Source organism: Methylophaga lonarensis MPL, from assembly GCF_000349205.1.
Classification (GTDB): Bacteria; Pseudomonadota; Gammaproteobacteria; order Nitrosococcales; family Methylophagaceae; genus Methylophaga; species Methylophaga lonarensis.
Genome location: NZ_APHR01000013.1, coordinates 1 through 56,200, shown reverse-complemented (window position 1 = coordinate 56,200; position 56,200 = coordinate 1). Strand labels below are relative to the sequence as shown.

The window sequence follows — 56,200 nt, the reverse complement described above, 5'->3', positions numbered from 1 at the left end:
CGCGGCCTGCGTCACCGACTGGCCGTGCTACTTTCAGATACCCAAGTCACCACCGGCAACCGGATATCCGACAGCAATGCCATGATGTTGGCCGTTGAGTTCGAGCGTTTTCAGGGGCATTTTGACGGTATCGCCGTCAGCAGTGGCCATTGGCAACTGCTCAACCAACAAGGAGACATTCTGGCAACAGAAGCATTCCAGTTGAGCTCAGTACTTGATGGTGATGGCTACCCACAACTGGTCAGAGCTTTGGGCCGAAATCTCGACGCACTGGCCGAGCAAATCGCCAGAACAATGAAGTTGCTAAAAGCGGGGAGTTAAGTAACAGACCGTTTCTGAATCATTTGAACATTTGGGGTCAGTGTAAAAACTCAAGTGTCCGCTATTTTTACTCTGACCCCTAATAGTGACCCCAAATAGTGCGATCCACCGGGACAGCCGTGATATATCCTCTTCTATGCATAGAAAATAGTTCAGATGATCAGGCAGTTTGTAATGTTCTATTCCCATGCGGTCACATCCTTACGGCTAACGCCCGCGTAATGGGCTGGTTTGGAGCGTCAGCGGAAAACCAGTCCCAATTGACGCGTTTGTTATGCCGTTCCCAGCAGCTAATTTAGCCAAACGGCTACACTTGATTTAACTTCAAAGAACTTATCTATTTTTTGACGATCTTCTTCAGTGGTACTACCTATTAACCGGCCAATGAACGCACTACCAAAACCGTTTGTTGATGCCTGAACAAGCGGGTGTAGCTTACGGGAAACCTCAAATATAAAGTTGTTCTCGAAAGATATATTTCGGCCACCAAATGTATTCAAAGAGGCAACTTTTTGTGCATCAGCTAAAGTCAATGTTCCTCCAGTATGCACAATAGAATGGCGAAGCTGCCACAACGTTAAAAGTCTTTCTTTATCGTCATTTGTGAATAGCTGATATGGAAGCCCGAAACAACCAAAGTACTTATTGACTCGTTCTGGATCGTGCCAACCTGACATGGAATCTGAGAGGAGAGTGCCAACTGAACTTGCCCCACTTGCTCTATGAGCTGCTAAACGTGGCCAATCTATTTGAATGTTTGTTTCTTTAGATAATTTTTTAAAGAAATCATCGACATCAAAATTTGCTAGAAATACGGACAAATCAAACGTGCCGGCAAATAGGTATCTCTGATATGTTTCAAAATGCCCCATCACAGTAGGAAGTACGGCAACAACAAGGTGCTGGAGGCTGTCTATCGCATCCTTTTTGTAAGTTTCATTTTGATTTTTAGGGAAGTGGCGAATACATAGATCAATTGCACTTTTTGCTTCAACTGAATGTTTCAAAAATGCACTAGCAGGTGACTCCAAGTAGTCAGCATGACTTACGTGAGAACTTGTGCTCTCTGTAAGATATTCCTGAAATTCTTTCCTAGGTCTTCCAGCCATATTTAATCCTTTTGTTCGTTACCGCCTAAGGCATAACGCTTAGGTAACCGGCGCCGGAGCGCCAGCGGAGGGAACCAAAAGCGGTACGCTTTTGGCGTCCGGTTGACCGACTGGTTAGCTCTTCTCAGCACCATTTTTTGCATTCAACCGCTCGAATTCCTTTCGTTTCCAATCGTTAATTGGGTCTGAATCATCCTGCTGGTAATGCTTAAGAAGCCACCTCAAAAACCTGGCTTTCCTATCTATCTCAAATTTCAGTTCTCTGAGCTCTTGGCCGATCTGGTTTGATTCTGAGAAGTGTCGAAACCATTCCTCACTGCTGACCTCTTTCCCGTCGATGGTATAGGTAGTCCGGTCGCCCACTGTCTGTGCTTTGCTCTGAACGGCATATTTACTGTTCCATTCGTAGGCTATCTGCACATACCTCTTGAGCTTACGCCTGAGGTCTTCGTTCAAGATAAAAGCCCCAACCAATTTCCAGAGAATCAAATCTCGGAGGATGAGTATGGCGGGCAACAAAAAGTAGGTTGCCAAGCCGGCAGCCATGACTTTACCAATCGCTCCCCATGTCAGATCCATAGCTTTCCCTCAGAGCTAACAGCGTGTTAATAAGGCCGTTGGCCTCATAATAATTATTAGCGGGCGGCCTTTTAATTCCTGACCAATTACAGTCAACCCAGCTAACCGATTAAAATTAAATGATTTTTCAAATCTTAATTTCAGCGCTCTGGAAAAAAGAGGCCATTTGGACTGTGTTAAGAAATTAACCGGGCGGGAATAACTGGTGGAGAAATCGTGTGCTGAATTGAGGTCGCAGGGCGGCTCAACTGAGAAAAGCTGTCTCTGCTGAAAAGCAATTATTTGATCCATGGCTTCGAATCCCCCCGGTCCGTGGCTTGACTGTACTACTGCTTTTGCAATCAGGGCAAATCTTTGACCTGCTTGATCATAACGATATGGACAAGACCAATAGGGTTAGACAACATCGATTATATCCCCTACCAAGAGCAAATCGATCGAGTACCCTCTTGATATAGAGTCCCAGCAATCCGACAACAGCCGATTGTTAGCCCCTGAGTTTGTGATCTTCCCGGATCACCTCTGGATGACGGAAAGCAATCTCGATAAGTGCCTTTGCCGGGCCAGAGGGTTTACGTCGACCCTGTTCCCATTCTTGCAGCGTGCGAGGAGAAATATGCAGCACCTCGGCGAATTCTCGTTGTGTCAGGCCAGTCTTGCCGCGCGCCTCTGCCACCTCATTGGCTTCAACACGACTGGTTCGTGCAGCTTTGCCGGCTTTCATTTCTTTGACGGATTGAAGCAGCTTGTTGCCAAGCTCCTCAGCGCTCAGAGTCTCATTACTCATTTTCCAATACCTCACGAATCGATTTTAAGATATGCGCGGGGATATTCTCCTTGACGGCCTTCTTGTAGATCACCAACAGCCAGATCTCACCATTTGCCAGTCTGGTGAAGTAGATAACTCTTACTCCACCACGCTTCCCTGAACCCGCTACCGACCACCGAACCTTTCTGCATCCGCCACTACCAGGAATAGGATCACCAACTTCCGGATTGGCTGCCAACCAGGCAAAGAAGGCACTTCGCTCCTCCTCAGTCCAGATTTTACTGGCATCTGCTTCGAATGTAGGCGTTTCGATGATGGTAAACATAAAGCACAATATACGTCATTGACGTAATTCCGCAAGACTGGTCATCTGAGGCTTAACATCGCCAGCAGCGACCGAAAAACCAAAGCTAGCAGCATTTTTTGGCCTCTCCGGCCTATTGTTTGAGGCGCTATGGCAAATCTTTGACCTGCTTGATCATATCGATATGGGCAATACCATCTTCATCATAGGGTGAGCTGGCAACATAAAAGCCCAGTGATTCATAGAAGGTTTGCAGATAAACCTGTGCTGAGATTTTGATGTCAGTGTCCGGGAAGGTTTGCTCAGTGAATCGGATGGCTTCGTGCATCAGTGCCCGGCCAATCTGTTTGCCTCGGAATTTTTTAACGGTCATCACACGACCAATCGATGGCTGACCACCTTTTGTGCCCGGCGCTATCACTCTGGCGTAAGCGGCCAGTTCTCCTGCTACTGAAACAGTCAGATGCCAGGCGTGCAGATCCAAATCATCGGTTTCCTGATACGGGCACTGCTGCTCAACCACAAACACCGATTCGCGGGCTTTGATGATTTGATAAAGATTCAGGACAGTTAAAGACTCTAAACGTGACCAGTTAAAGTCGAGCTTCATATAAATTGATCCTGCTTCATCATCCAACCGGCAACGCTTTTACAGAGCAATCCGAGCAGTGCTGTTGCCAATACACTGAACAATATAAGACTCCACGTGGTGCCGAGCACTGTCCATGTCAGTGCTGAAATTAACAGCCACAGTGCTGGAATCAGTGACAGCAGCCAGAGTCTCCAGCCGCTGAATACTATCAAGACAAACCCCAGTGTAGTGATGGCAGTTGGGTCGGCGTGAATGCCGAAGATTTCTGCTTGTGTCCATGTGTGAGCGATCATCACCGATAACATTGGCAACGCGATTAAGCCTGCAAGAACAATGGCCCAGCCGATGACGACTGGCAGGGTGGTGAGTATGTGTTGTTTAACTGGTGATTTATCGACACCAGCCCCACTGAGAGCCACTAGTAGCAATAGCAAACTCTGGGCGAAGAAAAAATAGCCGATATTGCCACCGGCCCAGTTAAGTTCGGCATAGTGCTGGATAAAAAAGCCATAGCCGACAAACGCCCAGATGGGTGCCAGAAGCAGGCATAGCAATCGGCTGTGATGTCTTATAGCCAAGCACAGTGCGGAGATACCCAACAACAATGTCAGGATTTGCAGTGGCCAAAAACTCTCATTGAGGCGTTCCAGCAGGCGCAGATAAATATCGACAGTGAAAGGAATAAAATCCTGTAGCTGATAGCTGGACCAGTCGTTCATAGCGATTCGATATAGCGCACCATTTTTTCTCGGGTGCTGGCCGAAGGCATGGGATTAAGTCCGGCGCGCATATTTTCCCGCAGATGCTCGACCCGTGTCGTGGCTGGAATGGCGCAGGTAACGGCCGGGTGACTGACGATAAACTTCAATAAAAACTCGGCCCAACTGGTGCAGCCGCATTCGGCCTCTGCCCACTCAGGCAAGGGGGTATTTCGTCGTTTCAGATCCTGAATCAGACGTCCCCCATCAAATGGCCGGTTGGCGATGACCGCGATGCCTTTTTCTTGTGCCAATGGCAGCAAGCGGTTTTCCACGGCACGTTGATTGATGCTGTAACTGAGTTGCACAAAGTCGATAGCTTCCGATGCCATGATTTGCTCAAAGTCCTGATGACGACGGCCATGTGAAGTGGTGATACCGACATAACCGATTCGGCCTTCGGCTTTCATTTCCATGAGCGCCGCCAGATGTTCTTGCCAATCCGTCAGGTTGTGCACCTGTACCAGATCAAAATAATCAAGTTGCCAGCGTGACTTTAAATCAGCGACTTGCTCATACGCCGAACCACCAGCGGGGCTCCAGACTTTTTCTGCGGAAAACAGCGTGTCTGGCGTGCCCAGCTTGTTTAAAGCATGTCCCATCACGTCCGGCGCTGAGCCGTACATGGGGGATGAATCAATCATGCCGCCGCCGAGCTCGAAAAAAGCTTTGACCACTTCGGCGCGTGCATCCATCAATTGTGGATCGCTGCCGACATTGAACGTACGCCAGGTACCCAGGCCAATCACTGGCAGTGTTTTGTCATGATTTGAATAGCGTTTGAGCAGGCGGTTTTCATTACTTGCCGCCAGTAGTGACCATGAGGGCAACATTGACGCCGCCAGACCGGCGCCGAGCAGTTTGAGACCTTGTCTGCGTGTGAAGCGATTGTGCATCAAACCCTCCCCTTCGATAGCTTCTGGAGATAGACCTTTTCAGATTACTCGCACCACGGCGAGCAGCTTTAGACTCTTTTGATAATGCTGATGAGGTAGAGCAATATCACCGCGCCAATGGTTGCCGTCACAATGGCTCCCAGCAAACCGCCCGTGGTAATGCCAAGCAAGCCAAAGACAAAACCACCCACCATCGCCCCGATAATGCCCACGATGATATTGCCAAGCAGGCCAAAACCGCGCCCTTTCAGGATTTGTCCGGCCAGCCAACCAGCCAGCGCACCAATCGCCAAAAAGATAATCAAGCTCATGATATCCATAATGCCTCCAAGCGTTTTTAGGTTTATAAAATCGAGACCAGCGGTTTTGTGAAAAGTGAATAACCGACCTGAATTGCGACTCTCGATGTTGAGGATAATTCCGAATTTTTTCTTTGAAAAGACAATGGTTTGTGTTTTTGGGTGCGGAAAAGTCTGGAATCTGCTGCAACGTTCTTTCTGAATTCAGATTCCCGCATGCGCGAGAATGACGGTTCGGATAGAGTGGCGGCTGTGATTGTTGGGCTTCGCTTTGGCTCAGCCGCAACCTACGGTAGTCCTGCCTCGAACATGCTCTCTGCCTACACCCGTCATTCCGGAAAACGCTCGGCGTTTGTCCGGAATCCGCTGCATCGTTCTTTCTGAATTCAGATTCCCGCATGCGCGAGAATGATGGTTCGGATAGATTGGCGGCTGTGATTATTGAGCTTCGCTTTGGCTCAGCCGCAACCTACGGTAGTCATGCCTGCAACACGCTGTCCCTTCACCGTCATTCCGAAAAACGCTCGGCGTTTGTCCGGAATCTGCTGCATCGTTCTTTCTGAATTCAGATTCCCGCATGCGCGGGAATGACGGTTCGGATAGAGTGGTGGCTGTGATTGTTGGGCTTCGCTTTGGCTCAGCCGCAACCTACGGTAGTCGTGGCCGAAACGTGCTTCCTGCCTACACCCGTCATTCCGGAAAACGCTCGGCGTTTGTCCGGAATCCGCTGCATCGTTCTTTCTGAATTCAGATTCCCGCCTACGCGAGAATGACGGTTCGGATAGAGTGGTGGCTGTCTTTGTTGGGCTTCGCTTTGGCTCAGCCGCAACCTACGGTAGTCGTGGCCGAAACGTGCTTCCTGCCTACACCCGTCATTCCGGAAAACGCTCGGCGTTTATCCGGAATCTGCTGCATCGTTCTTTCTGAATTCAGATTCCCGCCTACGCGAGAATGACGGTTCGGATAGAGTGGTGGCTGTGATTGTTGGGCTTCGCTTTGGCTCAGCCGCAACCTACCACTGTTATGCCATAAAGACGTGCTACTTAATCCAGATTTGCTTGGCGTTTACAAACTCACGGATACCGTGTGGTCCTAACTCACGGCCAAAGCCGGAGGCTTTGATGCCACCACTGGGCAGTCGAGGGTCGGTTTTGACGATGCCATTAATGGCGACCTGGCCTGCTTCGAGTTGCATGGCCATTCGTTCTGCCAGACCGGCATTGTCGGTCCACACGGCCGCACCCAGTCCATATTCGGTGTCGTTCGCCAATTCCAGTGCATGCTCGGCATCATTTGCCTTAATAACCGCCATCACCGGGCCGAAGGTTTCTTCTCTGAAAGCCGTCATATTTGGCGTTACATCGGTGAGCAAAGTGACTGGGTAAAAAAAGCCTTCCTGTTCTGGTAAATCGCCACCCAACAGGCATTTGGCGCCTGCGGCAACGGTGTCTTGCACTTGGCGATGCAGATTGAGTTGCAGATCCTTGCGGGCAATCGGGCCAATATCGGTTTCTTCTGATAACGGGTCGCCCAGTTGCAGTTTGGCAAGGCGTCTTTTCAGCTTGGCGATAAAGCTGTCATAAATGGAAGCCTCAACAATAATGCGTTTGGCGGCAATGCAGGACTGTCCGGCATTGATGATTCTGGACAGCACGGCAATATCGGCTGCGCGCTCCAAATCGGCATCGGCCAGCACAATGCATGGATCGCTACCGCCTAATTCCAGTACGCAGGGTTTAATGACGCTGCCAGCTTTGGCTGCGACTTTGCTGCCAGCACCGCTGGAGCCGGTGAACGAAACGGCGGCAATGCGTTGATCTTCAATGGCCATTTCCACCATCGAGGTTTCAACCGGCAGATTGACCATAATGTTGTCTGGCACACCGGCTTTGACAAAGGCATCGGCAATAGCGGCTGCGGTGTAGGGCACATTGGGATCATGCTTCATCACGCAGGTATTGCCTGCCATCAAGGCCGGTGCCAGAAAGCGAAAAGCCAGCCACACCGGCGCATTCCACGGCAAAATGCCAAGCACGGTGCCAAGCGGCGGATAACAGACATAACTTAATGACGCATCTGAATCCAGTTCTTCTCTGGCCAAATAACCCTCGGCATTATCCGCATAGTGTTCGGCACAAAAAGCGGCTTTTTCAACCTCCGCCAGCCCTTCCTTGATGGGTTTACCCATCTCGGTGGCCATCAATTCGGCCAGGCGCTGTTTTTCGGCACGCAGTTGTTTTGCCACTGCTTTTAACACTTGTGCCCGATATTCAAAGCTCATGGCGCGCCATGCAGGGGCCGCTGAATATGCCTCGCCTATGCGATCAAACAGTTCGCTTCGCTTTAATGATGGGATATCACCCAGTTTTTTTCCTGTACAGGGATCTGTTGCTGTGAGCATGACGACCTCTTAGCTTGCAGTTGTTTTTGCGGCGGTGGATTTCTTGGCTGACTTGGCGGTATCGAGCGAGATCAGCTTCTGCTGCCCCTCGTCTGGCTTGACCACAAAATCACGATCCATGGTGAAAAATGATTCACAGCCATCTTCAGTGATATGAATGGTGTCGGAAATTCCGCAGGTTTTGTCGCCATCCACACCCCACATCCAGGGGATAATATGGAAGGTCATGCCCGGCTTAAGCACGTTCGATTCACCTTGTTTCAGGCTGACGATGTAGCCTTCATCCCAACTGGGCGGGAAGGCAATGCCGATGGAATAACCGGAACGGGTCACCAAGCGGGCACCGATATCATTTTTGGTGATGATGTTGCGAATCAGGTTGTCCGCATCGGATACCGTCATGCCCGGCTGAAATTTGCTGTGCACGGCGTCCAGCGCCATTTTCATGGTTTCCTGTGCCTTGTACATCGAGGGCGATAATTCACCCAGCACAACGGTGCGCATCATCGCCGTGTGATAACGACGGTAACAGCCACCGACTTCCAGAAACACATGCTCACCCGGCTGCACAATACGACCTTCCCAGGTGGCATGACCAATCATGGTGCGTGGGCCTGAAGTGACATAAGGCATCACGGCTGGCGGTTCGCCACCGGCCATGAACATGGCAGCACTGACTGCTGCGCCGATTTCATTTTCAGTAGCGCCGGCTTTGCAGGCTTCAATACCTGCCTGCATACCCGCTTCGGTCGCCCGCGCAGCATTTTGCATCAGAGCGATTTCCATTGGAGATTTGCACACTCGGCCTTCTTCGACGATGCCAAAACAATCCAGCAGCTTGCCTTCGGTCAGCGTGGTGTGAATGCAGTCCTGATGGTAGGCCGGAAAGAAATAACTATTACGCTCATAGCCAATGCGTTTTTTATCCAAACCAAATTCGCGCAGCGCATCCACCAGCATCTGAATCGCGTCACCGGTGTCTGGGTATGGCCGGGTGATGTCCACCCAGGTTCGGTGAATCACATTCGATTCTTCCAGTTTTCGGGTGATCATGAACGGCTCATCTTCCAGCGGCACCACCAGTGCCTGAAAAAACGAGTAACCCGTGGTCTGATAATCGGTGAGATACATGATGTTTTCCGGATCGGAAATCACCACGGCATCCATGTGCCGCTCGGCAATGCGTTGACGCAGTTCGCTCAGTCGTCGTTCGTATTCCTCAAACGGGAAGGTCATATCATTGCGTTCTCTCATGCCGCTGCCTCCATGTGCATCACGCTGTCGGTGACCTTGGCGAGAATATCCAGGCCCTGCTGCAAATCTTCATCAGGAATAGTCAGCGGCGGAATCAGTTTGACCACCCGGCCGCCGGTGCCACAGCTGGCAATCAACAATCCTTGGTCAAAACACTGGGCAACGATTTTTTTGGCCAGATCGCCATCGCCCACATCCAGACCGACAATCATGCCTTTGCCGGTGATGTTGATGGCATCGTGCTGCTCGGCCAGCGGCTGCAATTTTTTCAGTACGGTTTCGCCGTCCTGACGCACCTTGTTCATCAGCGCATCATCGTCAAAGTAGTCCAGTGCGACGTCCCCAGCGACAAAAGACAAGTTTTGCCCACGGAATGTGCCGGTATGCTCACCCGGCGACCAGTGATCATCGAACTCAGGTTTGACCAGATTCATCGCCATGGGTGTGCCCAGACCGCCGATGCCTTTGGCAAGGCAAACAATGTCCGGATCAATATCCAAATCATCGAAGCTGAAGAAAGAACCGGTGCGGCCCATGCCCACCTGAATATCATCAACAATCAATAATGAACCGACTTCTTTTGCCAATTGTGCCAGTGCCTGAATCCAGTCTTTATCGGCCACTTTTACGCCGCCTTCAGCCTGAATGGTCTCCAGTAAAAATGCCGCAGGCGGTGCGATACCACTGGAACTATCGGTATAAATGGCCCTGAGTTGATCAATGCTGTTCATGCCGCAGCCCAGTTCGCAGCCGGGGCAAGGCTTGTCACAACCAAAAGCAAAGTGCTTGACGTGGTTGAGCGGCACGCCAGCAGCATTTCGGAAATATTGATTGGCCGTGGCACTTAATGCCCCCAGCGTCATGCCATGAAAGCCATGACTGAATGCCACAATATCCTGACGTCCAGTAGCTCTGCGAGCCAGTTTCATGGCGGCTTCAACCGAGTTGGTGCCGGTCGGCCCCATAAACTGCAAACGATGTGTCATGTTGCGAGGTTTCAGAATGGTCTCGGTGAAGTGCTCCATATAACGACGTTTGGCGGTGGTATGCATATCCAGGCTGTGAATCACGCCACCTGATTGCAGATAATCCACCACAGCAGCTGTCATGCGTTGGTTGTTATGACCAAAGTTGAGTACTCCGGCCCCTGCAAAAAAGTCGATATATTGCTTGCCGTTTTCGTCGGTTTGCCGCGCGTTGTCTGCTTTATCAAACACGGTCGGGTAGACCCGGCAGTAGGCTTTAATGGCGGACTCTCGTTGCTCGAATATGCTCATTGGCTTCTCCTCTGAAAATCAAGCGATGTCGGGGAATGCTTCCTCCGGAACAGGTGCGCCAACCAGGCGCGAAAACAGACAACTGACCAGCGGGATCAGTCGATCATTGAAATCGTAATGCGGGCTGTGACAGGGTGATTGGTGATCAGGACCATCGTCACTGCCAATCAGGGCAAAGGCACCGGGAATTTCCTGCAGGTAATAACTGAAATCTTCTGAGGCCATGATTGGCACAGTTGTCAGGCTGTCAATGGATTGCTCACCATAAAGCGACTGCCAAGTCTGGCGCACTTGCATGGCTTCGACAGCGTGGTTGATCGTCGCGTCATAACGAGGACTGATATGCACATCTGCAGCAACGCCAAAAGTCAGCGCTGTTTGTTGACTGATCTCGGTAATCAGCCGATTCACTTCATCACGGGTGACCCGGTCGGGCACACGAATACTGCCACCCAGCATGGCATTTTGTGGAATCACGGTGGCCGCACTGGGCGCATTAATTGAAGTCACACTGACCACGGCGGTTTGCTGTGGTGCCAGTCTGCGGCTGATGATCTGTTGCAGATTCAAGGTAATTGCACTGGCCGCCAGCACCGGATCTCGACATAACTCTGGCTGACTGGCATGTCCACCTTGTCCCGTGAGGTGTATTTCAAAAGTGCCGTTACCACACATCACCAGACCATCAGGACACAGCAACTGGCCGAACGGAATGGCTGGCCAGTTATGCCAGCCAAAAATTTTATCGACGCCTTCCAGCGCGCCGTCGTTGATCATTTCTCTGGCCCCGTGACCGCCCTCTTCAGCGGGCTGAAAAATGAGCGTTACCGGTCCGGGCAGACTATGTTCGTGGAATTTCAGCCAACTGGCAGCCGCTAATAAGGTTGCAGTATGTCCGTCATGACCACAGGCATGCATGCAGCCGCTCTGCCGAGATGTCCAGCTTTTCTGGGTGTCTTCCTGAATCGGCAAGGCATCAATATCACCACGCAAGGCGATATGTGGCCCTTTGGCCTCAGCATTGAGAGTAGCCAGCGTGCCAGTGCCTGCACACGGTCGCCAGCTGATATTCAGGGTGCTCAGATACTCGCGAATTCGGCTCGCAGTCTTGAACTCCTGCCAACCCAGCTCGGGTTCGGAATGAAGCTCACGTCGGATTTTTTGTGCGGTGGTGATGGTTTTCTGCCAGACATCTGACATGGTCCCTCCCCGGTTTGAACAGCGTTGGTGGCTGCTGTTCTGGATTCAAAACAATTGCATTTTCACAATGAACAGATTGCGCGGAATTTGCAAACCGCCTGGTTCAGGCCAAGTCTGCACGACAAAATTACGCAACACTCATGCCATAAGCCGACAAGCAAACAGGCGTGTTTGTTCATGGAAATTCAACAAAGCCCCAAAATTAACCACACAATAAACATAGTTTTCAACAAGTTAAAAAATGAACTTTACAATATTTATACTTTTCAAACTGGCTGATGAATGCTATTTTTGAACCATCACACAACATCAAATGCACACAGACTGCATACTTGAACGCACCAGATGAGTGAACAAGGCAAGCCCGCTTGCCAGCTGAACCATTTTTTAACCTCAACAATGAAAGGTGATTTATGAAACGCAAACTGACAAGCTGGATTATGATTCTTGCTTTCTTCGGCACCACCACCTTGCCACTACAAGCCGCGATGATTTCAACGCCTGATGTGATTGCCGTAGAACAAAGCCAGTATGACCGTGCTCAGCTGATTGCTTTGCTGGATCGTGACGATGTGCAATCACAACTGCTGGCAATGGGCGTCTCGGCGGAACAAGCGGCAGAACGTGTTAACAGCATGACGGATCTGGAAGTTGCCCAACTGAATGAAAGACTGGCTGATCTGCCTGCCGGTGCCGGTGTTCTGGGTGTCGTCGTCATCATCTTTGTCGTCTTTGTGATTACTGATGCGATTGGCGCAACCAACATCTTCTCTTTCGTACGCCCAGTGAGATAATGACCTCGGTATTTTTGACCACCAACACCCAGCCACGGCTGGGTGTTTTTTTTGTCTTGCTGATGCTGTTGCTATCAGGCTGTAGCCACACGCCACAGACACAGCAACTGATGCAGCTCGATCATGCCGAGCCCCACATCGAGCTTTTTGATGTGCCGTTTTTCCCCCAAACCGAATATCAATGTGGCCCGGCGGCTTTGGCCACGGTGCTGAATTTTCGGGATATTGAAATCAGCCCCGATGAACTGACCGCTCAGGTCTATGTGCCAGAGCGTAAAGGCAGCCTGCAAATTGAAATGACGGCAGCCGCACGTCGACAAGGTTTGGTCGCTTATCCAATCAATCCATCAATGAGCGATTTATTCAGCGAGGTTGAGGCTGGCAACCCGGTGCTGGTGATGCAAAACCTTGGCTATAACTGGATGCCTTTCTGGCATTACGCTGTGGTGGTTGGTTTTGATCTGAACCAGCAAACTGTCATCCTGCGTTCAGCCGAAACCAAACGCATGACAACCGCCTTGGCCACCTTTGAACGCACCTGGGCCAGAACTGACTACTGGGGACTGGTGATTGTCGACCCTCATCAACTGCCCGCCACTGTCAATGAAGTAAACTGGTTACGCAGTGCTTATGATTTGCAACAGACCGGCCAGACTGAAGCCGCGCTGACCGCATATCAGACCGCTCATCAAGAATGGCCTTCATCTTCAAGCTCAACCATTGCACTGACCAATCTTTTATACGAGCAATCAGATTACCGCGCCGCAGATGAGGTGTTTGCCAGAGCACTGGCGCAAAACCCATTGCAAGCTGACCTTTGGAACAACCGCGCCCATGTACTCAAAGCATTGCAATGTCCGCAGCAGGCTCGCAGTGCCGCAGCCTGTGGGCTCTCTATTGCGCCTGACAACTCCCACCTGCAATCAACCCATCAAACCATGCGAGCATTGGATGACCAGCAAGCTGAGACTGGCCTGCCCGACCGTCGCCTGCCCGTGGTAACCGCGGTGCCAGAAGCCATTTGTTTCAACAAGCATCTGAATAAGCAAAAGCACAATATCAGTGGTTGTATTATCATGGTGCGTGTATTTTCTGATGATCCAAACTGGCAGCGTTGAGGCCTTCCATGAGCACTGTTTTAAATATTGAATCCCTGCGTTCAGCGCCGGTTCAAACTGATCCGTTTCCTTTTTTCAGCGTTGAACGCAGTATCGACGACACGCAGCTTGCCGGGATTCTGCAAGATTTTCCCAGCATTGAGGATGGCGGCAGTTTCAATGTGGATGATGTTGAAATCAGTCCACGATTCCAGCAGTTTCTGCAATCGATCGACAGCCCGGAATTTCGTCAGATCATTCGTGACAAATTTGCTGTAGATGTCATGGATTTGCCGATGATGATGACGCTTCGCGGCTATTCACGAAAAAAAGACGGCCGTATTCACACGGACTCCAAAACCAAGCTGGTCACCATCCTGATTTACCTCAATGACGAATGGACCGCTTCAAGCGGTCGACTGCGTATGCTGCGAGATGGAGAGAACATGGATGATTATGTCGCTGAAATCACGCCAGGGCCGGGATCGCTGGTAGCGTTTAAAGTCACTGATAATTGCTGGCATGGCTATCCCAGTTATGAAGGCACCCGCCGTTCGATTCAAATCAACTTTTTGACCAGCGAAAAAGCCAGCAGCAAACATCGTTTTTTCCACAAACTGAGTGCCAAACTCAAAGCCCTGTTTAGACGCAATAAATCTGCTGTCAAACACTGAAAACCACCGCGCCACCATGACTACTGGATTGATCTGAATGAACCAGCCGCCCTCGTCGACTGAAAACACCGCTTTGCCAGAAAACGGCCCTGTAATGAATGGCCGTCTGCTCAGACATGCCCTGCCCTATGCTCTGACTGGCGGCTTATCTTTCCGCAACGGTCATATTCCGCAGGGTGGCCATCAAATTCCCGAAGACTTTGTCGGTGTCGGTGTGACCACCAATGATGACCCGGCAACCGATGAAGTCGTGCTGGAAGCGATTCGGGTACTCAAGTTAAAACAAGTCCGACTTGATTTCACCTATGGCGATGAAGATGGCGCTGTCGCACGTTTACTGGAACGATTACTCAACACCGAGGTCAAGGTGCTGCTAAGTCTGGTGCAGCCGTTTCGTGAAGCACAGCAAATGAAACAACAAGCCGCACAAGAGCGCTGGCAAGACTTTATCAACATGATTGCCAGTCGCTATGGCAAGCGGGTCGCAGCGGTGGAAATTGGCGCAACCTGCAATCGTCGCCGTTGGGCGGGCTACGATACACAAAGTTTTTTTAATGCCTGGGATATTGCCTGGCGCTGCCTGTCGGCACAGGGCATTGCGATAGCAGGGCCGAATATTTCTGACTTTGAGCCGCTCTACAACATCGCCATGCTCAAAGAGTTTCGCGCGCTGGGTCAATTGCCGGATATTCATACCAACAACCTGTTCAGCGAACGGGTCACTGAACCGGAACGCTTTGATCACCGGATATTGGGCATCCAACTGGCTACCCGACTTCGATTCAACCTGGTCAAAAAAGCGCGCCTGCTGCGTAAAATCAATGACCATTTCGGGGTCAAAAAGATGGTCACTCCTGCGGCCTTCTGGACCTTGCCGCGCATTGAACGTCTGCTGCTTAACAGTGAACAAAAGCAGGCTGATTACCTGTCTCGCTATTTTATTCTGCTGGCCGCTTCTGGCGCGTTTGATCAGGTCAACTGGGGACCGCTGATTTGTGCCCGTGAAGGTCTGATTGATGATGGTACTGGCAGCTATCCAGAACTGGAACGCATCACTCACTATCGTAGTGTGTCAGGTCAGGTGACTGATTTCAGAGTTCGGCCTGCTTTCCAGGCAATGCAGGCATTTAACCGTCTGATTCCAGCCAGCGTTTATCTGGGACCATTGCAAACAGCCGATCAGCTTGAGATACATGTGTTCCAGCAAGATCAGCATCTGATTCATGCCGCATGGACGGTGAATGGTCAGGCCGTCGCCTTGAGTGACTTGTATTCAGAAGCTGATCTGGCGACAGCCGCTTGCTTCAGCCGCGATGGTGAAGCCTTGTCACAATTGCCGGATCTCATCACCGAAGCGCCAGTGTATCTTCGCTGGACCACCACTCAGCCAATTAACATTTATCACTCGCCAGCTCGGGTTGAGCATATTTACAGACATTGGCCGGACAAACAGTATTTTGTCGTCAACGACGCTGATTGGCGCGGCATGATTGTCGCCAATAGTGCCGAAGAGGCAGAACAGATCCGCACACAGTTGCATCCAGATAATCTTCCGGCTGCCGATGAACAAAGCCTGCTGCGTAAAGCACGCAATGCTATCTGGAAAGTGACTGGCATTAACGGCGAACAATTGGTTGTCAAAAAACCGCTGAAAATGCATCCGCATAAGCGCTTGCTGGATCGGCATAAACCTTCCAAAGCACACAGAAGCTGGAACGCAGCCGGAGAAATGCTGCGACGCAACGTACCCACCGCTAAGCCTATCGCTTATTTTGAAAAAGTCGGTGACGAATCCCAGCTCAATAACTACTTCATTTGTGAGCGCGTTGATTACGACTTCACAGCCCGGGAAATGCTGTCCGCCTTTGCAGAAGGACACACCGAGTTTGACGGAATCAGTGACAAGGATGCCTATCAGCAGCTGGCGACATTTTTACTGCATTTGCACGGTCGCGGTATTTGGTTCAGGGATCTGGCCGGTGGCAATATTCTGGTGAAAAAACATGCTGACGCCAGGCTTGAATTCACGCTGGTGGATATCAACCGGGCACGCTTTTTCAACAAAGGCATTGCCTTCAAATATTGTCTGTCTGATTTAGCGCGTATCTGTAACAAGTTGCATTGGCCCGGTAGACATCAACTGCTCGGCATGTATTTCAGTCAGCGCTTCAAACCGCAAAAACTGACGTTCAGAAACTTGCTGCCGTTCTATCTTTACGATTTCAAGGTCAGTTTCAAACGCCGGTTTGGTCGCAAGGCTGTTCGGAGAATCTGGCGCAAACTTCGTGGTCAGCAGTAAGATGACCTTCAGGCTTGTCGGATATATTCGTACCAGCCACAACAGCATCAGGCTGAAACAGCTTTTTGTGACTAGCAAATCCGGAACCGCATGCAAAAACAGCAGCTACGAATACTGACCTACAACCTGCATAAAGGCTTTAATACCGGCAATCGGCAGTTCATTCTGCACGAGATGCGTGAGGCACTGGTGCAGACCGATGCTGACATCATGCTGTTACAGGAAATTCAGGGCGAACATACCGGACACCAACAGACGCAAATGCATTGGCCGGATTGTTGTCATTCCGAGTTTCTGGCTAAGGATGTCTGGCCGCACGTTGCCTATGCCAAAAACGCCGTTTATAACGTCGGCCATCATGGCAATGCCATCCTCAGCAAATTTCCACTGATTCAGTGGGAAAACATCAATGTTTCGCCGTTCAGCTGGGCCAGTCGCAGCCTGTTGCATGGTGTTATTGAGATGCCTGGCAGTGATCAGCAACTGCACATTATCTGCATTCATCTTGGCCTGCTCGGCATCGAGCGCAGAAGACAGTTTGTCACACTGTGTGAACGTATTGGCTCACATGTGCCAGATAACGCGCCATTGATTGTTGCTGGTGATTTCAATGACTGGAGCGGTCAGGCCGAGAAACATTTTGCCCGCAGGCTGGATCTCAGAGAAGCCTATCGGGCGTTGCACAATCGCCATGCCCGCACATGGCCTGCCTGGCTGCCGGTACTGAAAATGGATCGCATCTATTATCGTGGTCTCGAAGCAACACTGTGTGAAAGACCGCCACGTTCAGCCTGGACTAACCTGTCTGATCATGCGCCATTAATCGCCGCCTTTGAAATCTGACGCCTGACATGAATTTCCTGCGGTTGCTCATGGATGATGGCATTTGACTGTTCCGCTCTCGTATAGACGTCTTTGGCTGAATGTTCACCTATGGTTAGGCTTAACCATCGGTGTCATCTTCGCCGTGCTGGGTTTGACCGGCAGTATTCTGGCTTTTTATCCCGAACTTGATCGATGGCTGAATCCAGAACTGGTGGTTGAGGTGCCTGCTGAATCCAGCGCATTCCAACTGCAGCCAGTGCTGGAAAAACTTCAGGCCACACATCCGCATCGGCCCGATGTCTGGCGACTGGAATTGCCGGCACATGCTGACTACGCCATCACTGCCAGGTATTACAATCCAGAAGAAACTGCTGGTCAGAGCTTTGCCCCCTTGATGGTGGCGATTAATCCCTACACTCAGCAGATCATCAATGAGCGTTTCTGGGGCGATTACGCCGTCACCTGGATTTATAACCTGCACTATAGCTTGTTACTGGGCAGCAACGGCATCTTGCTGATCGCCATCATTGGGCTGTTGCTACTGGTATCAATCACCAGCGGACTGATTCTGTGGTGGCCCTCCAAACAGCGTCTCAAATCAGCGCTGAAAATACGTTTAAGGCATGGTTTTGCTCGCAAGGTCTATGACATTCATACCCTCACGGCCATCTACAGCAGTCTGTTATTACTGGTCATCATTGTCACTGGCGTCATGCTGGCACAACCGCAATGGTTCACTCCGCTGATTAATCAGTTATCACCACTTGAGCAGCATCCTTCGCCTCGCGTCACCGAACGGTCAGAAGCCTTTTTATCGCTGGATGAGATTCACAAAATCGCCGAAGCTGCGTTTCCAAACGCCAGAATGCGCTGGATTCAAACGCCAGGCGATTCAGATGGCGTCTTTTTTGTCCGAATGCAACAGGCTGCTGAACCTGGACAACGTTTTCCGAAAAGCCTGTTATGGATTAATCCGTACACGGGCGAAATTCTGCACAAGTTTGATCCCACCAATGTGGCTTCCGGTGACACTGTGATGAACTGGTTGCACCCTTTACACAATGGTGAAGCGTTTGGGGTTGCAGGTCGCAGCGTGATTGCTTTGTCAGGCTTGCTGCCACTGGTGCTGTTGGTGAGCGGCTACTTGCGTTGGCGACAAAAAAGACGTGCCCGCCATTTTCGAAATCAGGCTTTGGTCAGATAATTCAGGATTTGATGCAAGGTCTGATGATTTGCCGTGGTGAACTCCATCAGCTCTGCCAACATTTTTTGCTCTGTTTGTACCCAGCGAGCTGGCTGCAACTCGTCCCGGCAATGTTCGATGATGGCCTCTACCGAGCTCTGGGTTGACTCCAGATGAAACTGTAAGCCAATGACGTTATGCCCCAATTGAAAGGCTTGATTGGTACAGGCTGCGCTGCTGGCCAACAACTGTGCGCCGTCTGGTAAATCAAAGGTTTCGCCATGCCAGTGAAATACGGTTAATGAGGGTGGAAAATCGAACACAGCACTATCAGCTGCAACGGCAGTCACAGGCCACCAGCCTATTTCTTTTTGTGTATTGACGTAGACACGCGCTCCCATTGCCGAAGCGATAAGCTGAGCCCCCAAACAAATGCCGAGTATCGGCTTACCTGCCGCAATCATTTCACGAATAAACTGCTTTTCAGCGACCAACCAGCGATATTGCACTTCATCATTGATGCTCATCGGCCCGCCCATCACGACCAGCAAATCGATGTCCTCAACTTTTGGCAACTGCCAATCAGAGTAAAAATGACTACTGCTGACCTGATAATTGTGCTGATTCAACCAATCTTTGATCGCAGCTGGACCCTCAAACGGTACATGCTGGAAATAATGTGCTCGCAGTGTTTGATTTATCATTTTTATCCCAAAAAAACTTGACGTAAATCACATTTTTAACTCAGTCTAATCAGAAGGCAGCTTAAGTACAATGGAGCGTAGCCGATATTGTTGTGTAAGACCGTCTGACATTATTCAGGGCAACCAAGTCACAAAGGAATGATCGCATGAAGTTGAAAACCAGAATCACCCTCACCGCCGTTTTACTCTGTGCTGTTCCACTTATCATTACCTCGCTGATTATCAAAACCGTTGCCAGCCAGTCTGCGCAATCAGCATTGGAAAAAGTGGAACAGCAGGTACTTGACTCGGCACTGGAAGGCCAGAAAAGATTAATCGAAGAATACTTTGCTGACGCACAGGCGCAACTCGTTAATATGAGCCAATCGCCACTAATCGCTGACGCGCTAGGCAACCTCAGCGAAGCTGCTGGCACTTTCGCCAGTGACAGCAGCATTTTCAATAGAAATCAAGTCGCTTCAAGCGTGCAACAATATCTTGACCGTGAATTTGTGCCTCGCTATCTCGCCAATAATCCCGATCAACGCGCCTTTGACACTAGCCAGCTACTTCAAGGTATGGATCTGAACAGCCTTGCTCTGCAACAGCGCTATATTGTCGATAACAGACATCCAACAGGTGAAAAACACTTACTGGACGATGCCGGCGACAACTCCGAGTACAGCTACTGGCATGCCCGCTATCATCCCTATTTGCGCGATTTTGTGAAACGTTTTGACCTCTACGACCTGTTTCTGGTCGATGGTCAAACTGGAAAAATTGTCTATTCTGTTTACAAAGAAGTCGACTACGCCACCTCACTGCTCAACGGTGCATTAAGGGACAGCGGCCTGGCACAAGTATTTCGTGAAGTCGCCAACAGTAACCGACCAGATGCCTATGCGATTGTCGACTTTGCCCCCAACCTGGCCAGTTACGACGACACTGCCGCCTTTATGGCCAGCCCGATTATTGTGGATGGCGTCAACAAGGGCGCGCTGGTTTTCCAAATTCCCATCACCAGAATCAACCAGATCATGACCTTCGATGGGAACTGGCAGTCCTCGGGACTCGGGATGACCGGGGATACCGTAATTATCGGACCTGACAGACTGTTACGCAGTGAAGTACGTGAGATGTTGGAATCACCGGAAGAATACATCACAAGCCTGCGTCAGGCTGGGCAAGTCAGTGCCTCTGTTATTGATGACATCAAACGACGTGGCACAGCCGTTGGTTTGCTGCAGATTACCAATGCGCGCGCTGAAGCGGTGATGGCTGCGCAGCGAGGCTACGGCATTTTTACCGACTTACAAGGTGAACGTATTCTGTCCACCTATGCGCCGCTGAACATCAACGGTTTGCAATGGGCGATTCTCGCTGAAATGGATGAGACAGAAGCCTTTGCCAGTGTCAGACAGCTCAATATGACGCTATGGTTCTATGGTTTATTGGTGGTGCTCATCATGACGATCATTGCCGCTCTGGTCGCTGTGTTCTTCTCAAAACAGCTTTCTATGCCGATCATCAAAACTGCTGAATTTATCAAAACAGCAGCAGACAGCAGGGATTTGACCATGCGCCTCGAAATGAAGCGCGATGATGAAATCGGTGAAATGGCAGATGCTGTCAACCAAATGCTGAGCAACTTCCAGAAAAGCCTCAACGAGGTGGCAGATGCCAGTCATCACATCGCTGCCGCTTCGGAAGAAACCTCGGTCATTACCACTCAACTGAATCAGGCAATTCAGGAAAATCGTATGCAGACTGACCAGGTGGCCACAGCAATGACCGAAATGGTCAGTACGGTCAGTGAAGTGTCTCGCAATACGACCGAAACTTCGGTTGCAGCCAGCGAGGTTCAGCAACAGGTCAGCACAGGCACTGCCGCCATGCAAAGTTCGATTGGCCTGATTCGTCATCTGGAATCCACCATCATTGAGACGGCGGGTACCATTGCTGAACTTGAACAGAGCAGTAATACCATCAGCAACGTATTAAACGTCATCAACGATATTGCTGAACAAACTAACCTGCTGGCTCTGAATGCTGCTATCGAGGCTGCCAGAGCAGGTGATCAGGGTCGCGGTTTTGCCGTGGTGGCTGACGAAGTCCGAAATCTGGCCAGCCGTACCCAGGAATCCACTGGCGAAATCAGCCGCATGATTGAACGACTTCAACAAGCTGCCAAGCAAGCAGTTACCTCGATGGATCAGAGCAAAGCTCAGGTAGTTCAGTCGGTCGAACAAGTGAATCTGACTGGAGGGTCGCTCGAAACCATTCGTGACATGATCAATACCATTGGCGATATGAGTAATCAGGTTGCAACCGCCGCTGAAGAACAAAGCGCAGTGGCCGAAGAGATCAATCGCAATATCGTGCGAATCAACGATATGACGGTTCAGTCGGCTGAGGGCACCAGTCAAACCTCAATTGCCAGCCAGAATCTGGCAGAACTGGCCGCAAAACTGACCGAACTGGTGCAGCGCTTTAAAACCTGATAGTCACACCAAAAGCAAGATCGGCACTGCCTTGCGCAGTGTCGATCTTTTTCATTGAATCGTCACCACTTAGCTCGAATAGATTCAGCTTGCCTGCTGTTTTAAACCCCATGACACCGAAAATGACCCGATCGAATAATACAAACATGCAATAATATTGCTTGTTCTATTCCCCATAAATCGATAGAGTGCACGGCGTTTGCAAGCCGGGAGCCCCTGAAATGCCAGATATTGTTGTGATGTTTTTCCTGCTGGGATTACTGGCTGGAGTCGTCAAATCTGATCTGACTATTCCCAAAGAGGCTTATGACGTTCTCAGCTTGTTGCTGATGTTGACGATAGGCCTCAAGGGCGGCATGGCGCTGCATGGAAACCTTGGATGGACACTGGTCCCTGAACTGGCCGCAGTTGCCATGCTCGGCGTGATGATTCCGCTGATTCTGTTTCCGTTACTGTTAAAAATCGTTCGACTGAACCTGGCGGACAGTGCCAGCTTTGCAGCGCATTACGGCTCTGTGAGTGCCGGTACCTTTGCGGTGGCATTAGCCTATGCTGAAAGCCAGCAACTCGTCATCGGTGGGCAAGTGACACTGTATCTGGTGTTGTTGGAGCTACCGGCAATTGTGGTTGGTTTGTTGCTGTATCGCCGATTCAGTCGCGAAGGTATACAAAGTTCGCCTGCAGCCATGTTGCATGAGGCCTTGACCAATCGTGGCGTCATTCTGTTGGTGGGTGGTGTGATTATTGGGTTCATGTATGGCCCAATGCATGGTTCTGAAGTCACAGTGCTCTACACAAGTGCCTTCAAGGGCATTCTGGCCTTGTTCCTGCTTGAAATGGGTCTGGTGGCCGCTGATGCCCTCGGCAAGCTGTCCAGAGACAAAATCCGGGTGGTGTTGTTTGCCCTGATTGCACCAAGCCTGCTGGGATTAATGGGGCTGTTCACCGGCAAACTGCTGGGATTACCCAACGGTTCAATATTGATTCTTGCCAGCCTGACTGCCAGTGCATCCTATATTGCAGCGCCCGTCGCCATTCGCAACGCCATTCCCAGAGCCGATATCGGACTGGCAATGCTGGCAGCGCTCGGACTGACCTTCCCGTTCAACGTACTTATTGGCATTCCGCTCTACCATATGCTGATTGGCTGATATGGTTGCGATTATTCGCTGCTGGACAGAAAGTCTCCTGAAGCAATAACTGGCAAGTCGTGGAATGGAAAATTGTAGACATAGATCCAGGCATTGATCTCATCGCCCTGCTCCCGCGTGACCTTATAAATCTGCCTGACAAATTCATAAGGCTCAGAGAAACGCTCTGAACAGCCTTCATAATCATCAAGCACCGCCCACACACTGTGATCATGAATCTGATATAACTCCCCCGTTACCGAGGTGGCCGCATTATCAGTCATAACGAGGCCAGGGTAGTCCTCTATCTGAAACAGCAGCCCAGGTGCTAAGGCCTTGCCAATATATCGGCAATGCTTTTCCAACAAATGATGATGACTGCCTGCGCGACGTAAACTGCCATAAACAAATAAATAGTCTGCTTGCATGTTGATTTGAGTCTCGACTGGGAAACACTCACGGATATTGCTACATTCTGTCATTTATCTGATGCAACACAAGGCATGACTTCTGATTTGACTCCCATCGGCCGATTCGCGCCCTCACCCACTGGCCCCTTGCATTTTGGCTCACTGGTCGCGGCCAGTGCCAGCTATCTTGATGCCAGAAGCAAGGAAGGCAAGTGGCTGGTGCGTATGGAGGATGTGGACAAGTCACGCGAGCAGGCAGGCGCGGCCGATGCGATTTTGCAGGCACTAGAAATCTTTGGCTTTGAATGGGACGGCGAAATTCTCTGGCAAAGTCAACGCACCGAGATCTATCAGGCTGTATTAGATCAATTGAAACAAACGGGCCTGGTCTATCCCTGTGGCTGCACAAGGCGAGAAATTGTTGCCAGCGCACGCCTTGGACTTGATGGACTTATCTATCCGGGTTTTTGCCGAGAGGGATTAAAAAATGGCAAACAGGCCCGCGCCTGGCGACTACAGGTCAACCATCAGCCGGTCAGCTTTCGCGATCAGATTCAAGGAGACATTTGTCACGATCTTGCGGCGAACGTCGGCGATTTTGTACTAAAAAGAGCAGATGGTTTTTTTGCCTATCAACTGGCTGTGGTGGTCGATGATGCTGAACAGGGCGTGACTGATGTGGTGCGTGGTGCAGATCTGCTGGACTCAACCACGCGGCAGATTTTTCTCCAGCAACAGCTTGGTTTTCACACACCAAGGTATGCCCATATCACGGTTGCAACCGATGCTGCAGGCCTCAAACTCAGTAAACAAAATCGTGCACCGGCACTGGCCCTGAGCAACGTCAATCAACAACTCATCAAGGCCTTTGAGTTTCTGGGACTTGAAGGCGAGCAGTTTGATATTCAGATGCCTCTAAATGAATTATGGCAAACGGCAATCAGTCTCTGGCGAATAGACGCTATCAAAGCTGCAAGACAGGACGTCTGCTGACTGATTGATCAGCGCAAATCAGGCTGGGACACCGCCCGACAGGGCGATGCAAAGGCCCAGAAAACATCTGCGTCAAAACAGCCACTATATAATAAGAATAACTATATATTTTTCATCTATTTATTAATGTCTGTTACACAACTTATCGGCACTGATTTTCTTGCGCATGCTGTCTCTGTCCATTATTCTGATGCTCAAATAAATCCCATGAATGCCGTCTGACCGTCGGCGTAATTGTAAACACTGACCAGCACTTTTTGCCTGGATGGTAGCGAGTGTGTGTTTTTGAAATGGAGTAACCAGAACCAATGCTATACGCCGTCTTATCAGGATTTATCCTGGCCATGTTTGCGCCATGGGTGCAGCGTTTGGCAGGCGACCGCAGTGGCTGGATTCTGAGCCTGCTGCCGCTGTCACTGGCTGTTTATTTCGCCAGCTTCCTGCCTGAAGTCAGTCGTGGCGAAGTCATTATTCAGCAGTGGATATGGTTGCCCGGTATGGACATCAATCTGAGCTTTTTGCTGGATGGACTCTCACTGCTGTTCGCCCTGCTTATCAGCTTTATCGGCACGTTTATCATCATCTACGCCGGCAGTTATCTGAAGGGCCATAAAGATCTCGGCAGATTCTTTGTCATCATGCTGTCCTTTATGGCTTCAATGCTGGGCCTGGTTCTGTCAGACAATCTGATCAGCCTGTTTGTGTTCTGGGAATTGACCAGCATCACCTCCTATATGCTGATTGGCTTTGACCATGAAGACGAATCTGCCCGTAAATCAGCGCTTCAGGGTTTATTTGTCACCGTTGGCGGTGGCCTGGCACTGATGGCCGGACTGATCATGCTGGGAACACTGGGTGGCAGTTACCAGATATCAGAACTGCTCAATTCAGGTGATGCACTGCTGACCAGTAGCCTGAGCGTCGGCATGATAGTGCTCATTTTGATCGGCTGCTTCACAAAATCTGCCCAGTTTCCGTTCCATTTCTGGTTGCCCAACGCGATGGCAGCGCCTACGCCGGTCTCTGCCTATCTGCACTCTGCCACCATGGTCAAAGCCGGCATTTATTTGTTGGCCCGATTAAACCCTGCCTTGGCTGAACACTGGCTGTGGTCGGCATCATTGAGCCTGTTTGGCGCAATCACCATGTTTGTCGGCGCTTATCTCGCTTACAGTGCAACAGATGTGAAAAAAGTCCTCGCCTACTCTACAGTCATGGCACTTGGTACGCTGACCGTGCTGATTGGTATTGGCACACAGTACGCGCTGATTGCCTTTGCCAGTTTCCTGCTGGCTCACTCGATGTACAAAGCAGCCTTGTTCATGATTGCTGGTGTTATCGACCACGAAGCGGGCACCAAAGATCTGACCCGACTAGGAGGCTTGCACAAGGCAATGCCGGTCACTGCAATTGCGGCACTGATTGCAGCCTTGTCACTGGCAGGTTTACCGCCACTGTTTGGTTTTATCGCCAAGGAAGCGCTGTTTGAAGCGGTGCTGAGTACCGAGCTTTACAGCAATCTTTTGCTGATATTGGCATTACTTTCAGCCATGTTAGTGACAGCCATCGCTGCGGTGATTGCCATTAAACCGTTTTACGGAGAATTAAAGACCACGCCCAAAGCGCCACATGAAGGCCCTCTTGGCATGCTGGCAGGCCCGGTGGTATTGGCGTCCTTGTCTTTGTTGTTCGGCCTGATGCCGTTTTTGCCTGATAGTGGAATTTTGACCGCCACTGTTAATTCAATCTCCAGCGAACCTTTCGACTTCTATCTGGCACTCTGGCACGGCTTCAACCTGCCATTGCTGTTGTCAGTTATCAGCTTGTTAGGCGGTATCGCCTTGTATCACTTCTGGTCAGGTAACCGTCAGCACATCGGCACACTGACCCGACAATTGAGCCGCTTTGGACCTGAGGCCGGCTATTTCAAATTCATGGATGGCATTGTGTTTAGCGCCGATTGGCAAACCCGCGTTTTGCAAAACGGCAAGATGGGCAACTACATGATCGTGATGATCATGACCACGGTCATTTTGGTTGGTTATACCCTGCTCAGCCAGTATGGCTTCAGATTGACACTGCAAGCGAGCGACGTCGCCTTTTATGAATGGGCTATCGCTTTGCTGATGGTTGTCTCTGTGCTCTATGCAATTCAGACACGCTCACGACTGGGCGCTGTTGCCAGTATGGGGGTACTTGGCTTTACCGTCGCCCTGATATTTATTCACTTTAGTGCGCCAGATCTGGGTATCACTCAGGTATTGGTCGAAACACTGACGGTGATTTTGCTGGTGCTGGTGTTATTTAAACTGCCGGGCTTCTCTCGTTACTCCACGCGATTCGAAGTGATTCGTGATGCCAGTGTGGCGATTTCGATGGGTGTATTGATGACCCTATTGCTACTGGCCGCTATCGACACGCAATACTTTGAGACGATTTCAGCATTTTTCCTTGAAGCCAGTTATCCGGAAGCCAAGGGCCGCAATATCGTCAATGTGATTCTGGTCGATTTCCGTGCTCTGGATACGCTGGGTGAAATCTTTGTTCTGGCAATTGCAGCGTTGGGGGTTTACTCGATGCTTAAACTGCGCGCGGAGAAAAACTCATGATCGAAGACAACAAAAAAATCATGAAAACCAACACTCTGATTCTGCATACCGCAGCGCTTTTTTTGTTGCCGTTGCAGCTGATTTTTTCGGTGTTTTTGCTGCTGCGAGGTCATGATGAGCCGGGCGGCGGTTTCATCGCCGGACTAGTGGCCTCCGGCGCATTTGTGCTTTATCTGTTTGCCCATGGTGTTGCTTCAACGCGCAATATCTTGCGGGTCGAACCCCATGATCTGCTTGCCATGGGGCTGTTGCTCGGACTGGCAGCCATGTTTCCAGGTTTACTCTACGGAGAACCGTTCCTGACGGCACAGTGGTGGGAATTTACGCTGGCTGGTTCAGAAATCAAACTGTCAACAGTGCTGATTTTTGATATCGGTGTCTATTTCGCCGTGCTTGGGACCATCCTCACCATCGTGATGTCGCTCACAGAGGCCGAAGAATGAGCCAGTCACTCAAGGAGACACTCTGATGGAAACTTTAATGGCCTATGTGGTTGGAATTCTGTTTGCCTCAGCCATTTACATGATGTTACGCCGCTCAATCGTCAAACTGGTGATTGGCCTGATTATTCTCAGCAATGCTGCAAATCTGCTTATTTTTGCCGCTGCGGGCATGACGCGCGGCGCTCCGCCGCTAATCCCTGAAGGTGCCACGGCACCGCTCGGCCCGATTGCTGATCCACTGCCTCAGGCGCTTATTCTGACGGCAATTGTAATTGCCTTTGGTGTACTGGCGTTTGCAGTTGTGCTGATTCACAGAGCCTACGAAGTGGTCGGCAATGATGATCTGGACCAGATGAAGGATACCGACACTTGAGCCCGGAAGTTGTTTTACCCATTCTCATCCCGTTACTCGCTGGTGCTCTGACACTGGCTTTTTGGCGTTCCCAACGCTATCAACGCTGGATTACATTATTTGCCTCATTTGCGCTGCTCGCTGCCGGATTGTGGCTGCTTGATAGCACGCGTCAACATGGCTACGTCGTGATGCAAATGGGTAACTGGCCGGCACCTTTTGGTATCACCGTCATTGCCGATCTGCTCAGCGCGATTATGATCGTCTTGACCGGCATTATAGGTCTGGCGATTGCAGTTTATTCCATGGTGGCCACCCCTGATCGGCACGAGCGCTTTGGTTACTATCCACTGATGCACCTCTTGCTGGCGGGTGTTTCCGGTTCATTCCTGTCTGGCGATATTTTCAATCTGTTTGTCTGGTTTGAAGTGATGCTGCTGGCTTCGTTTGCCCTGCTGACGCTTGGCGGAGAGCGGTCACAGATGGAAGGTGCCATTAAATACGTCACACTGAACCTGTTTTCATCAGCCATTTTCCTGTCGGCAATCGGCCTGCTTTACGGCATGGTCGGTACCCTGAACATGGCCGATATTGGTTACAAACTGTCTCAGGTTGAACACACCGGCATGGTCAATGTGGTTGCCTTGATGTTCATGATTTCCTTTGGCATCAAGGCAGCGGCGTTTCCTCTCTTTTTCTGGCTACCCGCGTCTTATCACACACCGCTGATTGCAGTATCGGCATTGTTTGCCGGTTTGCTGACCAAAGTCGGTGTCTATGCGCTGTACCGGGTGTTCACATTGATGTTTACCGGTGATGTTTCCTACACACATGACATCTTGTTGTGGGCGGCGGCACTGACCATGCTTACAGGGGTGCTGGGAGCCGCTGCACAATTTGAATTCAGAAGAATCCTGTCATTTCATATCATCAGCCAGATCGGCTACATGCTGCTGGGACTTGCGCTTTACACTCCGCTGGCCATCATTGGCGGCGTGTTCTACATCATGCATCACATCATTGTGAAGACGAATCTGTTCCTGGTCAGCGGGGTCGTTTACCGATTACTCGGCAGCTATGATCTGAAAAAACTGGGTGGAGTTTACAAGCATCGCCCCGGATTGGCCTTACTATTTTTGGTGCCTGCACTGTCACTGGCGGGCTTGCCGCCACTGTCCGGTTTTTTTGCCAAGTTCATCGTTATCCGCGCTGGTATTGAAACAGAAGCCTGGGTGGTCACTGCGGTTGCGCTGCTGGTAGGCTTGCTGACCTTGTATTCAATGATCAAGATTTGGGCAGAAGTGTTCTGGAAACCAGTGCCGGAAGGTACCGACACCAGCGCATTGACTGGCAAACGTAAGGATTCACAGATGTGGATCATGCTGTTGCCTGTGGTTGGTTTGACGCTGTGCACGCTGTTCATCGGCTTGAATGGCCAGCCCATTTATGAGCTTGCCAGTGATGCAGCAGACCAGTTACTAAATCCGGCGGGTTACATTGAGGCGGTTCTGGGAGTATCACCATGATTGGCTTTTTCTGGAATATTTTGCTTGCACTGGCCTGGGTGGCACTGACCGGTAATTTTGGTGGCCTGAATTTCACTTTCGGCTTTGCCCTTGGCTATGCCGTTCTGGCAATTGCTCAAACACAATTACCTGCCATCAGAGGCTATGCACAACGTATTCCGAGAGTCCTGAGGTTTGTCGGCTTTTTTATCCTGGAACTAGTGAAAGCAAACCTCAAGGTCGCGTTTGATATTTTGACCCCACCATGGCATATGCAGCCAGGCGTGATTGCCTACCCGTTGTCGGCCAAAACAGAGTTTGAAATCACCATGGTCGCCAATTTTATATCGTTGACACCGGGCACGCTGAGTCTGGACGTATCCAACGATAATCGGGTGTTGTTTATTCACGCAATGTTTCTGCAGGATGAAAAAAAACTGCTGGCTGAGCTAAACGAAGTCGAGCGGCGCCTGCTCGAAGTATTGCGCTGAGGAGAACCAAGTGAGCGCTTATGTGATTAATCTGGTCTATCTGATGCTCTCGGCGGCATTGTTGTTGGGCTTTATCCGTCTTGCCAAAGGGCCATCGTTACCTGATCGGGTAGTTGCACTGGAACTGGTCGCATCGATCGTGGCAGGTATTGTAGGGGTGCACGCCATTGATACCGGTGTGGCCAGTTTTCTTGATGTCGCTATCGTACTGGCACTGACGGCATTCCTGGCGGCCATCGGTTTTGCCCGATTCCTTGAGCGAGGAGGTCCACGTGATGACTGAAATTTTGGTGTCTGCCTTACTGTTGATGGGGGCAGCTTTGATGCTGCTGGCCGCAATTGGCATCATTCGACTGCCGGATCTGCCCACCCGGATGCATGCAACCACCAAGTCCGGTGCGCTGGGCACCGCTTTGATTATGATCGCTGTGGCATTTTATTTTGCCGAAGTCGCCGTGGTAACTCGGGCGTTGGCGATTATTGCCTTTATTATTCTGACCGCACCGGTGGCGGCACATGTAATCGGACGCGCAGGCTATTTTGTTGGTGTGCCACTGTGGGAAGGCACCATTAAGGATGATCTGAAAACCAGCTATGACCCGGAGACACATTATCTGCGTAGCGGTTTTGAGGAGGATGCACCCAAGAAACCTGCCGCCAGCAAGAAAACAGTGAAGGCTAAAGCCAAGCCAAAACGCTAGGGGCTGCTGTTTTCTCAGACAATAAGCCGATGATTAGACACTGGGGTTTTAACTGGCGACGGTGAAGGATCAACAGGCACTAGTCAGGTTCGGGATACAATTGCACAATTCCCGACTCCCCTCGCATATCGCCCACCACCCAAATCTGCTCAAAAGGATGGGCTTCGGGAATACTGAGCAGATGCCTGTTTGCTTCTATATCCTGACGGGTCCATAACGGGTTGGCATTACGTAATACCAGCCAGACACGATCACTGTGATAACGCTTGCGTGATTTGCTTTCCAGGATTGAATTGAGTGCGCTCAACAAGCGCTGTTCGGCCGGAATATTCATCAACTCATGCAGCACTTCAAGCGTGCGTAAGCTGGCCGACTTGCCAAGAATCAGACGCGCTTCTTCTTCACTGCCATAGATATGCGCGATTTCAAGATCAAGACGCTGGTGATCAAAATAACAAGACACATCAGGCTGTTGTGGTTCATTGTGCCAGATGTGGCGCATATGAATGCCGGTCTGCTTTTCAAACAGGCGCATGAAAAGCTTGGCAGCCTCGTGCTCAAGTTCGATTTTTTCCTGCATATTGCGATTCATCGAAATTAGGCTACCACCCCTTATTCAATGGATACGCAATTATCCCGGCCCAGCTTCTTGGCTTGATACAAACCCTGATCCGCACGTTTAAAAACATCATCGGCACTGTCATTTTGAGCAAAATTTGCCACCCCGGCCGAGACAGTGACCGGTACCGGATTGCCCTCATAGACAAAACGAGCTTCCTTGATTTTTTCACGAATCTTGTTGGCCAACTGGGTTCCCATGATCAAATCTGTTTCAGGGAAAATTCCGACAAACTCCTCTCCACCGTAACGAGCAACAAAATCTGCACTTCGGGTTGACTCGGTCAGGATATTGGCAAACTCCTTGAGAATTTTATCGCCTGCCATGTGTCCGTATTGATCGTTGATTTGCTTGAAATTATCAATATCCCAAATCACCAGTGTCAGTGGGTTTTGATAGCGTTTCCAACGGACATATTCCTGTTCGAGCATTTCCATCATAGCCTGACGATTCCAGATGCCGGTGAGCGCATCCTTACGCATTGACTCCTGGGCTTTCCTGATACCATCCCGTAATCGCTGGGCTTCATCTTCCAGCAATGCCATTTCAGTTTTCAGTTTGCTGATTTGACGTTGCGACTGCATGTGCCTGGATTCATCGGCGTGGCGATAGTCATCAAACAACTCACACAAAGATGTCAGTTTGAGATTGATCATCGACTTGAGTTGATAGGCATCGTGAAAATCCTTATCAATATCACGACGCATCTCATCCAGTCCGGCGTTAAGCTGCTCACCAAGCGCCAACTGATGCTGATAAGCCTCGGCTTCTTCGTTGGCATTTTCCAGCAGAATCATATCCAGCTGATTGATTTTGTCGGTAAGGCTGGTCAAAAAGGCACGATATTCAAGCTTTTGCAGCTCTGCCTCACGACCAAGACTGTTGACAAGGCTCGCCAGGGTATCGACGATGAACGGCAGGTTTTCAGTGGTCATATGTCGTTCTACCGCTACACGAATTTCCAGCAATTCTTCGCTGAACTGCTCAGGCAAATGCAGTTTTTCAAGCAAACCGAATAGCACACCCTGGCACATCTTGAGATGGTCTTTGCGTGGCTGGAATGACAACAATCGTTGCCAGAACCGCTTGGCATCGGTGTTGTCAGATGCCGCCGAACTCACTGCAGAATTTATTAATTCAAGCCACTGGCTCTGGTAGCTTGCCAGCTGATGTTTGTCGGAAGTCACCTTGATGGCTTTTGCCAGTGCGGCAGCTTCCTTGCGCAAATGGGGGGGAAAGTTAACAGCTTCCAACAACTCCAGCATCAACGCAGAGCTGGTCTTGATTGAGTTCTGTTCGGAAGTATCCTGCTGAATAAGCGTCTGAATTTTTTCAAGAATTGCACTGATGCGATCGCTGTCGCGATTGCCTCGTAACTCATGGCGAAGATTTTTTAATTGCTGATCAAGAGCCGGGTCTAGTCCCTCTGCGACCAGAGCCAATCGCCCCAAGGCACGCTCGAGGGTGTGCAGATAATGCTGCTGAAGCTCTTCACGTGCGATGGCTTCGAAATATTTATGCTTCCACTGCTGCAGCCTGGCTTCAAGTTCTTCTGCGGTCATGCACCTCTCTCTCGTCTAAGCATCGTAGCACTGCATCCTTTCGTTTGAGTCTACAACAGGTTGGGCACAATACAACAGTAAAATCATGGTTAATTTCGGTTTGCCTGAGTGGCTTATTCAGCTCAGACTTGAGGCAGCGATTTTGTTTCAATAGTATGTGTGACATTTCAACAAGAAGGAAACCTGTGAGCTCGGGCAAGGCAAACCTCTGGAGAAAACTGCAAACCGGAGCAATCTGGTGTGCTTTCTATTTTCTGCTTTGGTTAATCCTGGCAGCAGCTGAGGCCCCCCTGTTTGGCTTGTTACTGGCCATGTTTGCAGCATGGGTCAGTGTCGGAATAAATAACACTCGCTGGTTCATCCGGCTATCTGCTCTCCCTGCTTTCATCATATTTTTTCTGATTGAACTATGGTTAGGCGCCTGGGATGTGGCAAGAAGAGCTGTTCATCCTGCAGTGCCGCTCAATCCGGCATGGGTGAGTTATCCATTAAAAACGACTGATGAGCAGGTCCGTTTGTTGTTATCGGCGCTCACCGGATTGTTGCCCGGCACGCTCGCTTCACATTACCAGCAGGGCGAGTTGCATGTTCATGTACTGGATCAACAGCAAGACTGGGCTGACATTATCTCGCGTCTTGAATCACATCTGACCAGATTGCTGACAGGAATTCAGCCATGATGATGCTGTTGATTGGCTTGCTGATGGCCAGCATCCTGATTGGACTGGTGCGGGTAGTAATAGGCCCCAGTCATGTGGATCGCCTACTGGCTATACAACTCTCTGGCACCACCGGCACCGCAATACTGCTAATACTCTCGCAAACACAGGCCTCACCAGCGCTGATGGATGCTGCACTGATCCTGGCATTGCTGGCCGCGCTGGTTTCCGCCGCCCTGGTTCAATTTCTCAGGAAACACGATGATTGAGGCGTTGAGCACATTGTTACTCTGGCTGGGCGGAGCATTCTTTGTGGTTGGCACTGTTGGCCTGCTGCGTTTTCCCGATGTATACAGTCGCCTGCATGCTTTGACCAAAGCCGACACACTGGGCTTGGGGCTGGTTATTTTGGGCCTGAGCCTGCGCGCAGATCGGCTGGCCACCGTGCTACTCATGTTGTTTATCTGGTTACTGGTCATGGCTTCCAGTGCGACCGCCTGCCAACTTCTGGCTCGTTATCAACTGCAATCAGACAAGGACAGCTCCGATGGCAGCGAGTGAACTGATATTTGACTTGATCTTGTGCATGGTGCTGCTGTCTCTTGCTGTGGCTGTGGTTGAAGTCAAACGTCTATATGACAGCATTATTCTGTTCATCGCGTTTGGTCTGATCTTGTCAATCACCTGGGCCCGGTTGGGTGCGCCTGATCTTGCACTGGCTGAAGCGGCGATTGGTGCAGGCATTACCGGAGTGCTTTTAATGGCTGCTTATGCCAGTCTGCCTCAGGGAAAACATCAACAAAACACGCGCCGCTCATGGCTGGCCGTTGGCTTTAGCCTGGCAGCCATGATTTGGCTGGTGCTGTCTTTAGTACCTTTGGCAAGCTCACCTGAAAGTCTGGTCGCAGCGGCGGAACAATCGATGACGGACAGCGGTGTGACGCATCCGGTCACTGCCGTGCTCCTCAATTTCAGGGCCTGGGATACGCTGCTGGAATTACTGGTGTTACTGCTGGCCCTGCTCGGCATGCAACAACTTCGTTTGCCTGCCTGAACATCGCTGATCCCTGGCCGCTGTTGAATGCCTGGAGCCGATATCTGGCACCACTGACCATTGTCATTGGCGGTTACCTGCTGTGGAGAGGCAGTAGCGGACCTGGCGGTGCTTTTCAGTCAGGTGCCTTACTGGCAGCAGGTTTGATTGTGCTCAGACTGAATCATGTAATACCCGGTCTGAGCTGGGAGCAAGCCTGGCTAAGATGTTCCGTCTTGTGCGGCGCCGGATTTTTTCTGATCATCGCCTGCTTGACCGCCTGGTTGGGCCAAGGCTGGCTTGATTATCCGGCAAGCTATTCCGCCAGCTTGATCTTCATCATTGAATTTCTGGCGACCATTTCTATCGCAGTAACACTGGCCTGGTTGGTGACAGGTCAACAGGAAGCAGCCTCATGACTTTGTCATTGCAGTTGTTTCTGGCTACTGGCGGCATACTCTGGCTGACGGGGTTATATGGCTTGTGGCGTAATTCAGACCCCATCCGGCGCATCATTTCGCTGAATATCATGGGCAGTGGCGTATTTTTGGTGATGGTCACCCTGGCTCGCAGAGAAACCAGCACTGACCCGGTCTTGCATGCCTTGGTGGTGACAGGTCTGGTCGTTGCGGTTAGTGCAACCGCTTTTGCACTTAGACTGGCGGTTGCCAGCCAGCAGGAAAAACGCTGATGAATGCAGCCCTGGTCAGTATGGTTGTGCCCTTTTTTGCGGCAATGCTGGTGTTGATGTGGCGGCCCCGGCAACAAAGCTGGCTGGTCATCGTTGCCAGCATTGTCAGTTTGCTGGCAGCAGTGATGGCGCTGTTGTCTGTAATCGATTCGGGCCCTCAATCGCTCAATCTGGGCGGCTGGGAGAGTCCGCTGGCGATTCGTTTTCAACTGATGCCCGTCAACGCACTGTTGATTGTCACTACCGCTGTCATTCATCTCATCGTTGTCTGCTTTGCCGCCAGCAGCCATCACTGTCAGCCGATAAAACAGGCTTTCTGGCCGCTGGCACTATTGCTACACGGCAGTCTGGTTGCCTTGTGGCTATCCATGGATTTGTTCAACTGGTATGTCACGCTCGAACTGCTGGGGCTTGCCGCAGTCGCACTGGTGACGTTGGCAGGACAAAAGGCGCTACGCGCAGCACTGGATTATTTACTGCTATCACTGTTTGCATCGCTGACCTATCTACTCGGTGTGGTGATGCTGTATGGGCAGTACGGCACACTGGATATTGCATTGCTGGCAACGCTGACCGAGGCAGATCGCGTGACACAAACTGCCCTGTTGCTGATCTCAGCCGGTCTGATGCTGAAAGCAGCCTTATGGCCATTACATTTGTGGCTGCCAGCGGCCCATTCAAGTGCGCCAACGCCGGTTAGCGCCTTATTATCAGCCTTGGTGGTCAAAGCACCTTTGTTCATTTTGTGGTTGTTATGGAGTCGAGTGGCGCCTAGCGAACTGGCTGTACCAATGGGATTCTGGCTGGCCTTGCTGGGTGGCGGTGCGTTGTTGATTGGCGGCTGGTCAGCTTGCCGCACGCCACATCTGAAAACACTGGTCGCCTACTCCACTGTCGCACAGCTTGGTTATGGCCTGCTTGCACTCGGCCTGCTGCTTCACTGGCAATTGAATGATTTACAGGCGGCACTTTGGTTGTTTGTGGTGGCACATGCAATGGCGAAAACGTCCATGTTCCTCGCGGCGGGGGAAATTCAGGCGGCGACCGGTAAAAAACGGCTGAACAGTCTGCGCGGCATGACATTGACCATGCCGGTGGCATTGTTTGCCTTTGCGGTGGCAGGTGGAAGCCTGATTGGCCTGCCACCTAGCGGAGGCTTTATTGCCAAGTGGCTGCTGATTCAACCTATGTTGATTGAACCTGCATACTGGCCCTGGGCCTTGCTGGTGATTATCGCCACCTTGCTCAGTGCTGCTTATGTGTTTCGAGTAGTCAGTCAGGGCTTTCGCCAATCGTCTGTGTCGGCAACAGCAAGTGAACACGGTAAGTCAGCACAATGGCTGGCGTTATTACCGGCCATTCTGGTCTGGTTGATGGCACTATTCTCCGAGCCACTGCTGCAGTTAATGGATGTCTTCAGCGCATGATGACTGATATTCAAACCATTTTGCCCGTTGCCATTGTGCTCAGTTCACTGATCCCCGGTTTACTGATTTTTAGTCTCAAGGAATCACAACATCGCCTGCGTATCACACTGAATCTGGCCGGTGTGTTCAGCAAATTATTGCTGGTTGGCTGGATGTTGCACGGGGTCAGTCAAGGTCAACAGTTCAGCTTCAGTATCACGTTCTTACCGGGTGCCGATCTGATTTTGCAAGGAGATGCGTTGTCGCTGCAATTTGTCGCGCTGTCTTCGGTGTTATGGCTGGCGACGACGATCTACGCCATCGGCTATCTTGAAGGCTCTGCGTTTCGCTCCAGGTTTTTCGGCTACTTCAGTCTGTGTGTCAGTGCCACCGTCGGTCTGGCATTGGCGGGCAATCTGGTGACGTTTCTGGTGTTTTACGAATTACTAACACTGGCAACTTTTCCATTGGTCGTACATCGGGGCACCGACGCAGCGATTCGTGCCGGCAAAGTCTATCTGGCCTATACCGTCAGTGGCGGCGTTCTGGTGTTGATGGGGGTTGCATTACTGCATGCTCTGGCCGGGACTCCCGACTTTATTCCGGGGGGCTATCTATCCCCAGTGGTCGATCAACATCAGGCTGGCTTAACGCTGGCGTTTGTTCTGATGGTGCTGGGGCTAGGCGTCAAGGCAGCATTGCTGCCTGTGCATGGCTGGCTGCCTCAAGCCATGGTCGCTCCGGCGCCAGTAAGCGCATTGTTACATGCGGTTGCCGTGGTCAAAGCCGGCGCATTTGGCATTATCCGGTTGGTTTATGATGTTTACGGCATTGAAACACTCTCGATACTTCAGTTGACTCAGGGGCTGATGATACTGGCCGCCGCAACCATCATTTATGGCTCGATTCGAGCCCTCCAACAAACCGAGATAAAGAAAAGGCTGGCCTATTCCACCGTCAGCCAGGTGTCGTACATCACACTGGGTGTTGCCATGCTTGGTCCCATCGCTGCTATCGGCGCTCTGGTGCATCTGGTCCATCAAGGGCTCATGAAAATTACCTTGTTCTTTTGTGCCGGTAATTTTGCTGAGACGCTGAACATTCATCATATTCGGGAGATGAACGGCCTTGGGCAAAGGATGCCACTGACCATGGCCGCCTTTACTGTTGGCGCTTTGGGCATGATTGGCGTGCCACCAATCGCAGGCTTTATCAGTAAGTGGTATCTCGGATTGGGGGCTCTGGAAACAGGTCAGCCCTGGATATTGTGGGTATTTGTTGGATCCGGCCTGCTCAATGCCGCCTATTTTCTGCCACTTTTATATCGTGGCTGGTTTGCCAAGCCTGCTGTTGAGTGGGCAGCTCATCCCCAAGCCAGGCGACCAGCATCTGTCTGGAATGAAACCCACTGGATGCTACTCTGGCCGACCCTGTTCACTGCCCTGCTGGCGATAGTGACAGGCATTCTTGCCGGAAGTGACTTCAGCCCTCTGGCCTGGGCACAGCTGATTGTCGCTCGGGAGTTTGCACCATGATGCTTGACTGGTGGCATATCCCACTCATCCCATTGTTGTTCTGGTTATTGATGATGCGCTGGCCTTCAGTCAGCAACTGGATCTGGCTGGCGCCGTTGCCGGGCTTGTTCTTGTTGTGGCATGGCCCTGCAAACATCGAGTTGCCAATGCTCTGGCCTGGGGCAGCACTTGGTATCGATTCGCCGGTCAATCATTATTTTCTGCTTTTGAGCATTGTGCTCTGGTCTATAGCCAGTCTGTTTGCCTCGGTGAAACAACGCAACGATGTTCATCGGCTGCGTTTCTGGAGCTTCTGGTTATGGTCGATGACGGGCAATTTGTTACTGGTCATCGCACTGGATCCGGCCAGCTTTTATGTCGGCTTTACTCTGATGAGTCTGGCTGCGTATGGTCTGGTGGCCCATCAACCTGGCCCCTTGCCTCGTCAGGCAGGCAGGCTTTATTTGCAGTTGGCAGTGCTGGGAGAAATGCTGATCTATGCGGGCTTGATATTGCGAGTTCATGAGACTGGCGGATTGTTGAGTTTTAGTGACTGGCAACAACCAATTGGCTGGCTGACTGCTGTTTGTTTGCTGACAGGCTTTGGTCTCAAAGCGGGGTTTTGGCCGCTACATCTGTGGTTGCCATTAGCCCACCCAGTTGCCCCGACGGCGGCCAGTGCAGTGTTGTCAGGCGCCATGCTTAAGGCGGGCATTCTGGGAATTTGGCAATTTATCCCGGCTGACACGCCCACAACGGTGGCTCTTGGCCCCGTAGTGTTTTTCATTGGCCTGTTCGGAGCTTTCTACGCAGTTGTTGCCGGTTTATTACAGCAACAGGCCAAAACCGTTCTGGCCTTTTCATCTGTGAGCCAAATGGGCTACCTGCTGATGATTATTGCCATGTTCTGGATGACCGGTGATGCCACTTCATCGCTCATCATCTTACTGGCGATGTATGGCCTGCATCATGCTGTTGCCAAGGCGGCCTTGTTCATGGGCGCAGGCTTGGCATCATCCAGACGGTTGTCGCCCTGGCATTGGGGCTTGATGACACTGCCGGCACTGGCACTGGCGGGTTTGCCTCTCACAACAGGTGCCAGTGTTAAATATCTGTTCAAGGATGCAGTTTCAGATTCAATGTTCGCGCTCAGTTTGCCATTACTCAGCATTGGTTCAATGGCCACAGCACTGCTACTGATTCGAGCGTTATTGTTGATGAAGCAGTCACAACAAAACATCAGCAAAAACGCCGGAGCGCCAGAGGCAGTCGCGTTATCAAGCTGGCTCGTGCTGAGTCTGGCACCGATAGTCATCCCCCTGATGGTCGATGAATTCCGTCATCAGCTGACACAAACCATGCAACTACAAGCACTGACAGGCTTGCTCTGGCCCATCATACTGGCGACAGTCATCGCGGCTATCGTCAGCAGACTTTCACTGAAAACATCGTTCAAAGCAAAACTGTTTGCGGGCAGATGGCTGTCACTCAGACTTCGCTATTGCTTGATTCATTTTCCGGTGCCAGAGTGGGTCATTCGATTGAAGCTGGATGGCTGGCGAAAAGTTGAACGATCGATAAACAAGTTCTCGAGTGTTGGAACACTGCCGATCACTATTGGTCTGACCTTCCTCATGATGTTGTCATGGACGATGTTGTTCTAGCGTACGCTGAAGCCAGCTGAGCAGAGGATTAAGTTTCAGTTAAGTTGCGCTGGCAATAATCGCCGTTTTGAATCTATGCTGCGGTCATACCAATGTCCCGAATTGCAAAATACTCGCTGATTTTTGTGATACTTGTTCTGACCAGTGGGATAGGCTGGCTCATCTGGCATTACCCAGACAAATCACCGCTGGATGGCTCAAGCGAACGATGGGATTTGCAACAATATGAACTGGTCGGACAACCCATTCGCATCAATGGTATCCGCTCAAACCTCTCTGGGCTGACCTATCACGCCGACTCTGACACACTGTTTGCCATCACCAACAAACCTCGAGAAGTGCACGTCCTCAGCAAGCAAGGTGAGCTATTACGCACCATCGAACTTAGTGGGTTTCGGGACACTGAATCCATTGCACACATTAAAGACAATCTGTTTGTCATTGCCGAAGAACAGCGTTACAACCTGGTGTTGGTGGAGATTAATGATGACACCTCCGTTCTTCGTCATTCTGATTCAACCGTAATCAACATTGCTGAGGAAGACAAACGCAATGCCGGTATCGAGGGTGTGGCTTTTATGGAGCAATTCGGCCTGATTGCTGCCATTGAGAATCCTCCCACCATCTGGCAAGGCCCGGTTGATACTGATAATGGCAGACAAGATTTTTCTGAAATCCAAGAAATTCAACTGAATGTGCGTGATTTCGCCGGAATTTCCAGCCTGCCCGGAGAAACAGACAAGCTACTGATATTAAGCGAGTCATCCGACAGTCTGCATGTTATCGACATGCAAGGTCGTGAGCTTTCAAGACTCAGCCTGCGCCGCGGGGATCTTGGCTTGACCGCCTGGCTCAGACAACCGGAAGGCGTTGCCGTTGATAATGACCGACGCATCTATGTCGTGGGTGAACCCAATCAGTTCATGATACTGCAACCGCGCCATTAGCATCTCAGCCAAGCGCGCCATTGCACATAGGCAAAGCCCCCGATTGCGCATGTTCGGTATCAACCATTGATATACACCTTTCTGCTCCAATCATCACCAGACAAGTCAACGCCTTATCAATAAACGTCTGATTTGCCTATTGATAATCATCAAATTCTAAATTTGCACCAATTTTGGGCAAATAGGTTTACAGCAGTGTAATTTTAGGTCTAGTATCGCTCGTGCATGCTAGCTGACTGATATTCCTATAATTATTCACATTAAGCTGGCATGCATACACAACCAATAAAAGCAACGGGAGAAATGTATGTCAAAGTTAAACTGTATGTCTCAGCTCACTGCATTATCGACAAGCATTGCTGTACTGGGTGCGGTCTGGGCATTTTTGGCTCTGGGCCCGCTATCCGGGTTCGTTCTGGTATGGGCCGGTTTTCTGGCATGGGCCTGCTATTTTCATACTGGCGCTGATACACCAGCATTACAGAAAACTATTGTGGGTATGGCTTATGGCGCAGTAATTGCCGGTATCGCATTGTTACTGGTCAACCTTAACCCTCTATTTCTGCCCGGTGTGTTTGGTCCGGCGGTCTATATCGGTGTGACCGTGTTTTTTCTGGTGTTTGTCGCCCGCTTTGATCTGTTGTCGGTGGTGCCAGCCAATGTCTATGGCTACGCAGCAACCGCAGCTTATGCCTTGCAAACAGCAAATGCAGGCTCGGTAACGGCACTGGACATGACCAATCCAGTATTGTTGGTCACTGTTTCAAGCGTTCTCGGCGCGGTTTTCGCCATGCTCTCTGGCAAGCTTGCAGCCGCACTGACCAAAGCCTGAAGCAATCGCTGTGACAAAAAAACCGCCTTCGGGCGGTTTTTTTGTTGCCTGAATTCATGCAACTGCAATGAATTCAAGACATTTATCAAACAATGAATTTAGTCGCTTAAATACCGCTGACGAATATGGCATGATAGCCATACAGCAAGTCACATTTTGTGTGGCTGCTGATCTTCTGTAACAACATTTCCGTGCCCGATTCCCCAGACAATCTTTTCAGCCGTTTGTCATGGTGCTATTCGGACACTATTTACGACATTTGGAGTCCTGCCATGGCAACAAAGCCCAATATCATTGTGTCGGAACAAGATGCCGAGCGACTGGATAAATTGCTCGCCTCACTGCCCGAAAAAGAGTTTTCAGCTCGAGAAGCATTGGAGGCAGAGCTTGATCGCGCTGAAATTCTGCCATCCACCGAAATGCCCAATGATGTTGTCACCATGAATTCAACCGTACGTTTTCGTGTGTCATCATCAAAGGATGATTTTTGTTTGACACTGGTTTACCCGAAAGATATGGATGATTCCGGTAATAAGATCTCCATCCTCGCCCCTGTTGGCAGCGCTTTGTTGGGCTTGCGTCAGGGGGATGAAATCGAATGGCCGGGTAGTGACGGCCGTGTGATGCAGGTCAGGATTGAGGAAATTATTTACCAACCAGAACGCGAGGGTGAGTATCATCGCTAGAAATCATGTCAGAGCATAATATTTGCCATCATTTCTGGAGTCAGTGATGCACTATTGCTTGCCAATACTGATGATATTCACGCTGTTTCTGCAAGGTTGTCAGCAGGATCAAACCGGTTCAACCGTTGATAGTCATCCGCTTGGAAAAGTCATTGAAAGTCTGCCCGCAAGTTTTGCGGGCACGCTTCCCTGCGCCGATTGTCCTGGGATCAGACATCAACTGAATTTGATGAATGACCGCTGGTATCTGCTGCGTCGTGAATATCTGGAACGCGATGAAGTGGATTATCAACTGGGACGCTGGAGCATCTCCACCAATCAACAATTGCAATTACACAGCGAACAGGAGCTGCTGCGATTTCGTGCAATTGATGCCTCCACCCTGACGCTACAGGATCCTGAAGGACGTGATATTGATAGTATGCTGAGTTATCAGCTCACGCGTAACCAAGAATTCGAACCATTCGATGCAGAGCTGGAGCTTCGCGGTAACTACCGCTATATAGCAGGCTCCGGGCTGTTGACAGAATGCATCTCAGGTCAACGCTGGCCGGTGAAACTTGAAGGTGACAACATGCCTTTGCAACGCGCCTATATGGAAATGCGCGCCCACCCCGCTCAGCAGTTACTGGTCACACTCAATGGCACACTGACTCAAATACCCGATCGTAACACTGCGAAGATAAAACCGTCACTGAAACTGAATGAAGTTCACGGCATCTGGCCAGGAGAAACCTGCGGCCAGCAAGGCAAAACCGCCGTACTTGAAAATACCTACTGGAAACTGACTCGTCTGGACAACACGCCGATCATTCCTGAACAAAGCAATCAGGAAGCGCACATCATTCTGGATCACGCTGAACGTCGCATGTCTGGCTCTGACGGCTGCAACCGTCTGATGGGGGCTTATGTACTCAACGATCAACAACTACGCTTTCGTCAGGTTGCCAGCACCATGATGGCCTGCCCCAGCGGCATGGAAACTGCTCAGGCACTACATCTGGCGCTTGAACAAGTTCGTGGCTGGCGAATTACCGGACAGCACCTTCAACTTTATGACAACACAGGCAGAATGATTGCCCGTTTTGAAGCGATTGAAGGTCAGATTACCAACGGATGAAACTGATATTCGAAGCCAGTGACATCAGTGAGGCGCATATTGTCGCAGGCATGCTGGAAAATGCAGGTCTGCAAACCCAGGTAAATGGTTTTTTTCTGCAAGGCGCGGTTGGCGAACTTCCGGCAAGCGATTTTGTGAAAGTCTATTTGCTGGATGAGGCTGATTTCGAACAGGCACAACAGCTGATCGCGGAATATCTCAACAACAAGGTTGAACACGATTGCGCGATACAAAGCTCCAGTTCGATGATGACCAAAGCCGCAATGACGCTGGGTCTTCTGCTAGCAGTTTTACTGCTGGCGCTCTTACTCTGAATACCTCAATAGCTGTCAGCAATGATGGTCGTGAAAGATTAACAGACCCTACATATCAAAATAGTCACGCGCCTGCTGCGCATCTTTGCGAATTTGCTGACTCAATTGCTCCAGCGAACTGAATTTGCCTTCATCACGCAATTTGCTCAGAAAATACACCTGGACATGTGCACCGTAGATTTCGCGATTAAAATCAAACAAATGCACTTCCAGCAAGGCTTTGCCTCCACCAATGGTGGGCCGCACGCCAATGTTGGCAACGCCATTAACGGGCTCTTCATCAATACCGAATAACTGCACGGCATAAACACCACTCAGCGGCACCTTATGACGATGTAGATAAATATTCGCCGTCGGGAAGCCTAATTGTCTTCCTCGTTTATCGCCATGTGCCACACGGCCGCTCATACGATAAGGCCGACCCAGTAATTTTTCTGCAAGTCCCAAATCGCCCTGATTGAGTGCTTCACGAATACGTGTACTGCTGACTCGCATCTGATCGACCGCAAAAGTGTGCATATTCACCACTTGAAAGCCATGGGCTCGTCCGGCTTGCTGCAGCAGGGCAAAATCACCCCTGCGGCCCTTGCCAAAACGAAAGTCATCGCCCACCACCAGATAGCGTACTTGCAAGCCCTCGACCAACAGTCGCTGAATAAACATTTCAGCCGACATATCAGCAAGTTGCCTGTTAAAGCGCAACACACACAAGTGTCGAATTGAGTAGGCACGCAAAGCTTCCACTTTTTCTCGGAAACGGGTGAGTCGGGCCGGCGCTTTTTCAGGGACAAAATATTCGAATGGCTGCGGTTCAAATGTGATGACAACCGCAGGCAAGTGCAACATGTCTGCTTTCATCGCCAGCTGATTCAGCACAGCCTGATGTCCCAGATGCACACCATCAAAATTCCCTATGGTAGCGACGCAGCCATTGTCGGTCGTGGATGGCAGATTATGAAAACCGCGAATAATATTTGGCATGGACCGTATAAAACTGATCAAAACACGACAGCGTAAACACAATTAAAAAAACAATCCAGCAGGCAATGGTCTGTTGATTCACATATAATGGCGTATTAAAGATTTTCTGTAGCGGGCCTGATATGGTGGCGAAACGCAAAAAACTTGACTATGAAGCCGCGGTCGCTGAACTCGAAACACTGGTTGAGCGACTGGAGCAAGGCGATATTAGCCTCGAAGAATCACTCAAACTCTACGAACGCGGCGTACTTTTGAGTCGCGACTGTCAGGAAGCACTGCAGGCAGCTGAACAAAAAGTACAGGTTCTGATGCAGCAGGCCGGCCAAGCCAGTCTGGTCGACTTTGAAACAGATAACGACGACACGTGACACAGATTTTTGCGCTCAATGACTGGATGCTTCAGCACCAGCAACAAGTCGAACTCGCCTTGCAACAAAGACTGGCCGACCGGGATAGCCTGACTTCTCTCCGTCTGCTCTCAGCGATGCGGTATTCAACACTGGATGGCGGCAAACGCTTTCGCGCCCTGCTGGTTTACGCTACAGGGCAAGCACTCGCCGCACCGGATACAACACTGGATGCCGCTGCGGCGGCGGTCGAAATGATCCACGCCTACTCTCTTGTTCATGATGATATGCCGATCATGGATAACGACGACTTGCGCCGAGGCCGCCCCACTTGCCATAAAGCTTATGACGACGCCACTGCATTACTGGTCGGTGACGCACTGCAAACCCTGGCTTTTGAAACACTTTGTGATGACGAAATTGCGCCGGTCAAACAAGCCCGCATGGTGAAAACACTCGCTCAGGCCGCAGGCGCTTTTGGTATGGCCGGTGGCCAAGCCATTGATCTCGAGTCCGTCGGCAAAACACTGGATTTAAACGCCCTGCAAACCATGCATCAACTGAAAACCGGCGCGCTTATCAGAGCCGCAGTGGCCTTGGGTGCTCAGGCCTCTGATAACTACGATGCAACTCAGGCTGAATCGCTTGATCGCTATGCTGCGGCCATTGGACTGGCATTTCAGGTGCAGGATGATGTGCTGGATGTGACGGCTGACACACAGACACTGGGGAAAACCCAAGGCGCTGATATCGCACTCAACAAACCGACTTATCCGGCGCTACTCGGGCTCGAACAAGCCCGACAAAAAGCACAGGACTTGATAGCTGAAGCCATCTCGGCGGTTGAATCTTTGGCCATAGACAGCCGTGCTCTGGTCGCCATTGCACATTATGTCATCAAGCGAGCGCACTAGAGGCTATGGACAGCAAGACCTCCTTACTCAAACAGATTAACAGTCCGGAAGACTTGCGGGCGCTCGAGCGCAAACAACTGCAACCTCTGGCCTCAGAAATCCGCCAGTTGATTGTCGAGAGTGTGCAGCAAACAGGTGGTCATATCTCATCCAACCTGGGTGTGGTTGAGCTAACACTGGCACTGCACTATGTGTTTGACACACCCTATGATCGCCTTGTCTGGGATGTAGGGCATCAGAGCTATACACATAAAATCATCACCGGCAGGCGCGACTTGATGCATACCATGCGTCAGCCCGATGGCTTGTCAGGTTTTCCTAAACGCAGCGAAAGTGAATACGACACTTTTGGGGTTGGCCATTCAAGCACCTCTATCAGTGCTGCATTAGGAATGGCACTGGCTGCACAAATGAATGGTGAAGATCGCCACAGCGTTGCCATTATTGGCGATGGCGCGCTCACCGCAGGACAGGCTTATGAAGCCCTGGCGCATGCCGGTGATCTGGATACCAATCTGCTGGTCATACTTAACGATAACGAAATGTCGATTTCGAAAAATGTCGGCGGTATGGCCAACTACCTGGCGCGTCTGTTATCCGGTAAGTTCTACGCCTCTGCGCGTGAGGGTAGCAAGAAAGTCCTGGAAATGATTCCGCCCGCCTGGGAAATTGCCAGACGTGCTGAAGAGCATATGAAAGGCATGGTCGTTCCCGGTACTTTGTTCGAGGAAATGGGCTTCAACTACATCGGCCCGATTGATGGGCATGATCTGGACACACTGATCGCCACACTGACCAACTTGCGGATGCGCAAAGGTCCTCAATTCCTGCACATCGTGACCAAAAAAGGCAAAGGCTATGAGCCAGCCGAGCAACAACCTTGCAAATATCACGGCGTCAGCCCGGCTAACAGCAAAAAATCAGGCCCCACCTACACCCAGGTGTTTGGCAATTGGCTGTGTGACATGGCCAGCGAATCCGAAGCCTTGATCGGTATTACGCCCGCCATGTGTGAAGGGTCTGGACTCAACGCCTTTGCTGAACAGTTTCCGGATAGATATTTTGATGTCGGCATTGCCGAGCAACATGCCGTCACGCTGGCAGCAGGTCTTGCCTGTGAAGGCAAAAAACCGGTGGTCGCTATTTACTCCACCTTCCTGCAGCGCGCTTACGATCAATTGATCCACGATGTTGCCATTCAGAATTTGCCGGTGTTATTTGCCATTGACCGCGGCGGTCTGGTCGGTGCCGATGGTCCAACCCATGCAGGTAGTTTTGATCTCAGTTATCTGCGTTGCATTCCCAACATGCTGGTCATGGCCCCTGCCGATGAAAACGAATGCAGGCAAATGTTAACCACCGGCTTCTATCACCAAGGACCTGCCGCAGTTCGATATCCCCGCGGTGGTGGGCCGGGTAGCCAGATCTCCACGCAACTGGAAACACTCGAAATCGGCAAAGCGGCGCTCGTTCGCCAAGGCAAAAAAACAGCTATCCTGGCATTTGGCAGCATGTTGGCGCCAGCACTGCAGGCGGCAGAAAAACTTGATGCTACCGTCATCAATATGCGTTTTATCAAGCCACTGGACACAGCACTGATTGACCAGCTAGCCGAGCAGTATCAACTGCTGGTCACCATTGAAGAAAATGCCTTGATGGGTGGCGCAGGCAGCGCGGTCAACGAATATCTGCGACAAGTCGGCCACAACATTGATATTCGCATGTTGGGCTTGCCGGATCGCTATGTTGAACATGGTGAACATCAGCAAATGCTGGCCGATTGTGGGCTGGATTCAAACGGATTGGTCGATACCATCAATCGTTTTTTTGCGTCATAATAGCCTGTTACCCAGCATAATTCCCGAGTATAATAGTCAACATTATGAGCGCACTCTATACATTAAAAATTCTGGCTGACTTCGCTTCTGCCCACACCCTGAGAGACTACCCAGGGGATTGCAAGCGTATGCATGGTCACAACTGGAAGCTTGAAGTCGAAGTGACCGCGACAGCGCTCAATCAGCATGGCATGGGCATGGATTTCAAAACCATGAAAACCGCGACCCGTGAATTGGCAAAAACGCTGGATCATCGCTACCTGAATGATATTCCGCCGTTTGATGAAATCAATCCGACGGCAGAAAACATTGCCCGATTCTTTTATCAGCGACTGAGCAGCACCCTGAACACAGACACTGCCAAAGTGTCAGGCGTCACGGTCTGGGAAACCGACCGCGCCTGTGTCAAATACAGTGAGGAAACACCAACACCATGACCGAACAGACCAAACCTGTCGCCGCTGGCGAAATTGAAGATGTCCAGAACATCAAGGACAAACGTCACATCGCTATTGATAAAGTAGGCATCAAGGACATTCGCCATCCGGTCGTGGTCAGTGATCGCACCACTGGTGAACAGCACACCATCGCTAATTTCAATATGTATGTGAATCTGCCACACGAGTTCAAAGGCACTCACATGTCTCGTTTTGTTGAGATCCTCAACCAGCACGAACGTGAAATTACAGTTAAATCATTCCACGAAATGCTCGGCGAAATGACCGAGCGTCTGGATGCCGAATCTGGTTACATCGAAATGAGCTTCCCATATTTTGTCAACAAGGAAGCACCTATTTCAAAAGTGCGCAGCCTGATGGACTATCAGGTGAGTTTTATTGGTGAAATCAATCACCAGAAAACCAGCATGACTGTTAAAGTCATTGTGCCCGTGACCAGCCTGTGCCCCTGCTCCAAAAACATCTCTGATTATGGTGCACATAACCAGCGTTCACATGTGACACTGACGGTGAAAACCGACAGCTTTATCTGGATCGAAGATTTGATTGATCTGGTCGAAGAAGAGGCCTCATGCCAAATCTATGGCTTGCTGAAACGCCCTGATGAAAAATACGTCACCGAACATGCTTACGACAATCCAAAATTTGTCGAGGACATGGTGCGTGATGTGGCAGCCAGACTGAATGCTGATGATCGCATCAAAGCCTATATCGTCGAATCTGAAAACTTCGAGTCGATTCACAATCACTCAGCCTATGCCCTGATAAGCAAAGGCTTCGACTGATTCAAGGCCAGATCAAAAAAAAGCCGGGAGCTCCTAACGGTCTCCCGGCTTTTTTGTTTCAATCGAACGCATACTTACGATGTTTTGCTGACTTAGTCTGTGCGATTTATGCTTTTTCTGAGTACTGGTAAGCAATACCAAAGCGGAATCAGCAGACACAACCATGCCACGCCATTCCAGACACCATCTCCCATTAGCGCGGTCACCAAGCCGATAATGGTCACGACGAATAAAACAACCGGCATCAAAACGGGGTGATTACTCAACATCATGACTGCAATAACTCCTGCCAGTTATCTGGGTTATAACGTTGCTTTCTTCTCACCCACCACAGATATAAACCGGTTATCAGCACTACCGTAGATATCAAGGTAAACAGGAACCAGATCACTTTAAGCATCAGGCCACCATAATCACCGAAATGCAGCGGCTGCGATAACATCAACGTTTTCATGTACCAGGGCATTTCACGACTATCGGTAATAGTTTGTGTTACAGCATCGACCAAAACGGGCCTTACCAGTTGTGCGGTTCTTGGCGTGGCGCCACGCAAATAAATGGTGTAGTGGTGTGCATCTGACATCATTGATCCTGGCATGGCAATAAACCAGGGCACCATCTCCGGAAAGGGATCTCTGGCAATCTCCAAGGCATGATGCACACTGCCAAACTGAGTTTTATCCGGCGCTGGCGTGTTGTGATAGGCACGGGTCATATCCGCCACCTGATCTGCACGCCAGAAATACACCAGGTATTCACCCCAGCTGTTGATCAAACCCGTACCTCCGACCACCAACATCCAGCCAAACACAACCATGCCCAGAACATTATGCACATCCAGCCATTTGGCCCGTTTTGATTTACCGTTACGAATTGCGCCAAACTCTCGTCGCCCTGCAAATGGTTTATAAATCATCACACCTGATAGTAGCGACAACACTAGTGACACCGCGATAATGCCCAGTAAAAATGTGCCGCCTTTACCCATTAACAGTTGCGTATGCAAATCTACAAAAAAGGCCAGCGGCTCGGCTTCATCATGGATAATCTGCCCATCATAAGGTGAGACCAGCAGTGAAATATTGTGATAGGGCGCCTCATCTGGCGTATCTGCCATTGACATAATGACCGTGCCCGGTTTGTTGTCATCCCAAACAATAAACTGCACGACTTTATCCTGTCGTCGCTGTTCAGCGGCTGCAACCAGCGTATCCAATGCCAGTTCATCCAGATCCTGTCGTTCAGCGCTGCCATAGCCCATCCAGTATTCAATCTCGGCTTTGAACACCAATGGCAAGCCTGAAACAAACACCACCAGCATCACCAGCATAGCGATCAGGCTGCTCCACTTGTGCAGCCAGATCCAGAATTTAAGGCGTTTTAACAACATCCGCTTAATAACTCAGTGTTAACTTAACGCCTATCTCACGCCCTCTTCCCAACTGGTATAAATTGCCCAGTCCAGGTCCACCATTGAACATATACACTGCATAATCTTTATTGCTCAGATTATTGCCGTAGAGATCCACATTGACATTGTGCTGGGGCTGCCAGCGTAAACCGGCATTCCAAAGCGTATAGGACGATTGCTTATCTACATTTTCCTGATCGAAGTACATAGTGCCGGTATACAACGCATTGGTATGAAAGCTGAGCTTACCGATTGACTGAGGCACTGGCAGGTCATATTCCAGACCGACATTTGCAGTCGAGCGAGGCACATACGGTGTGGCATTACCTTTCAAATCGGTATCAGTAGCATCATAGTCGGTAAATTCCGCTTTACTGTATGCCCACATGGCAAACAGGTTTAGACGATCGGTGGCCGCAAAATGACTATCAAAACTGATGCCTTTGACTTCGGTCTCACCGATATTGTCCAGATACTGATTTGGTGCAAACCCCAGATATAACTGGTAATCATCGGTTTTGGTGAAATAGGTCGCTGCCGATAACCATAACCGTTCATCAAGCATGCGTGTTTTGATACCCATCTCGTAATTGCGCACTTTTTGGGCGTCATAGCTCTGATTCACAATAGCAGGCGTTGAAACCCGGGTGAAACCACCTGATTTGCTGCCTTCGCTGTACAAGGCATAAACCCGGGTTTCCGGTGTTAGCTGATAGCCAAATACCAGTTTTGGTGACGTGCTGTAAAAAGTGTCACTGCCTTGATTAGTGATTCCGGCAAAGCTGGCATCCGCTTTTACTTTATTTCGATCCAGCCGCAGCCCGGTGGTGATATCCAGTTTGTCAGTCACATACCATGTGGCTTCACCGAATGCGGCCATGGTTTCCATGGTCTGGTTGCTTTCCATTAAAGAGCCAGGCCGCGCAAAACTGAAATCAGTATCTTCGTAGTACAGCCCGGCCAGATAGCTGAAGGTGTCATAGGCACTGGGCAATGATGTAATGCGAAGTTCCTGTGTAATAGTCTTTTGACTTTCCGGGCTGGCCTGTGAAAACACCACACGATTAAAGTCACGGCCCTGATAACTGGTCAGTGAAGATACTTTTACCTTGTCAAAATCATAGCTGGCGATAAGCCCATAGCTATCCAGGCGCAAGCTGTATTCATTTTCGACCGGGAACGCTCTTCGCCGACTGAAATCACTCTCAGGTACATATTGTTCTTCGGAAGATCGAATCTCGTCATGACGCAAGCTCAACATCACATCCCATGGTGAATTTTCCGGAGCCCAACGTAATCGGCCCTGAATCTGCTTATTGAGACTGTCACCCAGATCTTTGCCACTTAGCAGACCTTTGTACTCTCCATCTTCATCGAGATAATGTCCTGAGAGATCGAAAAACAAACCACTATCTCCCAGCGCCTGATTCACGCGCCCACTGACCATTTGCTTCAGATTGCTTTGTGAGGTGCTGAGCTCAAAATCCTTACCTTCACCAGGTTTATCGGTAATGATATTGATCACCCCGCCGACAGCTCCACGGCCATACAATGTTCCCTGCGGTCCATTCAGTACTTCTACCTGACGTGTGGCAATCGGTAATGCCTGGCCCAAGGTACCTTGATCCTGTACCAGTCCATCGACATAGACCAAAACATTGGGCACATAAAAGTCCATCGAACTTTGCCCACGTAAGGAAATGTTGTTATAGATGCGCGCACCACGTTGCAAAATCGACAAGCCTGGAGCCAGGCCGTTTAACCCATCCAGTGACTGAACATCGGTTTTTTCCAATGTTTCCTTGCTGATGATCTTGGTTTCAACATCCAGCTTTTCCAGTTCTGTCGAGCGTTTACTGCTGACGACCAGCGTTGAAAGTTCTACAGATTCATCCTGCGTTTCTGCCCATGTCACCGGACTGTTGGCTATGGCTATTGCCATCATCCAATAAAGTGTTTTTTGTTTATTCATCATATCCTCGCTGTTAAATACTGCGACAAGACTAAGTTTGCTTTCAGCCGCGTGCTAATGGGATTAGGGAAAAAACAAACGGGAAAGGGTATTATTTGATAATACGAATCATTATCAGTTTAGAATACTCGTCAGGAGATGCGATATGCGGCAATTAAAAATCAGCGAACGGCCGGTTCTTCAGCGCGACCCGACACAGGAAGTGGGAAATGTTGGCTATGATTTTGATAAATACATGAGTGAACTGACAGGAATCAGTGGACGCTCCTGTCGTCTTAATCTGCGTGATGGACTTGATCTTTCAGGTTTTGATTTAAATCTGGAGACACTTACACACACTGCGCACATGAAAGCGGAGCCCTGTGTGACCATATACATCATGTTGGAAGGCAAGGGACGAGGAGAGATTTATCCATCCAGCAGCAATCAGACATTAGACATCCCCTACCAGCGGGGTTGGACCTACATTTCCGTCATGTTTGAGCCGGTCAGCGGTTGTTCGGTGTTGCCACCTAATACGCTGTTTAAGGGCATTGATATTCGTTTTACGCTCGACTTTCTGAAAAAACTTCAACAATTTGACCTGTTTAAACAACTGGATAAAAATCATCCAGCCTGCATCACATCTTCTGATAATGTCTGGCTGGGCTGCACACTCACCAATCGTCTGATCGATAAGGCTGCCCAATTCATCATTGATAATATCTTCGGACCACCAGACCACGATCTGCAACTGGAAGCGCACGCCCTGAATATTCTGGCGAATCTTTTGCAAATACTTGAACAAGGTCGAAAAACCAACGTCGAACGACCATTAACTCACAGAGAGGCAAGCAAAATAGAACAAGTACACCAGATGATGTTGGAAAATATTGCCTTCCCATGGACTATCAGTGAACTGGCCCGAAAAGTCGGGCTTAACGAGAAGCGATTGAAAACAGGGTTCCGTGTAATCTATGGCCAGCCCATCCACCGTTACCTGCAACGACAACGACTAGAACAGAGCAAAATATTGCTATTAGAGCAAGGGTTATCAGTCACCGAAGTGTCTCTGAATATCGGTTATGCTAACCCCAGCTATTTTGCCTATTTGTTCAAACGTGAGTACGGTTGCTCACCTTCATCATTGCGTTAGGCGAGCAAGCCTCTACTAGTCCAAGTGACAACGACACTTGGGTCTTAGGTGAATCACCCAGGCAAAACGGTTGCTGTGTTCAGAAACGTTGCAGCAATTCCAGTCTGTCACCTTCGCGCTTAATTTCCAGGGTATCCAGAAAACTCATCCCCAATAATGTCTGTTGGGGTTGCGGCCCATCAATGACAATTGCCCGGACGTTGTAACGGCGAATTTCTCCAAGCTCGACGCGTTCCAGGCGAACTTCATAGGCTAATTCCTCGCCCGAAGCTGTTCTGACACCCACGCGGGGAGCATTCAGATAATCCAGCCCGAGTCGCCTTGCTGTGGCGGCATTCATCGCAATGGCGCTGGCACCGGTATCCACCAGCATGTCGACGCTGAACCCGTTAATAGAGCCTGTAGTGGAATACAAGCCATTGCGTGGCCAGACGCTCACGCTGGCCTGCTGCGGCGGGCTGAATGTGCCACCAATGGTTCCACCGAGTTCAAGCTCTGTTGTTTCGCCGTTAATATCTAATAGTGCACGCTGACTGTTTGCACTTAATAAAGTGACGCCTTCCGGTGTACTCTGATTGGGCGACAACACATATTGCTGCCGATTGATTTCAACGACGGCAACATCCCGAAACAGGCCTACCACCTGAACATCAAGCGCATCAGCCCAAACAAATGATTGATTTAGCAGTATAATAAGCGCGTATAAGTGCGGTGAGATCATGTGTTATTCCGCAGTTTTTGCATCAATGAAATCTTACAGCGAATAATCATGAAGCGTGCAACTTTTCCCAGTGTGAACGGAGTAATCCTGGCAGGTGGCCAGGGTCGACGCATGGGTGGGCAAGACAAGGGACTGATCAGTTATCGGCAGCAGCCATTGATCCGCCATGTAATTGACCGGCTCAAGGGTCAGGTTGACTCACTGACCATCAATGCCAACAGGCACATTGAGCAATACCAAGCGTTTGGTTATCCGATAGCGACGGATTTACTGGAAGGCTACCAAGGTCCATTGAGCGGCATGCTGTCTGCGATGAAACAATCCCGGGCTGATTATATTTTAACAGTGCCGTGTGACTGTCCACAGATAAGCTCGCTGCTGCGCAGAAGACTGATGGAAAGCCTGTTAATGCATCAGGCTGATATTGCCGTTGCGCATGATGGTCAACGAATTCAGCCCGTATTTGCGTTAATTTCTCGCAAGCTGCAGTCTGATTTGGAACACTGGCTTGCCTCGGGCGAACGCAAAATTGATTTGTGGATGCAGCGGCATCAGCTGATAGAGGTTGATTTCAGCGACCAGCAAGACTGTTTTATTAACTTCAATCACCCTGAAGACATCACCGAGCAGAGGCCGGTAGAGTTTCCTCTACCACTTTTGGGATTTGCCGCCTTTAGCGGCACTGGAAAAACCAGTTTGCTGGTGAAGTTGATTCCAGAGCTCAAGGACCGCGGCCTTCGGCTTGCAGTGGTCAAACACGCACATCATCGCTTTGATATCGATGTGCCGGGAAAAGACAGTTACCGAATGCGTGAAGCGGGTGCCAGTCAGGTGGTCGTTGCTTCACGTCGTTTACTGGCACTGATGCATACACATGCTGATCGCCGGGACGAACCGGTGTTAGCTGAGTGTTTATCGCGTCTTGAGCAGCAGCATCTTGATCTGGTACTGGTTGAAGGATTCAAACAGGAGCAGTTTGCCAAAATAGAACTGCATCGCCCTGACCTTGGCAAGCCGTTACTCTATCGTGATGATCCCTCGATTATCGCTTTTGCCACTGACCAGGCGGTCGATGCCCCCCCCGAACTGCCAGTGCTGGATCTGAACAATCTGACTCAGATCGCAGATTTTGTTATTGAGTTTTGTCGAACTCAAAAGCAGCCAATGGAGATCGCATGACGGAATTTAGCCCTCAGCCCAGTTGCCAGGATCCGGTTGAAGCAATCAAACTGGATGTCGAGTCTGCCCGGGCCAAGATTATGGCCGCCATCACGCCGATTAACAGCTGGCGCAACTGTGCGCTGAGAGAAGCATTAGGTGAAGTGCTGCATGAGACAATTTACTCACCTGTTCAAGTACCCCCACATCACAATTCGGCGATGGATGGCTATGCCATTCACAGTCGGGACTGGCAAGCTGGAATACACAGCTTTCAACTCGCCGGTCACGCCTACGCAGGTCAACCTTTTTCTGGCAGCCTGACAGCAGGACAGTGCGTCAGAATCATGACCGGAGCTGTCGTTCCAGAGGACTGTGACACGGTGGTGATGCAGGAGCGATCTGAAGTCAACGACTTGTCTGTCACACTGCACGAAGACGTGCGAGCTGGACAAAATGTTCGTTATGCCGGTGAAGATCTTCAAATTGGCGATGTCGTTGTCGAACAAGGCAGGCGTCTTACGCCTGCCGACCTGGGCCTTATCGCTTCGCTCGGTATGGCTGAACTTCGGGTTAGACGTCGGCCACGTATTGCGTTTTTTTCGACTGGCGATGAATTGAAATCACTCGGTCAGCCATTGGCTCCCGGTCAAATCTATGACAGCAATCGCTATACTCTGTTTGGCATGTTGCAACGCTTTGGCGCAGACATTCGAGATATGGGTGTCGTTGCCGATGACAAGGACGCGCTCAGAGCAGCATTCCTGCAAGCCTCAAGCGAAGCGGATGTCATTATCACCTCCGGCGGCGTGTCTGTCGGTGATGCTGATTATGTCAAAGACATTCTGACTGAACTGGGCCAGGTCAACTTCTGGAAAATTGCCATGAAACCCGGCAGACCGCTGACCTTTGGTCATGTAGGCAGCGCAGTGTTTTTTGGACTGCCCGGAAACCGGGTTTCAGTCATGGTGCTGACTTTTATCC

At 50.4% G+C, this 56,200-nt stretch carries 61 protein-coding genes (1 of these 61 cut by a window edge); 39 read left to right on the top strand and 22 right to left on the bottom strand.

Going from position 1 to position 56,200, the window contains the following annotated elements; translation table 11 throughout:
- On the top strand, nucleotides 1–321 hold the 3' portion of the coding sequence (locus MPL1_RS02930; protein ID WP_009725640.1) for a PqiC family protein. 267 nt of this gene lie to the left of the window's left edge; the window shows 321 of its 588 coding nt (coding positions 268–588); its start codon lies off the left edge, out of view; the stop codon is at nucleotides 319–321.
- Between the two features lie 290 nt (nucleotides 322–611).
- Here the strand turns inward: MPL1_RS02930 and MPL1_RS02925 are convergent, their stop codons facing one another.
- From MPL1_RS02925 to doeB2, 12 genes are all read right to left on the bottom strand, one after another.
- The gene (locus MPL1_RS02925; protein WP_009725639.1) at nucleotides 612–1,430 is read right to left on the bottom strand and encodes a hypothetical protein; all 819 of its coding nucleotides are present in this window, start codon (nucleotides 1,428–1,430) and stop codon (nucleotides 612–614) included.
- A 114-nt stretch (nucleotides 1,431–1,544) separates the two neighbouring features.
- Complete coding sequence (locus MPL1_RS02920) at nucleotides 1,545–2,009, bottom strand: hypothetical protein (RefSeq protein WP_009725638.1); 465 nt, start codon at nucleotides 2,007–2,009, stop codon at nucleotides 1,545–1,547.
- Between the two features lie 487 nt (nucleotides 2,010–2,496).
- Entirely contained in the window at nucleotides 2,497–2,796 is a 300-nt protein-coding gene (locus MPL1_RS02915) for a helix-turn-helix domain-containing protein (RefSeq protein WP_009725637.1), read from the bottom strand.
- Complete coding sequence (locus tag MPL1_RS02910; protein WP_009725636.1) at nucleotides 2,789–3,103, bottom strand: hypothetical protein; 315 nt, start codon at nucleotides 3,101–3,103, stop codon at nucleotides 2,789–2,791. The genes MPL1_RS02915 and MPL1_RS02910 overlap by 8 nt, the downstream gene beginning before the upstream one ends.
- Before the next feature lie 127 nt (nucleotides 3,104–3,230).
- Nucleotides 3,231–3,692: a GNAT family N-acetyltransferase gene (locus tag MPL1_RS02905; RefSeq protein WP_009725635.1), complete on the bottom strand. Its 462-nt coding sequence runs from the start codon at nucleotides 3,690–3,692 to the stop codon at nucleotides 3,231–3,233.
- On the bottom strand, nucleotides 3,689–4,393 hold the full coding sequence (locus tag MPL1_RS02900; RefSeq protein ID WP_009725634.1) for a DUF6064 family protein: 705 nt from the start codon (nucleotides 4,391–4,393) through the stop codon (nucleotides 3,689–3,691). The genes MPL1_RS02905 and MPL1_RS02900 overlap by 4 nt, the downstream gene beginning before the upstream one ends.
- Entirely contained in the window at nucleotides 4,390–5,328 is a 939-nt protein-coding gene (locus tag MPL1_RS02895; protein ID WP_009725633.1) for an aldo/keto reductase, read from the bottom strand. The genes MPL1_RS02900 and MPL1_RS02895 overlap by 4 nt, the downstream gene beginning before the upstream one ends.
- Nucleotides 5,329–5,396: 68 nt before the next feature.
- Nucleotides 5,397–5,648: a GlsB/YeaQ/YmgE family stress response membrane protein gene (locus tag MPL1_RS02890; RefSeq protein ID WP_009725632.1), complete on the bottom strand. Its 252-nt coding sequence runs from the start codon at nucleotides 5,646–5,648 to the stop codon at nucleotides 5,397–5,399.
- Between the two features lie 1,018 nt (nucleotides 5,649–6,666).
- Nucleotides 6,667–8,028: an NAD-dependent succinate-semialdehyde dehydrogenase gene (locus MPL1_RS02885; protein WP_009725631.1), complete on the bottom strand. Its 1,362-nt coding sequence runs from the start codon at nucleotides 8,026–8,028 to the stop codon at nucleotides 6,667–6,669.
- Nucleotides 8,029–8,037: 9 nt separating this feature from the next.
- Entirely contained in the window at nucleotides 8,038–9,282 is a 1,245-nt protein-coding gene (gene doeA / locus MPL1_RS02880; protein WP_009725630.1) for an ectoine hydrolase, read from the bottom strand.
- Nucleotides 9,279–10,559, bottom strand: a complete 1,281-nt coding sequence (locus tag MPL1_RS02875) for an aspartate aminotransferase family protein (protein ID WP_009725629.1) — start codon at nucleotides 10,557–10,559, stop codon at nucleotides 9,279–9,281. Before MPL1_RS02875 ends, doeA begins: the two co-directional genes overlap by 4 nt.
- 18 nt (nucleotides 10,560–10,577) lie before the next feature.
- Nucleotides 10,578–11,759 (bottom strand): N(2)-acetyl-L-2,4-diaminobutanoate deacetylase DoeB2, encoded by a 1,182-nt coding sequence (gene doeB2 / locus MPL1_RS02870; protein ID WP_009725628.1) that lies wholly within the window; start codon nucleotides 11,757–11,759, stop codon nucleotides 10,578–10,580.
- Between the two features lie 413 nt (nucleotides 11,760–12,172).
- On the opposite strand from doeB2, the gene MPL1_RS02860 reads away from it, so the two are divergent.
- The 6 genes from MPL1_RS02860 (at nucleotide 12,173) to MPL1_RS02835 (ending at nucleotide 18,652) form a co-directional block, all read left to right on the top strand.
- Nucleotides 12,173–12,553 (top strand): DUF6627 family protein, encoded by a 381-nt coding sequence (locus MPL1_RS02860; protein ID WP_009725626.1) that lies wholly within the window; start codon nucleotides 12,173–12,175, stop codon nucleotides 12,551–12,553.
- Complete coding sequence (locus MPL1_RS02855) at nucleotides 12,553–13,671, top strand: PA2778 family cysteine peptidase (protein WP_009725625.1); 1,119 nt, start codon at nucleotides 12,553–12,555, stop codon at nucleotides 13,669–13,671. The genes MPL1_RS02860 and MPL1_RS02855 overlap by 1 nt, the downstream gene beginning before the upstream one ends.
- Before the next feature lie 8 nt (nucleotides 13,672–13,679).
- Nucleotides 13,680–14,324: a 2OG-Fe(II) oxygenase gene (locus MPL1_RS02850; protein WP_009725624.1), complete on the top strand. Its 645-nt coding sequence runs from the start codon at nucleotides 13,680–13,682 to the stop codon at nucleotides 14,322–14,324.
- Nucleotides 14,325–14,361: 37 nt separating this feature from the next.
- Complete coding sequence (locus MPL1_RS02845) at nucleotides 14,362–16,623, top strand: lipopolysaccharide kinase InaA family protein (RefSeq protein WP_009725623.1); 2,262 nt, start codon at nucleotides 14,362–14,364, stop codon at nucleotides 16,621–16,623.
- Between the two features lie 90 nt (nucleotides 16,624–16,713).
- Nucleotides 16,714–17,466 (top strand): endonuclease/exonuclease/phosphatase family protein, encoded by a 753-nt coding sequence (locus MPL1_RS02840; RefSeq protein ID WP_009725622.1) that lies wholly within the window; start codon nucleotides 16,714–16,716, stop codon nucleotides 17,464–17,466.
- Between the two features lie 43 nt (nucleotides 17,467–17,509).
- Nucleotides 17,510–18,652, top strand: a complete 1,143-nt coding sequence (locus tag MPL1_RS02835; RefSeq protein ID WP_040576815.1) for a PepSY-associated TM helix domain-containing protein — start codon at nucleotides 17,510–17,512, stop codon at nucleotides 18,650–18,652.
- Here MPL1_RS02835 and MPL1_RS02830 read toward each other — a convergent pair.
- Nucleotides 18,634–19,335, bottom strand: coding sequence for a type 1 glutamine amidotransferase (locus MPL1_RS02830; RefSeq protein ID WP_009725620.1), 702 nt, complete (start codon nucleotides 19,333–19,335; stop codon nucleotides 18,634–18,636). The two genes, MPL1_RS02835 and MPL1_RS02830, sit on opposite strands and share 19 nt — an antisense overlap.
- Nucleotides 19,336–19,481: 146 nt before the next feature.
- On the opposite strand from MPL1_RS02830, the gene MPL1_RS02825 reads away from it, so the two are divergent.
- Entirely contained in the window at nucleotides 19,482–21,815 is a 2,334-nt protein-coding gene (locus tag MPL1_RS02825) for a methyl-accepting chemotaxis protein (RefSeq protein ID WP_009725619.1), read from the top strand.
- On the opposite strand, the gene MPL1_RS13685 is transcribed toward MPL1_RS02825, so the two are convergent.
- The gene (locus MPL1_RS13685) at nucleotides 21,805–21,963 is read right to left on the bottom strand and encodes a hypothetical protein (RefSeq protein WP_161604005.1); all 159 of its coding nucleotides are present in this window, start codon (nucleotides 21,961–21,963) and stop codon (nucleotides 21,805–21,807) included. The genes MPL1_RS02825 and MPL1_RS13685 overlap by 11 nt on opposite strands.
- Nucleotides 21,964–22,036: 73 nt before the next feature.
- Here MPL1_RS13685 and MPL1_RS02820 point away from each other — a divergent pair, with 73 nt between their 5' ends.
- A complete protein-coding gene (locus tag MPL1_RS02820; protein WP_009725618.1) occupies nucleotides 22,037–22,966 on the top strand; it encodes a sodium-dependent bicarbonate transport family permease in 930 nt (309 codons plus the stop codon).
- Between the two features lie 11 nt (nucleotides 22,967–22,977).
- On the opposite strand, the gene MPL1_RS02815 is transcribed toward MPL1_RS02820, so the two are convergent.
- Complete coding sequence (locus MPL1_RS02815; protein ID WP_009725617.1) at nucleotides 22,978–23,373, bottom strand: gamma-glutamylcyclotransferase family protein; 396 nt, start codon at nucleotides 23,371–23,373, stop codon at nucleotides 22,978–22,980.
- 6 nt (nucleotides 23,374–23,379) lie between these two features.
- Here MPL1_RS02815 and gluQRS point away from each other — a divergent pair, with 6 nt between their 5' ends.
- From gluQRS to mnhG (MPL1_RS02775), 8 genes are all read left to right on the top strand, one after another.
- Nucleotides 23,380–24,348: a tRNA glutamyl-Q(34) synthetase GluQRS gene (gluQRS, locus tag MPL1_RS02810; protein ID WP_235045508.1), complete on the top strand. Its 969-nt coding sequence runs from the start codon at nucleotides 23,380–23,382 to the stop codon at nucleotides 24,346–24,348.
- A 308-nt stretch (nucleotides 24,349–24,656) separates the two neighbouring features.
- A complete protein-coding gene (locus tag MPL1_RS02805; protein ID WP_040576813.1) occupies nucleotides 24,657–26,957 on the top strand; it encodes a putative monovalent cation/H+ antiporter subunit A in 2,301 nt (766 codons plus the stop codon).
- Entirely contained in the window at nucleotides 26,954–27,400 is a 447-nt protein-coding gene (locus tag MPL1_RS02800) for a Na+/H+ antiporter subunit B (protein WP_009725614.1), read from the top strand. Before MPL1_RS02805 ends, MPL1_RS02800 begins: the two co-directional genes overlap by 4 nt.
- Before the next feature lie 25 nt (nucleotides 27,401–27,425).
- Nucleotides 27,426–27,773, top strand: coding sequence for a Na+/H+ antiporter subunit C (locus MPL1_RS02795; RefSeq protein WP_009725613.1), 348 nt, complete (start codon nucleotides 27,426–27,428; stop codon nucleotides 27,771–27,773).
- Complete coding sequence (locus MPL1_RS02790) at nucleotides 27,770–29,278, top strand: Na+/H+ antiporter subunit D (RefSeq protein ID WP_009725612.1); 1,509 nt, start codon at nucleotides 27,770–27,772, stop codon at nucleotides 29,276–29,278. The genes MPL1_RS02795 and MPL1_RS02790 overlap by 4 nt, the downstream gene beginning before the upstream one ends.
- On the top strand, nucleotides 29,275–29,748 hold the full coding sequence (locus MPL1_RS02785; RefSeq protein ID WP_009725611.1) for a Na+/H+ antiporter subunit E: 474 nt from the start codon (nucleotides 29,275–29,277) through the stop codon (nucleotides 29,746–29,748). Before MPL1_RS02790 ends, MPL1_RS02785 begins: the two co-directional genes overlap by 4 nt.
- A gap of 10 nt (nucleotides 29,749–29,758) precedes the next feature.
- Nucleotides 29,759–30,031, top strand: a complete 273-nt coding sequence (locus MPL1_RS02780) for a monovalent cation/H+ antiporter complex subunit F (RefSeq protein WP_009725610.1) — start codon at nucleotides 29,759–29,761, stop codon at nucleotides 30,029–30,031.
- Nucleotides 30,024–30,449, top strand: coding sequence for a monovalent cation/H(+) antiporter subunit G (gene mnhG, locus MPL1_RS02775; RefSeq protein WP_009725609.1), 426 nt, complete (start codon nucleotides 30,024–30,026; stop codon nucleotides 30,447–30,449). Before MPL1_RS02780 ends, mnhG (MPL1_RS02775) begins: the two co-directional genes overlap by 8 nt.
- Before the next feature lie 79 nt (nucleotides 30,450–30,528).
- Here mnhG (MPL1_RS02775) and MPL1_RS02770 read toward each other — a convergent pair whose 3' ends face one another.
- Nucleotides 30,529–31,029, bottom strand: coding sequence for a hypothetical protein (locus MPL1_RS02770; protein WP_152417558.1), 501 nt, complete (start codon nucleotides 31,027–31,029; stop codon nucleotides 30,529–30,531).
- A 32-nt stretch (nucleotides 31,030–31,061) separates the two neighbouring features.
- Nucleotides 31,062–32,630, bottom strand: coding sequence for a GGDEF domain-containing protein (locus tag MPL1_RS02765; protein ID WP_009725607.1), 1,569 nt, complete (start codon nucleotides 32,628–32,630; stop codon nucleotides 31,062–31,064).
- 185 nt (nucleotides 32,631–32,815) lie between these two features.
- Here MPL1_RS02765 and MPL1_RS02760 point away from each other — a divergent pair, with 185 nt between their 5' ends.
- The 14 genes from MPL1_RS02760 to MPL1_RS02700 all read left to right on the top strand — a co-directional run bounded on the left by MPL1_RS02760 (nucleotide 32,816) and on the right by MPL1_RS02700 (nucleotide 43,496).
- Nucleotides 32,816–33,310 carry a Na+/H+ antiporter subunit E gene (locus MPL1_RS02760; protein WP_009725606.1) on the top strand — a complete coding sequence of 165 codons (495 nt, stop codon included), beginning with the start codon at nucleotides 32,816–32,818 and terminating at the stop codon, nucleotides 33,308–33,310.
- Entirely contained in the window at nucleotides 33,307–33,558 is a 252-nt protein-coding gene (locus tag MPL1_RS02755) for a monovalent cation/H+ antiporter complex subunit F (protein ID WP_009725605.1), read from the top strand. Before MPL1_RS02760 ends, MPL1_RS02755 begins: the two co-directional genes overlap by 4 nt.
- A complete protein-coding gene (mnhG, locus tag MPL1_RS02750) occupies nucleotides 33,551–33,850 on the top strand; it encodes a monovalent cation/H(+) antiporter subunit G (RefSeq protein ID WP_009725604.1) in 300 nt (99 codons plus the stop codon). The genes MPL1_RS02755 and mnhG (MPL1_RS02750) overlap by 8 nt, the downstream gene beginning before the upstream one ends.
- Nucleotides 33,837–34,343 carry a hydrogenase subunit MbhD domain-containing protein gene (locus MPL1_RS13845; RefSeq protein ID WP_009725603.1) on the top strand — a complete coding sequence of 169 codons (507 nt, stop codon included), beginning with the start codon at nucleotides 33,837–33,839 and terminating at the stop codon, nucleotides 34,341–34,343. Before mnhG (MPL1_RS02750) ends, MPL1_RS13845 begins: the two co-directional genes overlap by 14 nt.
- A gap of 23 nt (nucleotides 34,344–34,366) precedes the next feature.
- Nucleotides 34,367–34,741 carry an MnhB domain-containing protein gene (locus MPL1_RS13840; protein ID WP_009725602.1) on the top strand — a complete coding sequence of 125 codons (375 nt, stop codon included), beginning with the start codon at nucleotides 34,367–34,369 and terminating at the stop codon, nucleotides 34,739–34,741.
- Nucleotides 34,738–35,013 carry an NADH-quinone oxidoreductase subunit K gene (locus MPL1_RS02740; protein WP_009725601.1) on the top strand — a complete coding sequence of 92 codons (276 nt, stop codon included), beginning with the start codon at nucleotides 34,738–34,740 and terminating at the stop codon, nucleotides 35,011–35,013. Before MPL1_RS13840 ends, MPL1_RS02740 begins: the two co-directional genes overlap by 4 nt.
- Entirely contained in the window at nucleotides 35,013–36,440 is a 1,428-nt protein-coding gene (locus MPL1_RS02735; protein WP_009725600.1) for a complex I subunit 5 family protein, read from the top strand. The genes MPL1_RS02740 and MPL1_RS02735 overlap by 1 nt, the downstream gene beginning before the upstream one ends.
- Nucleotides 36,437–37,954: a complex I subunit 5 family protein gene (locus MPL1_RS02730; RefSeq protein WP_009725599.1), complete on the top strand. Its 1,518-nt coding sequence runs from the start codon at nucleotides 36,437–36,439 to the stop codon at nucleotides 37,952–37,954. Before MPL1_RS02735 ends, MPL1_RS02730 begins: the two co-directional genes overlap by 4 nt.
- Nucleotides 37,951–39,597 carry a complex I subunit 5 family protein gene (locus MPL1_RS02725; protein ID WP_009725598.1) on the top strand — a complete coding sequence of 549 codons (1,647 nt, stop codon included), beginning with the start codon at nucleotides 37,951–37,953 and terminating at the stop codon, nucleotides 39,595–39,597. The genes MPL1_RS02730 and MPL1_RS02725 overlap by 4 nt, the downstream gene beginning before the upstream one ends.
- Nucleotides 39,598–39,689: 92 nt before the next feature.
- Nucleotides 39,690–40,544, top strand: a complete 855-nt coding sequence (locus tag MPL1_RS02720; protein ID WP_009725597.1) for an SdiA-regulated domain-containing protein — start codon at nucleotides 39,690–39,692, stop codon at nucleotides 40,542–40,544.
- Nucleotides 40,545–40,851: 307 nt separating this feature from the next.
- Nucleotides 40,852–41,376, top strand: a complete 525-nt coding sequence (locus MPL1_RS02715) for a DUF1097 domain-containing protein (RefSeq protein WP_009725596.1) — start codon at nucleotides 40,852–40,854, stop codon at nucleotides 41,374–41,376.
- Between the two features lie 272 nt (nucleotides 41,377–41,648).
- Complete coding sequence (gene rnk / locus MPL1_RS02710; RefSeq protein ID WP_009725595.1) at nucleotides 41,649–42,062, top strand: nucleoside diphosphate kinase regulator; 414 nt, start codon at nucleotides 41,649–41,651, stop codon at nucleotides 42,060–42,062.
- Nucleotides 42,063–42,108: 46 nt separating this feature from the next.
- Nucleotides 42,109–43,182, top strand: a complete 1,074-nt coding sequence (locus MPL1_RS13190) for an META domain-containing protein (protein WP_009725594.1) — start codon at nucleotides 42,109–42,111, stop codon at nucleotides 43,180–43,182.
- The gene (locus MPL1_RS02700) at nucleotides 43,179–43,496 is read left to right on the top strand and encodes a putative signal transducing protein (RefSeq protein ID WP_009725593.1); all 318 of its coding nucleotides are present in this window, start codon (nucleotides 43,179–43,181) and stop codon (nucleotides 43,494–43,496) included. Before MPL1_RS13190 ends, MPL1_RS02700 begins: the two co-directional genes overlap by 4 nt.
- Before the next feature lie 48 nt (nucleotides 43,497–43,544).
- Here MPL1_RS02700 and ribF read toward each other — a convergent pair whose 3' ends face one another.
- Nucleotides 43,545–44,477, bottom strand: a complete 933-nt coding sequence (gene ribF, locus MPL1_RS02695) for a bifunctional riboflavin kinase/FAD synthetase (RefSeq protein WP_009725592.1) — start codon at nucleotides 44,475–44,477, stop codon at nucleotides 43,545–43,547.
- A gap of 122 nt (nucleotides 44,478–44,599) precedes the next feature.
- Between ribF and MPL1_RS02690 the strand changes: the two genes are divergently transcribed.
- Genes MPL1_RS02690 through folE2 form a run of 5 tightly spaced genes read left to right on the top strand, consistent with a single transcriptional unit; the run spans nucleotide 44,600 to nucleotide 48,819 of the window.
- Complete coding sequence (locus MPL1_RS02690; RefSeq protein WP_200858778.1) at nucleotides 44,600–44,845, top strand: exodeoxyribonuclease VII small subunit; 246 nt, start codon at nucleotides 44,600–44,602, stop codon at nucleotides 44,843–44,845.
- 26 nt (nucleotides 44,846–44,871) lie between these two features.
- A complete protein-coding gene (ispA, locus tag MPL1_RS02685) occupies nucleotides 44,872–45,738 on the top strand; it encodes a (2E,6E)-farnesyl diphosphate synthase (protein WP_040576819.1) in 867 nt (288 codons plus the stop codon).
- Nucleotides 45,739–45,743: 5 nt separating this feature from the next.
- On the top strand, nucleotides 45,744–47,576 hold the full coding sequence (gene dxs, locus MPL1_RS02680) for a 1-deoxy-D-xylulose-5-phosphate synthase (protein ID WP_009725589.1): 1,833 nt from the start codon (nucleotides 45,744–45,746) through the stop codon (nucleotides 47,574–47,576).
- 44 nt (nucleotides 47,577–47,620) lie between these two features.
- On the top strand, nucleotides 47,621–48,013 hold the full coding sequence (gene queD / locus MPL1_RS02675) for a 6-carboxytetrahydropterin synthase QueD (RefSeq protein ID WP_083859198.1): 393 nt from the start codon (nucleotides 47,621–47,623) through the stop codon (nucleotides 48,011–48,013).
- Nucleotides 48,010–48,819, top strand: a complete 810-nt coding sequence (folE2, locus tag MPL1_RS02670) for a GTP cyclohydrolase FolE2 (protein WP_009725587.1) — start codon at nucleotides 48,010–48,012, stop codon at nucleotides 48,817–48,819. Before queD ends, folE2 begins: the two co-directional genes overlap by 4 nt.
- Before the next feature lie 92 nt (nucleotides 48,820–48,911).
- Here folE2 and MPL1_RS13580 read toward each other — a convergent pair whose 3' ends face one another.
- Genes MPL1_RS13580 through MPL1_RS02660 form a run of 3 tightly spaced genes read right to left on the bottom strand, consistent with a single transcriptional unit; the run spans nucleotide 48,912 to nucleotide 52,205 of the window.
- Entirely contained in the window at nucleotides 48,912–49,091 is a 180-nt protein-coding gene (locus MPL1_RS13580; RefSeq protein WP_152417557.1) for a hypothetical protein, read from the bottom strand.
- On the bottom strand, nucleotides 49,088–50,209 hold the full coding sequence (locus tag MPL1_RS02665) for a PepSY-associated TM helix domain-containing protein (protein ID WP_009725586.1): 1,122 nt from the start codon (nucleotides 50,207–50,209) through the stop codon (nucleotides 49,088–49,090). Before MPL1_RS02665 ends, MPL1_RS13580 begins: the two co-directional genes overlap by 4 nt.
- Before the next feature lie 4 nt (nucleotides 50,210–50,213).
- On the bottom strand, nucleotides 50,214–52,205 hold the full coding sequence (locus MPL1_RS02660) for a TonB-dependent receptor (RefSeq protein ID WP_235045507.1): 1,992 nt from the start codon (nucleotides 52,203–52,205) through the stop codon (nucleotides 50,214–50,216).
- Nucleotides 52,206–52,347: 142 nt separating this feature from the next.
- Between MPL1_RS02660 and MPL1_RS02655 the strand changes: the two genes are divergently transcribed.
- On the top strand, nucleotides 52,348–53,337 hold the full coding sequence (locus MPL1_RS02655) for a helix-turn-helix transcriptional regulator (protein ID WP_009725584.1): 990 nt from the start codon (nucleotides 52,348–52,350) through the stop codon (nucleotides 53,335–53,337).
- A gap of 79 nt (nucleotides 53,338–53,416) precedes the next feature.
- Here the strand turns inward: MPL1_RS02655 and MPL1_RS02650 are convergent, their stop codons facing one another.
- Nucleotides 53,417–54,058: a retropepsin-like aspartic protease family protein gene (locus tag MPL1_RS02650; protein WP_009725583.1), complete on the bottom strand. Its 642-nt coding sequence runs from the start codon at nucleotides 54,056–54,058 to the stop codon at nucleotides 53,417–53,419.
- A gap of 48 nt (nucleotides 54,059–54,106) precedes the next feature.
- Between MPL1_RS02650 and mobA the strand changes: the two genes are divergently transcribed.
- Nucleotides 54,107–55,237, top strand: a complete 1,131-nt coding sequence (gene mobA, locus MPL1_RS02645; RefSeq protein ID WP_040576817.1) for a molybdenum cofactor guanylyltransferase MobA — start codon at nucleotides 54,107–54,109, stop codon at nucleotides 55,235–55,237.
- Nucleotides 55,234–56,200 (top strand): molybdopterin molybdotransferase MoeA (gene moeA, locus MPL1_RS02640; RefSeq protein WP_009725581.1); only part of this gene is annotated, 967 nt, incomplete at its 3' end. The genes mobA and moeA, both read left to right, overlap by 4 nt.

Bases quoted from the DNA above. Each gene is read 5' to 3' on its own strand.
- mobA (WP_040576817.1), top strand. From the start codon at position 54,107: ATGAAGCGTGCAACTTTTCCCAGTGTGAACGGAGTAATCCTGGCAGGT.
- MPL1_RS02795 (WP_009725613.1), top strand. From the start codon at position 27,426: ATGGAAACTTTAATGGCCTATGTGGTTGGAATTCTGTTTGCCTCAGCC.
- MPL1_RS02890 (WP_009725632.1), bottom strand. From the start codon at position 5,648: ATGGATATCATGAGCTTGATTATCTTTTTGGCGATTGGTGCGCTGGCT.
- MPL1_RS02920 (WP_009725638.1), bottom strand. From the start codon at position 2,009: ATGGATCTGACATGGGGAGCGATTGGTAAAGTCATGGCTGCCGGCTTG.
- mnhG (WP_009725604.1), top strand. From the start codon at position 33,551: ATGATTGAGGCGTTGAGCACATTGTTACTCTGGCTGGGCGGAGCATTC.
- MPL1_RS02845 (WP_009725623.1), top strand. From the start codon at position 14,362: ATGAACCAGCCGCCCTCGTCGACTGAAAACACCGCTTTGCCAGAAAAC.
- MPL1_RS02665 (WP_009725586.1), bottom strand. From the start codon at position 50,209: ATGTTGTTAAAACGCCTTAAATTCTGGATCTGGCTGCACAAGTGGAGC.
- MPL1_RS02805 (WP_040576813.1), top strand. From the start codon at position 24,657: ATGCTATACGCCGTCTTATCAGGATTTATCCTGGCCATGTTTGCGCCA.
- MPL1_RS02830 (WP_009725620.1), bottom strand. From the start codon at position 19,335: ATGATAAATCAAACACTGCGAGCACATTATTTCCAGCATGTACCGTTT.
- MPL1_RS02840 (WP_009725622.1), top strand. From the start codon at position 16,714: ATGCAAAAACAGCAGCTACGAATACTGACCTACAACCTGCATAAAGGC.
- MPL1_RS02765 (WP_009725607.1), bottom strand. From the start codon at position 32,630: ATGACCGCAGAAGAACTTGAAGCCAGGCTGCAGCAGTGGAAGCATAAA.
- MPL1_RS13580 (WP_152417557.1), bottom strand. From the start codon at position 49,091: ATGATGTTGAGTAATCACCCCGTTTTGATGCCGGTTGTTTTATTCGTC.
- MPL1_RS02875 (WP_009725629.1), bottom strand. From the start codon at position 10,559: ATGAGCATATTCGAGCAACGAGAGTCCGCCATTAAAGCCTACTGCCGG.
- MPL1_RS02885 (WP_009725631.1), bottom strand. From the start codon at position 8,028: ATGCTCACAGCAACAGATCCCTGTACAGGAAAAAAACTGGGTGATATC.
- MPL1_RS02690 (WP_200858778.1), top strand. From the start codon at position 44,600: ATGGTGGCGAAACGCAAAAAACTTGACTATGAAGCCGCGGTCGCTGAA.
- MPL1_RS02740 (WP_009725601.1), top strand. From the start codon at position 34,738: ATGACTTTGTCATTGCAGTTGTTTCTGGCTACTGGCGGCATACTCTGG.
- doeB2 (WP_009725628.1), bottom strand. From the start codon at position 11,759: ATGTCAGATGTCTGGCAGAAAACCATCACCACCGCACAAAAAATCCGA.
- MPL1_RS13190 (WP_009725594.1), top strand. From the start codon at position 42,109: ATGCACTATTGCTTGCCAATACTGATGATATTCACGCTGTTTCTGCAA.
- MPL1_RS02825 (WP_009725619.1), top strand. From the start codon at position 19,482: ATGAAGTTGAAAACCAGAATCACCCTCACCGCCGTTTTACTCTGTGCT.
- MPL1_RS02735 (WP_009725600.1), top strand. From the start codon at position 35,013: ATGAATGCAGCCCTGGTCAGTATGGTTGTGCCCTTTTTTGCGGCAATG.
- MPL1_RS13845 (WP_009725603.1), top strand. From the start codon at position 33,837: ATGGCAGCGAGTGAACTGATATTTGACTTGATCTTGTGCATGGTGCTG.
- folE2 (WP_009725587.1), top strand. From the start codon at position 48,010: ATGACCGAACAGACCAAACCTGTCGCCGCTGGCGAAATTGAAGATGTC.
- ispA (WP_040576819.1), top strand. From the start codon at position 44,872: ATGCTTCAGCACCAGCAACAAGTCGAACTCGCCTTGCAACAAAGACTG.
- MPL1_RS02820 (WP_009725618.1), top strand. From the start codon at position 22,037: ATGCCAGATATTGTTGTGATGTTTTTCCTGCTGGGATTACTGGCTGGA.
- MPL1_RS13685 (WP_161604005.1), bottom strand. From the start codon at position 21,963: ATGTTTGTATTATTCGATCGGGTCATTTTCGGTGTCATGGGGTTTAAA.
- MPL1_RS02650 (WP_009725583.1), bottom strand. From the start codon at position 54,058: ATGATCTCACCGCACTTATACGCGCTTATTATACTGCTAAATCAATCA.
- MPL1_RS02700 (WP_009725593.1), top strand. From the start codon at position 43,179: ATGAAACTGATATTCGAAGCCAGTGACATCAGTGAGGCGCATATTGTC.
- MPL1_RS02785 (WP_009725611.1), top strand. From the start codon at position 29,275: ATGATTGGCTTTTTCTGGAATATTTTGCTTGCACTGGCCTGGGTGGCA.
- MPL1_RS02730 (WP_009725599.1), top strand. From the start codon at position 36,437: ATGATGACTGATATTCAAACCATTTTGCCCGTTGCCATTGTGCTCAGT.
- MPL1_RS02860 (WP_009725626.1), top strand. From the start codon at position 12,173: ATGAAACGCAAACTGACAAGCTGGATTATGATTCTTGCTTTCTTCGGC.
- ribF (WP_009725592.1), bottom strand. From the start codon at position 44,477: ATGCCAAATATTATTCGCGGTTTTCATAATCTGCCATCCACGACCGAC.
- doeA (WP_009725630.1), bottom strand. From the start codon at position 9,282: ATGAGAGAACGCAATGATATGACCTTCCCGTTTGAGGAATACGAACGA.
- MPL1_RS02900 (WP_009725634.1), bottom strand. From the start codon at position 4,393: ATGAACGACTGGTCCAGCTATCAGCTACAGGATTTTATTCCTTTCACT.
- MPL1_RS02755 (WP_009725605.1), top strand. From the start codon at position 33,307: ATGATGATGCTGTTGATTGGCTTGCTGATGGCCAGCATCCTGATTGGA.
- MPL1_RS02910 (WP_009725636.1), bottom strand. From the start codon at position 3,103: ATGTTTACCATCATCGAAACGCCTACATTCGAAGCAGATGCCAGTAAA.
- dxs (WP_009725589.1), top strand. From the start codon at position 45,744: ATGGACAGCAAGACCTCCTTACTCAAACAGATTAACAGTCCGGAAGAC.
- MPL1_RS02800 (WP_009725614.1), top strand. From the start codon at position 26,954: ATGATCGAAGACAACAAAAAAATCATGAAAACCAACACTCTGATTCTG.
- MPL1_RS02850 (WP_009725624.1), top strand. From the start codon at position 13,680: ATGAGCACTGTTTTAAATATTGAATCCCTGCGTTCAGCGCCGGTTCAA.
- rnk (WP_009725595.1), top strand. From the start codon at position 41,649: ATGGCAACAAAGCCCAATATCATTGTGTCGGAACAAGATGCCGAGCGA.
- MPL1_RS02915 (WP_009725637.1), bottom strand. From the start codon at position 2,796: ATGAGTAATGAGACTCTGAGCGCTGAGGAGCTTGGCAACAAGCTGCTT.
- MPL1_RS02855 (WP_009725625.1), top strand. From the start codon at position 12,553: ATGACCTCGGTATTTTTGACCACCAACACCCAGCCACGGCTGGGTGTT.
- MPL1_RS02815 (WP_009725617.1), bottom strand. From the start codon at position 23,373: ATGCAAGCAGACTATTTATTTGTTTATGGCAGTTTACGTCGCGCAGGC.
- MPL1_RS02715 (WP_009725596.1), top strand. From the start codon at position 40,852: ATGTCAAAGTTAAACTGTATGTCTCAGCTCACTGCATTATCGACAAGC.
- MPL1_RS02660 (WP_235045507.1), bottom strand. From the start codon at position 52,205: ATGATGAATAAACAAAAAACACTTTATTGGATGATGGCAATAGCCATA.
- mnhG (WP_009725609.1), top strand. From the start codon at position 30,024: ATGACTGAAATTTTGGTGTCTGCCTTACTGTTGATGGGGGCAGCTTTG.
- queD (WP_083859198.1), top strand. From the start codon at position 47,621: ATGAGCGCACTCTATACATTAAAAATTCTGGCTGACTTCGCTTCTGCC.
- MPL1_RS02905 (WP_009725635.1), bottom strand. From the start codon at position 3,692: ATGAAGCTCGACTTTAACTGGTCACGTTTAGAGTCTTTAACTGTCCTG.
- MPL1_RS02720 (WP_009725597.1), top strand. From the start codon at position 39,690: ATGTCCCGAATTGCAAAATACTCGCTGATTTTTGTGATACTTGTTCTG.
- MPL1_RS02725 (WP_009725598.1), top strand. From the start codon at position 37,951: ATGATGCTTGACTGGTGGCATATCCCACTCATCCCATTGTTGTTCTGG.
- MPL1_RS02895 (WP_009725633.1), bottom strand. From the start codon at position 5,328: ATGCACAATCGCTTCACACGCAGACAAGGTCTCAAACTGCTCGGCGCC.
- MPL1_RS02655 (WP_009725584.1), top strand. From the start codon at position 52,348: ATGCGGCAATTAAAAATCAGCGAACGGCCGGTTCTTCAGCGCGACCCG.
- MPL1_RS02770 (WP_152417558.1), bottom strand. From the start codon at position 31,029: ATGCAGGAAAAAATCGAACTTGAGCACGAGGCTGCCAAGCTTTTCATG.
- MPL1_RS02925 (WP_009725639.1), bottom strand. From the start codon at position 1,430: ATGGCTGGAAGACCTAGGAAAGAATTTCAGGAATATCTTACAGAGAGC.